At 56.3% G+C, this 57,671-nt stretch carries 52 protein-coding genes and 4 tRNA genes (1 of these 56 only partly in view); 21 read left to right on the top strand and 35 right to left on the bottom strand.

The window, feature by feature from the left end; all coding sequences use genetic code 11:
- The 8 genes from E8K88_RS11230 to E8K88_RS11195 form a co-directional block, all read left to right on the top strand.
- On the top strand, positions 1–742 hold the 3' portion of the coding sequence (locus E8K88_RS11230; RefSeq protein WP_136406756.1) for a LysR family transcriptional regulator. It extends 320 nt beyond the left edge of the window; only the last 742 of its 1,062 coding nucleotides appear in the window; its start codon lies off the left edge, out of view; its stop codon occupies positions 740–742.
- 116 nt (positions 743–858) lie between these two features.
- On the top strand, positions 859–2,310 hold the full coding sequence (gene leuC, locus E8K88_RS11225; protein WP_136406755.1) for a 3-isopropylmalate dehydratase large subunit: 1,452 nt from the start codon (positions 859–861) through the stop codon (positions 2,308–2,310).
- A 26-nt stretch (positions 2,311–2,336) separates the two neighbouring features.
- Positions 2,337–2,576, top strand: coding sequence for an entericidin A/B family lipoprotein (locus tag E8K88_RS18605; protein ID WP_420813570.1), 240 nt, complete (start codon positions 2,337–2,339; stop codon positions 2,574–2,576).
- 193 nt (positions 2,577–2,769) lie between these two features.
- Positions 2,770–3,438 carry a 3-isopropylmalate dehydratase small subunit gene (gene leuD, locus E8K88_RS11215; protein ID WP_136406754.1) on the top strand — a complete coding sequence of 223 codons (669 nt, stop codon included), beginning with the start codon at positions 2,770–2,772 and terminating at the stop codon, positions 3,436–3,438.
- A 111-nt stretch (positions 3,439–3,549) separates the two neighbouring features.
- Positions 3,550–3,627: transfer RNA gene (locus E8K88_RS11210), tRNA-Arg, on the top strand.
- 62 nt (positions 3,628–3,689) lie between these two features.
- A tRNA-Arg gene (locus E8K88_RS11205) sits at positions 3,690–3,767 on the top strand.
- A 52-nt stretch (positions 3,768–3,819) separates the two neighbouring features.
- A tRNA-Arg gene (locus E8K88_RS11200) sits at positions 3,820–3,897 on the top strand.
- Between the two features lie 55 nt (positions 3,898–3,952).
- Positions 3,953–4,030 (top strand) — tRNA-Arg (locus E8K88_RS11195).
- Positions 4,031–4,152: 122 nt separating this feature from the next.
- On the opposite strand, the gene cysE is transcribed toward E8K88_RS11195, so the two are convergent.
- Positions 4,153–4,938 carry a serine O-acetyltransferase gene (gene cysE / locus E8K88_RS11190; RefSeq protein WP_136406753.1) on the bottom strand — a complete coding sequence of 262 codons (786 nt, stop codon included), beginning with the start codon at positions 4,936–4,938 and terminating at the stop codon, positions 4,153–4,155.
- Between the two features lie 173 nt (positions 4,939–5,111).
- Positions 5,112–5,951 carry an RNA methyltransferase gene (locus E8K88_RS11185; protein ID WP_136406752.1) on the bottom strand — a complete coding sequence of 280 codons (840 nt, stop codon included), beginning with the start codon at positions 5,949–5,951 and terminating at the stop codon, positions 5,112–5,114.
- Between the two features lie 543 nt (positions 5,952–6,494).
- Between E8K88_RS11185 and E8K88_RS11180 the strand changes: the two genes are divergently transcribed.
- Both E8K88_RS11180 and E8K88_RS11175 read left to right on the top strand, forming a co-directional pair.
- Positions 6,495–7,427, top strand: coding sequence for an inositol monophosphatase family protein (locus E8K88_RS11180; protein ID WP_136406751.1), 933 nt, complete (start codon positions 6,495–6,497; stop codon positions 7,425–7,427).
- 146 nt (positions 7,428–7,573) lie between these two features.
- Positions 7,574–10,303, top strand: coding sequence for a DUF349 domain-containing protein (locus tag E8K88_RS11175; RefSeq protein ID WP_136406750.1), 2,730 nt, complete (start codon positions 7,574–7,576; stop codon positions 10,301–10,303).
- 146 nt (positions 10,304–10,449) lie between these two features.
- Here the strand turns inward: E8K88_RS11175 and E8K88_RS11170 are convergent, their stop codons facing one another.
- The 9 genes from E8K88_RS11170 to E8K88_RS11130 form a co-directional block, all read right to left on the bottom strand.
- Complete coding sequence (locus E8K88_RS11170) at positions 10,450–11,199, bottom strand: 16S rRNA pseudouridine(516) synthase (protein WP_136406749.1); 750 nt, start codon at positions 11,197–11,199, stop codon at positions 10,450–10,452.
- 60 nt (positions 11,200–11,259) lie between these two features.
- Positions 11,260–12,135, bottom strand: coding sequence for an LOG family protein (locus E8K88_RS11165; protein ID WP_136406748.1), 876 nt, complete (start codon positions 12,133–12,135; stop codon positions 11,260–11,262).
- Positions 12,136–12,324: 189 nt separating this feature from the next.
- The gene (asd, locus tag E8K88_RS11160) at positions 12,325–13,167 is read right to left on the bottom strand and encodes an archaetidylserine decarboxylase (RefSeq protein WP_136406747.1); all 843 of its coding nucleotides are present in this window, start codon (positions 13,165–13,167) and stop codon (positions 12,325–12,327) included.
- Between the two features lie 225 nt (positions 13,168–13,392).
- Positions 13,393–14,181 carry a peptidylprolyl isomerase gene (locus E8K88_RS11155; RefSeq protein WP_136406746.1) on the bottom strand — a complete coding sequence of 263 codons (789 nt, stop codon included), beginning with the start codon at positions 14,179–14,181 and terminating at the stop codon, positions 13,393–13,395.
- An 83-nt stretch (positions 14,182–14,264) separates the two neighbouring features.
- The gene (locus E8K88_RS11150) at positions 14,265–14,540 is read right to left on the bottom strand and encodes a BolA family protein (RefSeq protein WP_136406745.1); all 276 of its coding nucleotides are present in this window, start codon (positions 14,538–14,540) and stop codon (positions 14,265–14,267) included.
- An 8-nt stretch (positions 14,541–14,548) separates the two neighbouring features.
- Entirely contained in the window at positions 14,549–15,118 is a 570-nt protein-coding gene (locus E8K88_RS11145) for a septation protein A (RefSeq protein ID WP_136406744.1), read from the bottom strand.
- 119 nt (positions 15,119–15,237) lie between these two features.
- Complete coding sequence (gene msrB, locus E8K88_RS11140; RefSeq protein ID WP_136406743.1) at positions 15,238–15,651, bottom strand: peptide-methionine (R)-S-oxide reductase MsrB; 414 nt, start codon at positions 15,649–15,651, stop codon at positions 15,238–15,240.
- Positions 15,652–15,857: 206 nt separating this feature from the next.
- On the bottom strand, positions 15,858–17,381 hold the full coding sequence (locus E8K88_RS11135) for an ATP-binding protein (RefSeq protein ID WP_136406742.1): 1,524 nt from the start codon (positions 17,379–17,381) through the stop codon (positions 15,858–15,860).
- 287 nt (positions 17,382–17,668) lie between these two features.
- Entirely contained in the window at positions 17,669–18,310 is a 642-nt protein-coding gene (locus tag E8K88_RS11130) for a trimeric intracellular cation channel family protein (RefSeq protein WP_205880072.1), read from the bottom strand.
- Between the two features lie 310 nt (positions 18,311–18,620).
- Here E8K88_RS11130 and E8K88_RS11125 point away from each other — a divergent pair, with 310 nt between their 5' ends.
- Both E8K88_RS11125 and queF read left to right on the top strand, forming a co-directional pair.
- Entirely contained in the window at positions 18,621–19,706 is a 1,086-nt protein-coding gene (locus E8K88_RS11125) for a branched-chain amino acid aminotransferase (RefSeq protein WP_136406741.1), read from the top strand.
- Positions 19,706–20,587 carry an NADPH-dependent 7-cyano-7-deazaguanine reductase QueF gene (gene queF / locus E8K88_RS11120; RefSeq protein WP_136406740.1) on the top strand — a complete coding sequence of 294 codons (882 nt, stop codon included), beginning with the start codon at positions 19,706–19,708 and terminating at the stop codon, positions 20,585–20,587. Before E8K88_RS11125 ends, queF begins: the two co-directional genes overlap by 1 nt.
- Before the next feature lie 230 nt (positions 20,588–20,817).
- On the opposite strand, the gene E8K88_RS11115 is transcribed toward queF, so the two are convergent.
- Positions 20,818–21,459 (bottom strand): NYN domain-containing protein, encoded by a 642-nt coding sequence (locus tag E8K88_RS11115; protein ID WP_136406739.1) that lies wholly within the window; start codon positions 21,457–21,459, stop codon positions 20,818–20,820.
- Positions 21,460–22,065: 606 nt separating this feature from the next.
- Between E8K88_RS11115 and uvrA the strand changes: the two genes are divergently transcribed.
- From uvrA to E8K88_RS11090, 5 genes are all read left to right on the top strand, one after another.
- On the top strand, positions 22,066–27,933 hold the full coding sequence (gene uvrA, locus E8K88_RS11110; protein WP_136406775.1) for an excinuclease ABC subunit UvrA: 5,868 nt from the start codon (positions 22,066–22,068) through the stop codon (positions 27,931–27,933).
- A 115-nt stretch (positions 27,934–28,048) separates the two neighbouring features.
- Positions 28,049–28,927: a DUF4145 domain-containing protein gene (locus E8K88_RS11105; RefSeq protein ID WP_136406738.1), complete on the top strand. Its 879-nt coding sequence runs from the start codon at positions 28,049–28,051 to the stop codon at positions 28,925–28,927.
- Between the two features lie 254 nt (positions 28,928–29,181).
- Positions 29,182–29,538 carry an FKBP-type peptidyl-prolyl cis-trans isomerase gene (locus E8K88_RS11100; protein ID WP_136406737.1) on the top strand — a complete coding sequence of 119 codons (357 nt, stop codon included), beginning with the start codon at positions 29,182–29,184 and terminating at the stop codon, positions 29,536–29,538.
- Positions 29,539–29,915: 377 nt separating this feature from the next.
- Positions 29,916–30,386 (top strand): FKBP-type peptidyl-prolyl cis-trans isomerase, encoded by a 471-nt coding sequence (locus tag E8K88_RS11095; RefSeq protein ID WP_136406736.1) that lies wholly within the window; start codon positions 29,916–29,918, stop codon positions 30,384–30,386.
- Positions 30,387–30,608: 222 nt separating this feature from the next.
- A complete protein-coding gene (locus tag E8K88_RS11090) occupies positions 30,609–31,205 on the top strand; it encodes a DUF2501 domain-containing protein (RefSeq protein WP_136406735.1) in 597 nt (198 codons plus the stop codon).
- Between the two features lie 432 nt (positions 31,206–31,637).
- Here the strand turns inward: E8K88_RS11090 and E8K88_RS11085 are convergent, their stop codons facing one another.
- The 18 genes from E8K88_RS11085 to E8K88_RS11000 all read right to left on the bottom strand — a co-directional run bounded on the left by E8K88_RS11085 (position 31,638) and on the right by E8K88_RS11000 (position 48,017).
- Positions 31,638–32,606: a PDR/VanB family oxidoreductase gene (locus E8K88_RS11085; protein ID WP_136406734.1), complete on the bottom strand. Its 969-nt coding sequence runs from the start codon at positions 32,604–32,606 to the stop codon at positions 31,638–31,640.
- A gap of 29 nt (positions 32,607–32,635) precedes the next feature.
- Positions 32,636–33,088 carry a RidA family protein gene (locus E8K88_RS11080; RefSeq protein WP_136406733.1) on the bottom strand — a complete coding sequence of 151 codons (453 nt, stop codon included), beginning with the start codon at positions 33,086–33,088 and terminating at the stop codon, positions 32,636–32,638.
- Positions 33,085–34,122: an aromatic ring-hydroxylating oxygenase subunit alpha gene (locus tag E8K88_RS11075; RefSeq protein WP_205880071.1), complete on the bottom strand. Its 1,038-nt coding sequence runs from the start codon at positions 34,120–34,122 to the stop codon at positions 33,085–33,087. Before E8K88_RS11075 ends, E8K88_RS11080 begins: the two co-directional genes overlap by 4 nt.
- A 23-nt stretch (positions 34,123–34,145) precedes the next feature.
- Complete coding sequence (locus E8K88_RS11070) at positions 34,146–34,373, bottom strand: recombinase-like helix-turn-helix domain-containing protein (protein ID WP_136406732.1); 228 nt, start codon at positions 34,371–34,373, stop codon at positions 34,146–34,148.
- Positions 34,374–34,415: 42 nt separating this feature from the next.
- A complete protein-coding gene (locus E8K88_RS11065; protein ID WP_136406731.1) occupies positions 34,416–34,742 on the bottom strand; it encodes a hypothetical protein in 327 nt (108 codons plus the stop codon).
- 84 nt (positions 34,743–34,826) lie between these two features.
- Positions 34,827–35,780, bottom strand: a complete 954-nt coding sequence (locus E8K88_RS11060) for a Bug family tripartite tricarboxylate transporter substrate binding protein (protein ID WP_240754478.1) — start codon at positions 35,778–35,780, stop codon at positions 34,827–34,829.
- Between the two features lie 62 nt (positions 35,781–35,842).
- Positions 35,843–36,814, bottom strand: coding sequence for a VOC family protein (locus E8K88_RS11055; RefSeq protein WP_136406729.1), 972 nt, complete (start codon positions 36,812–36,814; stop codon positions 35,843–35,845).
- 26 nt (positions 36,815–36,840) lie between these two features.
- A complete protein-coding gene (locus E8K88_RS11050; protein WP_136406728.1) occupies positions 36,841–38,322 on the bottom strand; it encodes an aldehyde dehydrogenase in 1,482 nt (493 codons plus the stop codon).
- 20 nt (positions 38,323–38,342) lie between these two features.
- Entirely contained in the window at positions 38,343–39,164 is an 822-nt protein-coding gene (locus E8K88_RS11045; protein ID WP_136406727.1) for an aspartate dehydrogenase, read from the bottom strand.
- 309 nt (positions 39,165–39,473) lie between these two features.
- Positions 39,474–41,174, bottom strand: coding sequence for a thiamine pyrophosphate-binding protein (locus E8K88_RS11040; protein WP_136406726.1), 1,701 nt, complete (start codon positions 41,172–41,174; stop codon positions 39,474–39,476).
- A complete protein-coding gene (locus tag E8K88_RS11035; RefSeq protein WP_136406725.1) occupies positions 41,167–41,994 on the bottom strand; it encodes an SDR family oxidoreductase in 828 nt (275 codons plus the stop codon). The genes E8K88_RS11040 and E8K88_RS11035 overlap by 8 nt, the downstream gene beginning before the upstream one ends.
- An 8-nt stretch (positions 41,995–42,002) precedes the next feature.
- Positions 42,003–42,842 (bottom strand): IclR family transcriptional regulator, encoded by an 840-nt coding sequence (locus E8K88_RS11030; RefSeq protein ID WP_136406724.1) that lies wholly within the window; start codon positions 42,840–42,842, stop codon positions 42,003–42,005.
- Between the two features lie 2 nt (positions 42,843–42,844).
- Positions 42,845–43,804 (bottom strand): alpha/beta fold hydrolase, encoded by a 960-nt coding sequence (locus tag E8K88_RS11025; protein WP_136406723.1) that lies wholly within the window; start codon positions 43,802–43,804, stop codon positions 42,845–42,847.
- 56 nt (positions 43,805–43,860) lie between these two features.
- Positions 43,861–44,466 (bottom strand): cupin domain-containing protein, encoded by a 606-nt coding sequence (locus E8K88_RS11020; protein ID WP_136406722.1) that lies wholly within the window; start codon positions 44,464–44,466, stop codon positions 43,861–43,863.
- A 70-nt stretch (positions 44,467–44,536) separates the two neighbouring features.
- Positions 44,537–45,385, bottom strand: coding sequence for an SDR family oxidoreductase (locus E8K88_RS11015; RefSeq protein WP_420813569.1), 849 nt, complete (start codon positions 45,383–45,385; stop codon positions 44,537–44,539).
- A gap of 12 nt (positions 45,386–45,397) precedes the next feature.
- Positions 45,398–46,174 carry an ABC transporter permease gene (locus E8K88_RS11010; protein WP_136406721.1) on the bottom strand — a complete coding sequence of 259 codons (777 nt, stop codon included), beginning with the start codon at positions 46,172–46,174 and terminating at the stop codon, positions 45,398–45,400.
- Positions 46,175–46,264: 90 nt separating this feature from the next.
- A complete protein-coding gene (locus E8K88_RS11005) occupies positions 46,265–47,269 on the bottom strand; it encodes an ABC transporter substrate-binding protein (protein WP_240754477.1) in 1,005 nt (334 codons plus the stop codon).
- A 55-nt stretch (positions 47,270–47,324) separates the two neighbouring features.
- Positions 47,325–48,017, bottom strand: a complete 693-nt coding sequence (locus E8K88_RS11000; RefSeq protein ID WP_240754475.1) for an ABC transporter ATP-binding protein — start codon at positions 48,015–48,017, stop codon at positions 47,325–47,327.
- A 1,209-nt stretch (positions 48,018–49,226) separates the two neighbouring features.
- Between E8K88_RS11000 and E8K88_RS10995 the strand changes: the two genes are divergently transcribed.
- The gene (locus E8K88_RS10995; protein ID WP_168797309.1) at positions 49,227–50,342 is read left to right on the top strand and encodes a porin; all 1,116 of its coding nucleotides are present in this window, start codon (positions 49,227–49,229) and stop codon (positions 50,340–50,342) included.
- 207 nt (positions 50,343–50,549) lie between these two features.
- Here the strand turns inward: E8K88_RS10995 and E8K88_RS10990 are convergent, their stop codons facing one another.
- On the bottom strand, positions 50,550–51,335 hold the full coding sequence (locus tag E8K88_RS10990) for a transporter substrate-binding domain-containing protein (protein ID WP_136406718.1): 786 nt from the start codon (positions 51,333–51,335) through the stop codon (positions 50,550–50,552).
- 598 nt (positions 51,336–51,933) lie between these two features.
- Here E8K88_RS10990 and E8K88_RS10985 point away from each other — a divergent pair.
- The 3 genes from E8K88_RS10985 (at position 51,934) to E8K88_RS10975 (ending at position 55,241) form a co-directional block, all read left to right on the top strand.
- Positions 51,934–52,653 carry a Crp/Fnr family transcriptional regulator gene (locus E8K88_RS10985; protein WP_136406717.1) on the top strand — a complete coding sequence of 240 codons (720 nt, stop codon included), beginning with the start codon at positions 51,934–51,936 and terminating at the stop codon, positions 52,651–52,653.
- Between the two features lie 136 nt (positions 52,654–52,789).
- Positions 52,790–53,899 carry a phosphotransferase family protein gene (locus E8K88_RS10980; protein WP_136406716.1) on the top strand — a complete coding sequence of 370 codons (1,110 nt, stop codon included), beginning with the start codon at positions 52,790–52,792 and terminating at the stop codon, positions 53,897–53,899.
- A 61-nt stretch (positions 53,900–53,960) separates the two neighbouring features.
- A complete protein-coding gene (locus E8K88_RS10975) occupies positions 53,961–55,241 on the top strand; it encodes an acyl-CoA dehydrogenase family protein (protein WP_136406715.1) in 1,281 nt (426 codons plus the stop codon).
- A 139-nt stretch (positions 55,242–55,380) separates the two neighbouring features.
- Here the strand turns inward: E8K88_RS10975 and E8K88_RS10970 are convergent, their stop codons facing one another.
- The 4 genes from E8K88_RS10970 to E8K88_RS10955 all read right to left on the bottom strand — a co-directional run bounded on the left by E8K88_RS10970 (position 55,381) and on the right by E8K88_RS10955 (position 57,669).
- Positions 55,381–56,064 (bottom strand): 7-cyano-7-deazaguanine/7-aminomethyl-7-deazaguanine transporter, encoded by a 684-nt coding sequence (locus E8K88_RS10970; RefSeq protein ID WP_136406714.1) that lies wholly within the window; start codon positions 56,062–56,064, stop codon positions 55,381–55,383.
- Positions 56,065–56,311: 247 nt separating this feature from the next.
- The gene (locus tag E8K88_RS10965; protein WP_136406713.1) at positions 56,312–56,731 is read right to left on the bottom strand and encodes a hypothetical protein; all 420 of its coding nucleotides are present in this window, start codon (positions 56,729–56,731) and stop codon (positions 56,312–56,314) included.
- Positions 56,731–57,354, bottom strand: a complete 624-nt coding sequence (locus E8K88_RS10960; RefSeq protein ID WP_240754473.1) for a glycoside hydrolase family protein — start codon at positions 57,352–57,354, stop codon at positions 56,731–56,733. Before E8K88_RS10960 ends, E8K88_RS10965 begins: the two co-directional genes overlap by 1 nt.
- A gap of 9 nt (positions 57,355–57,363) precedes the next feature.
- Positions 57,364–57,669, bottom strand: coding sequence for a hypothetical protein (locus E8K88_RS10955; protein ID WP_136406712.1), 306 nt, complete (start codon positions 57,667–57,669; stop codon positions 57,364–57,366).
- Positions 57,670–57,671: the final 2 nt, after the last annotated feature.

Genomic DNA, 57,671 nt, shown 5'->3' with positions numbered 1-57,671 from the left:
CAGCCTGTCGACCATTGTGCAGTTCCTGCCGGAGGACTTGGGCCTGTTTGCCCAGCGTCAACCAGCCATCAAGATTGATTTGCAAGAGCACATCAGCAACGACACACAACAAGCGGTACAAGAAGGCGCGGTGGAATTGGGCATCTGCTATACACCAGGCACCAAGCCGACCGCACTGCAATCGCGCCCCTACCACCGCGACCGTTTGGTCGCAGTGATGCCCTCGCACCATCCGTTGGCGGTTGCGCTGGGCGCTCGCCATGACAGCTCCAGCGCCTCAGCACGCGCCAGCAGCCTCAACCACAACGGCAGCGAAGACGATTACAGCGTCAGTTTTGCGGAATTACTGGACTGTGATTTTGTCGGCCTGCACAGCCACAGCAGCATTGGCTTGTTGATGCGGCAAGCCGCAGCCTCAGTAGGCAAACATTTGCGCCAACGCATCCAGGTATCTGGCCTCGATACCATGTGCCGCATGATTGACAACGGCTTTGGCATCGGCGTCATGCCCGATCGGGCTTTTGCCTTGCTGCAGCCGCTGGGCCATTTGATGTGCGTGCCGCTCAGTGATGCTTGGGCTTGGCGCCAATCGTGGATTGTTGCGCGCGACTTTGCTACGTTGCCCAATGCCACCCAGTTGCTAGTTGCCCATCTGGAAGAGCAAGCCCAATTGCGCAGCCGCACACGCGCCCCAAACGCCCAACTGCGCAATGGCTGGTATGCCAGTAGCAGCCCGCACTGAGTACGCCATGACAGCCCCTATTTCAACATACCGCTGATGCACTGGCTATCTGGCTTGATACCAGACCTGAACCAGTCCATCAGCCCCTATTTCAGAAGCAGTAAAACGAGAGTCCCATGAGCAAAACACTTTACGATAAAGTTTTCGACGAGCACGTTGTACACACCGAGGAAGATGGCACAGCTGTGCTGTACATTGACCGCCACCTGGTGCACGAAGTCACCAGCCCGCAAGCATTTGAAGGTTTGCGAGAAGCTGGCCGCAAAGTCTGGCGCGTCAGCTCCATCGTTGCGACGGCCGACCACAACACGCCGACCACCGGCTGGGAGCGCGGCTACGACGGCATTGACGACCCTATCAGCAAAGAGCAGATCATCACGCTCAACCACAACATCAACCAATTTGGCGCTGCTGCATTCTTCCCCTTCATGAGCCAGCGCCAAGGCATTGTGCACGTGATTGGCCCTGAAAACGGCGCCACCCTGCCCGGCATGACCGTGGTCTGCGGCGACAGCCACACCTCGACACACGGCGCCTTTGGCGCCTTGGCCCACGGCATTGGCACCAGCGAGGTCGAGCATGTGATGGCCACGCAAACCTTGTTGGCCAAAAAAGCCAAGAACATGCTGATCAAGGTCGAAGGCGATGTGGCCCCAGGCATCACCGCCAAAGACATTGTCCTGGCCATCATTGGCAAAATCGGCACCGCAGGCGGCACCGGCTACACCATTGAATTTGCGGGCTCTGCAATTCGCGCCTTGTCAGTTGAAGGCCGTATGACGGTCTGCAATATGGCCATTGAAGCCGGCGCGCGCGCGGGCATGATCGCAGTGGACGACAAAACCATCGACTACCTCAAAGGCCGTCCACTGGCGCCAGGTTTTGACGACAAAACGGGCCAATTCGTCGGCGGCGTCGAATGGGACCAAGCCGTGGCTTACTGGCGCACCTTGCACTCCGATGCGGACGCGGTGTTCGACAAAGTGGTTGAGCTTGATGCCACGCAAATTGTGCCGCAAGTGACCTGGGGCACCTCGCCCGAAATGGTGCTGGGTGTGGATGCGAAAGTACCCGACCCAGACAAAGAAAAAGATGCGGTCAAACGCAATGCGATGGAGCGCGCCCTGACCTATATGAACTTGGAGCCAGGCAAGCCTTTGTCCGACATCCACGTCGACAAAATCTTTATTGGCTCGTGCACCAATAGCCGGATCGAAGACATGCGCGAAGCGGCTGCCGTGGTCAAACGTTTGGGCCAAAAAGTAGCCAAAAACGTCAAGCTGGCCATGGTAGTGCCAGGCTCTGGTCTGGTGCGTGAGCAGGCCGAGCGCGAAGGCCTGGACAAAATCTTCACTGCCGCAGGTTTTGAATGGCGCGAGCCGGGCTGCTCGATGTGCCTGGCCATGAATGCCGACCGCCTCGATCCAGGCGAGCGCTGTGCCTCAACCAGCAACCGCAACTTCGAAGGCCGCCAGGGCGCTGGTGGACGCACCCACCTGGTCAGTCCGGCGATGGCTGCTGCTGCCGCAATTCATGGACATTTCGTCGATATTCGCCGTTTTTCATAAGCATAGACCGTGCTTTTTTGAGACACATGCGTTGGCAAAATTCGGCAAATGCTCTAAATTGCTCACGGGCATTAGGAAAACCCAAAGGTCCGTTTTTTGCACTGATCTTTGCCAACATTTCAAAAGGAATTCATATGAAAAAAATCGCCTCCATCGTTTTGGTCTCCTTCCTCTCCATCGCTGCTCTGGCAGGTTGCAATACCGTGCAAGGTGTTGGACAAGACGTTCAGCAAGGTGGCAAAGCCATCGAGAAAGCTGCTAAATAAGTCGGCGCAGTAACGCCATCCTTGCCAGCTCCAGCAGCCCGCTTGCGCATTGCAGCTGCTGCTGGAGCCAGCAATACCCCTTCATTGTTTCCTATTGCCCATAGCAAACAACGCCAGCGACATACACAGAGATAGGCCTGCCACCAGCGCCTATTGATTTGCCGTATGCCTGCCAGCGTGTTTTCATCGCCCCATGCAAAAATTCACAGTACACAAAGGCCTTGCAGCCCCACTCGATCGCGAAAACGTCGATACCGATGCGATCATTCCCAAACAATTCCTCAAATCCATCAAGCGCACCGGCTTTGGCCCTAATTTGTTCGACGAGTGGCGTTATCTGGACCAGCCTGGTCAGCCCGGCGTGCCCGAATCCGAGCGCAAGCCCAACCCCGATTTCGTGCTGAACCAGCCGCGTTATAAAAATGCATCGATTTTGGTAACGCGCCAAAACTTTGGCTGCGGCTCCTCGCGCGAGCACGCGCCCTGGGCCTTGGACCAATATGGCTTTCGCGCCATCATCGCGCCCAGCTATGCCGACATTTTTTTCAACAACAGTTTTAAAAATGGCTTGCTGCCGATTGTTCAGCCAGAGACGGTGGTTGACTTGCTGATCAACGAAATCAACGCGTTTCCAGGCTATGAGCTGACCGTGGATCTGGAGCGCCAAGTCATCATTCGCCCAAGCGGCGAAGAATTGGCGTTTGATGTGATTCCATTTCGCAAATACTGCCTGCTCAACGGCTTTGATGACATTGGCCTGACCTTGCGCCATGCCGACAAAATCAAAGCATTTGAAGCCGCCCGCTTGGCCAACAAACCATGGCTGGCGCATACGATGGCAGTTGAGCAAGTCCACGAGTAAAGCCTGGCGCGCCAAAATAGTGAAGAAATGAAGCCCAATGCAAAATTCTTCACTATTTGCTTGAATGTCGCCAAAGCAGCATTTTTTTGTATGCTAGAATCTCGCTCTTCAGCGGCTGTAGCTCAGTTGGATTAGAGTACTTGGCTACGAACCAAGGGGTCGTGGGTTCGAATCCTGCCAGCCGCACCAATTTATAGGAATTTGCTCATCGCAGCAAGTTTTTTGAAAAGTTCTTTCGTTTTCTTTTTTATGCGGCTGTAGCTCAGTTGGATTAGAGTACTTGGCTACGAACCAAGGGGTCGTGGGTTCGAATCCTGCCAGCCGCACCATTATCAAATAGCTTCATCGGAATCTATTTTTTACCGTTCTTTCGTTTTTTGTGCGGCTGTAGCTCAGTTGGATTAGAGTACTTGGCTACGAACCAAGGGGTCGTGGGTTCGAATCCTGCCAGCCGCACCATCTCAATAAGATTTGCCCATCGCAGCAAATTCTTTTAATAAGTTCTTTTGTTTATGCGGCTGTAGCTCAGTTGGATTAGAGTACTTGGCTACGAACCAAGGGGTCGTGGGTTCGAATCCTGCCAGCCGCACCATTTAAAAGCCCGCTTATTGCCCAATAAGCGGGCTTTTTCTTGTGCGCACTTTGCATGCAGCACATGAAAAAGCACCGATGTCTTTTTAGATCATCGGTGCCTTGCCTGAAAGCTGCGGGCAATTACTCATCAACCAGTTCGCGCAACTCTTTCAAATCGGTCTGTTTGGCGCCTTCTGACTCTTTGCCAACCTCCACCGCAGCAGGCGTCTGCGGCTCCAACAGCGCAGACAAGCGCTTGACCTCTTTGCGCAATAGCTCGACCTGTGCCTCCTGCTGAGACGCGGTATCAATCAAACCCTTGATCGCCTGCGAGACCGGGTCGTCACTCAAAGTCACCCCATACGCACTAAACACGCCAGCTGCCTGCGCATCCTGGCGTGGCCGTTCACTTTTGGCCAAAATGATTTTGGCTGGGTTGCCGACGGCAGTAGCGCCTGCCGGCACCGGTTTGGTGACCACCGCATTGCTGCCGACCTTGGCGCCCGCCCCCACAGTAAAGCCACCCAATACCTGGGCACCTGCACCAATGATCACACCAGCCTCAATCGTCGGATGGCGCTTGCTGCCTTTGTGCAAGGATGTGCCCCCCAAGGTGACCCCCTGGTAGATCGTCACGCCATCATGGATTTCAGCCGTCTCCCCAATCACCACCCCCATGCCGTGGTCAATGAACACGCCTGTACCAATCGTTGCGCCCGGATGGATTTCAATGCCTGTCAGCATACGCCCCACATGCGAGGAAAACCGTCCCAGCCATTTCAGACCATGGGTCCAAAACCAATGCGCCAAACGGTAAATCCACAGCGCATGCAGACCTGGATAACAAGTCAACACCTCCCATGTAGTGCGCGCCGCAGGGTCACGCTCAAGTATGCATCGGAGATCGGCTCGTAATCGGGACAGCATGTATCGCATTCAAAGTAGGAAAAACAAATACCTCAGCGGATCGCCTGTGAGACGACACCCAGGCCGCAACAAGCAGTTGCGCAGGGCTTGCCAAGTATGGCTTAACCAAAGATTATCGCAAATTAGCCCATTGCGTGCTGGGCGCAGCCCAGCGGCACTAGACAACAAAATGCTTAATCGCGTTGTGGCAAATTGCTCGCCTGAGCTGCGGTGTAGAGCATGGACTTGGCCACGCCACGCAGCAAATGGATTTCCTCAGGACTCAGTTGCGCCCGATTAAACATTTGCTGCAACCGCGCCATGAGTTTTTTAGGTGCCGCCGGATCCAAATAGCCAATCGCCTCCAGGCCTTGACGCCAGTGCTCCAACAAACCTGCAACCGCCTGGGCGTCGGCCAGTGCAGCTGCTGCCACGCCAGACGCAGGCGCGCCCGCCTCAGCCCCTGCACCCAGCGCAGGCCGCACCACTGCAGACTGCGCATCCAAAAACAAACGCCATTCATACGCAATCACCTGCACCGCCGCGGCAATATTGAGCGAACCAAAGTCCGCTGCCGTTGGAATTTGCAAGGCCACATTGCAGCGGTAAACGTCCTCGTTACGCATGCCAAAGCGCTCACTTCCAAACAAAAAGGCAACGCCTTCAGGCATGACAAAAGGTGTCGCTGCCACTGGATCTGATGCCTCTGCACTGTCGGCCTGCCGCTGCGCCAGCCACTCACAATGGGCTCTGGGGCTGCGCGTGGGCGGCCCAAAATCACGCGGCACCATCGCCGTGGCGCACAAGTGCTGCACGCCATCCAAGGCTTCGTCCAAAGTGGCAACTACCCGCGCCTTGCTCAAAACATCGGTGGCACCGCTGGCTCGGTCGATGGCTTCCTGGTGGGTCAATACATCTGGCCAGCGTGGCTCCACCAACACCAAGTCGTCAAAGCCCATTGTGCGCATGGCACGGGCCACCGCCCCCACATTGCCAGCGTGGCTAGTCTGTATCAATATAAATCTGGTTTTCATGGCTTAGACAAGGCGCGAGCGCGCTTGTTTTTTAATGAGTGGCTATCCCGCAGCAGATCTTGGTCACATTGCCGTGCCCATGCTTGGCCACACAAGCTACCACCCAGTCCCTCATGCGACTCGCCAGCAAGCAGGAAACACCCCCACTGGCAAGGCTACAACGGCAAAATGGCATCGAAAATGGCATTGAATAGAGAAAGAAAGGATCTGCCGCTGCGCTTTTTCATGCGCCAGGGCGGTAAAATGCTGAATTAGCCGATGTCGGCTTGCAAGTTTTTTGGTACACAGGCAGGCAAAGCCCTTGCGGGAGTTTTGCAGACTTTCCCGACTGGCACCAATTGGCTTGACGCTATACATTGTCACCTGTTTGAAGGGCTTGGCAGAGATCCCGCCGAGATAGGTGCTTGGCATCCATTTTGGCGCACACTATGAGAGAGCGCTCTCCAGCACTGTCTCAATAGCGCCCCCACCTACTCCAGCAGGCACAATGGTGCTGAGTCATCAGCGACATTGTTGTTGGTTTTTTTCGTATATTGCAGTTCCATGAGCACCACCACCACATCTACCAGCCTTCACCCCATGTTGAACGTCGCCATCAAAGCGGCACGTGCAGCTGGCAGTGTGATCAACCGCGCCGCACTGGATGTGGAAGCGGTGCGTATTTCGCAAAAGCAGATCAATGACTTTGTGACCGAGATTGATACGGCAGCTGAAGACATCATTGTGCAAACCTTGCTGAGCGCCTACCCGCAACACGGCATTCTGGCCGAAGAAAGCGGCACCAAGCATGGCAAACGCAACGCCGACCATGTCTGGATCATTGACCCACTCGATGGCACAACCAACTTCATCCACGGCTTTCCGGTCTACAGCATCAGCATTGCACTGGCATACAAAGGCCGCATCGAGCAAGCGGTCGTGTATGACCCTGCCCGCAACGACTTGTTTACCGCCACACACGGCCGTGGCGCGTTTCTGAACGACCGCCGCATTCGCGTCAGCAAGCGCAAACAACTGCAAGACAGCCTGATCTCTACCGGCTTCCCATTCCGCGCTGGTGACGATTACGCCCAATACCTGCAAATTTTCACGGAATTCTCACAACGCACGGCTGGCCTGCGCCGCCCTGGTTCAGCCGCGCTGGATCTGGCCTATGTGGCAGCGGGTTTTACCGACGGTTTCTTTGAAACCGGGTTGAGCATCTGGGACATTGCCGCTGGCAGCTTGCTGGTTACAGAAGCCGGCGGCCTGGTGGGCAACTTCACCGGCGAATCCGATTTTCTGGAGCAAGGCGAATGCATGGCCGCAACGCCACGCGTCTATGGCCAGATGGTACCTCTGCTCAACCAGTACAGCAAATTTGCCAGTGCTGACGCCAAACGTGAAGTGGCCACACGCAGCAAAGCATTGCGGCAGGTTTTGGGCATTCAGGCGCCAGCAATCGAGCGAAACTCTGAAGTCAACGAAGCCCCATAAGCTTTCAAGACCGCTCTTTTTATCTATACTGCCGCAAGCAAGACCGCTCCACAAGTGCGCATGCCTGAGCAGTTTTAATCAGATACAGGGCTTGCCCGCCAGCTTACATGGCATGCAAGCCCATTGATTCGGAGTCTTGGTTCATCATGGCCCTGTTTCCTTTTTTCTCGCGCAAGCCAGAGCCGCCCCCGGCCCCTATCGCTGTGCCCGCAGTCAAAACGCCAGCCCCACCGCACCCTTTGGATGCAGTCACGGGAGGCGTTTTTTCTGCCAGCAATACCGCCAAGCGACTCGAATGCGTGAACCAGTGGCTGGCCAGCAATCCTGAGCCAGCTCTTTTGCAACAAGTCTTTAAAGCCCTGAGCGCCAGCGACAAAGGCGCCGCAAAACCTATTCGCCAACGTATGAACGATATCCGCCAATCCAACCAACAGGAAGAAGCAGGCCAAGATTGGGCCGTTAAGGCAGAAAAAATCCTGGCCGCAACGACCTTCCACATTGCCGACGGCATGGCGTGGTTGCGCGATGCGGCCAAAGCCGGTGCACCGCTGTCCAAAGAGCCGCTGGCCGACTTGCGCAGCCGCATTGCCGACCAAATCAAAAGCCTGGAAGAGCTGCAGCACAAAACCATGGTGCAAAAAGAAGCTGCCGTGCTGCTGGCCCAACGCATTGACGTGCTGTCGACCAAGCCTTGGCAGCAAGCTGCCGAAGCCGCACCTGGCCTTGCGCAAGACGTGAACAAGTGGAGCAGCAACGCCGCTGAGCTGATCTCTGCGCCACTGTGGAGCAGCGTTGAGCCGCGCCACACCAATGCAATTGAAAGCTCACGCGTGCAATTGACTCAGGTGTTCGAAGCATTCTCTGCAGCACTGGAGCAAGCCAAATTGGCCGCGCAAGACCCCAAGGCACCACTGCCACAAGTGCAAGTATGGGCCGACGAGCTGCGCGCACTGCATGGCCTGCAAGCGCCTGTCGACACGACCGTGGCCGCCGTGACTTTGAGTGCCGAGCAGCAAGCCAAGGTCAATGCCGCCGTCAAAGCACTGGAGGCCACTGTCAAACAAGGCCAATCCAAACAAAGCAGCCAAGCCGCTGCTGCCTTGCGTGAGATGCTCAAAGAACTGGGCGGCTCAGTCGATACCGAGCTGGAGCGCCGCATCAACCGCGCGCTGATTGATGCCGGTGATTTGCAAGGCTGGCAACGCTGGGGCGCCAACCAGGTGCGTGAAGAGCTGATTGCCCGCGCCGAACTGCTCGTGCCCGCCGGCGAAGGCCAGGCACCAGCGAGCGGCAAGGCCTTGCAAACCCAAGTGCGCGAGCTGCATGAGCAATGGCGCCAGGTGGACCGCTCCAGCCCACCCAATGCGCACCTGTGGAAACGCTTTGACGAAGCCATTAGCAAAGCCCGCGAAATCATTGATGTCTGGCTGAAAAAAGTAAAATCTGAAGCCCAGGCACACAAGTCTGAGCGCCAAACCCTGATTGATGAAGTGCGCGCCTACGCAAGCACATTGACCGAGCCCGTCGATCTGAAAGCCCTGCAGCGCCAGCTCCAGCAATTCTCCAACCGCTGGCGCAGCGCAGGCCATGTCAATGACAAAGTCTTTGGCCAGTTGCAAGCGCAATGGAAAGAAGCCTACGAGCAGGCCGGTGCGCCGCTGGACAACGCCCGCAAACAAAGCGCCGACCTGCGCCGCAGCCTGATTGAAGAGGCCAAAGAGCTGGGTGCGCGCGCTCAACTCGATGTGCGTGCGATCAAAGCACTGCAGCAACGCTGGCAAGCTGAAGCCCAGTCTGTGCCACTGGATCGCAAACTAGAGCAAAAACTCTGGGATGCATTCCGCCAGCCGCTAGACCAGGCTTTCCAGCGCAAGGACGCGCAGCGCAGCCAAGCCGACGCCGTGGCCTCGGTGCACGACCAAGCGGTATTGAATGCCTCACAAGCTTTGGAAGAAGCGATTGCAGGTGGTCACGCACAAACCATCCGTGATGCGATGGACGCGCTGCAAGCTGCCATCCGCTCAACGCCTGAAACCGCCGCGGCAGCACCAGCACCTGCCACATCTGCAGCAGACAGCACAGCCCAAGCCAATGCAGACAACAACGCTGGCGCCGAACTGCCACAAGCTGATACAACAGCCCAAAGCAGCGAAGCCAGCACAGCAGATGCAGAGCAAACCCCAGCTGAAGCTGCCCCTGCACCAGCACCAGCAGCACCCAAAGCCGTTATTGCGGTGCGTGGCGATGACCGCCCAGGTGCTCAAGGCGCGCAAAAGCCTGCAACGCGAGAGGGCAACCCACGCGACGCACGCCGCAACAGCCCGCGCGATAGCCGTGATGGCCGCGATGAGCGCCGCAATGGCTTTGAAGCCCGCAGCCCCAGAGAGCGTGATGGCCGCCCTGCCGCAGCCCCACGCCTGGGTGACCGCGCATTCCGCGCCCAACGCAATGCGTTGGAAAATGCACAAACGGCTTTGCGCAAACTGTCAGCCCAAGCCCATGGCGAAGCCGTCACACAATTGCTAGACGCCTGGAAAGAGCGCAGCGCAGACAAACTGCCTGAGCCAAGCCAAATCAGCAAACGCGTCTCTACCGCACAATGGAACAGCTGGAAAAACACCATTTCCCAATCAGCAACCAACAACGCCAAAGCCTCGGAAGCTGTACTGCGCTTGGAAATGGCTGCTGAGGTGCCAACTCCAGCCGACCACCTGAGCGAGCGCCGTGCGCTGCAATTGCAATTGCTGACACAGAGAAATGCTGCCAGCCCAGCCGAGACATGGACCACCGATTTGCAAGCTGTGCTGGCCACAGGAGCCGATGAGGCCACCAGCAAGCGCCTGCAATCGGCATTGAAAGTGCTGCTCAAACGCTGAATCTGCAGTGATTGACGCCCAATAAAAAAACCGGAAGTTGCGCTGCAGCTTCCGGTTTTTTATTGGCAGAGTGTCAGAACGTGTTTACGTTCTCAGAGCCTACAGGCGCGCCGGCCGCCCCAGCCAGGCACGCTTAGATGCTTATTTTATTTTCTTTTCTCGTACAAGGCCGCCACTTCGGCTGGGCTCAACCAGCGCCACTGCCCAGGCTGCAAGGATTCAGGCAAGTCCAGGTCACCAATGCGGCTGCGGTGCAGTCGCTCGACACGGTTGCCCACCGCAGCCAGCATGCGCTTGACCTGGTGGTACTTGCCGGCATGCAAAGTCAGGCTGATGTGCGTATCGCTGTGCTGCTCAACCTCATCGGCTTTGACCTGTTCGTTCGAATCATGCAACACCACGCCTGCCAGCAATTGCTGAATCTGCTTGTCCGTCACCGGGTGGCAGGCATGCACCTCATACACCTTAGGCACCATGTGCTTGGGTGAGCTGAGGCGGTGGATAAAAGTGCCGTCATCGGTGAGCAACAACAAGCCGGTGGTGTCCTGGTCCAAACGGCCAATGGGCTGAACGCCTGTTTGTCCGCCTTTAACCGGACGCTGGCGTAAAGGCGCCGGCAGCAAGGTGAAGATACTGGGATAAGTGGAAGGCTTTTGCGAGCACTCGTAACCGGCTGGCTTATGCAGCAGGATGTAGGCTTTTTCCTGGTAAGGCCAGTGTACGCCTTGGACCTTGAGTTGCAAATCCTCTAGCTCGTCAAACCAGAAAGCGCCATCGAGGGTCTGCTGCCAGTCCCCTCCTGTGTAGGCCCACTGCACCAAGCCCGACTGCACCAGGCCATAGCACACGCGCCGTGTGCCAAAGCCTTGCGAGAAAAGAATATCCGCCAACTCCATTGCGATTCGCCCTGTTCATTCTCAAAATTCAATTGCAGGCAAGCGCCTGCACATAGCCCATTAGGCCGTTTTTTCTGTCTGGTAAAAACTGCGAATCGCATCCCAGGCCTGCTGTGGCTCGTCGCAGTAATTAATCAGTTCCAGATCGAGCGCAGAGATCATGCCCTCCTCTACCAGCACATCCAAATTCAGGATGCGCTTCCAATAGTCAGAGCCAAACAGCACAATCGGCAAGCGCTTGGCTTTGCCTGTTTGCACCAAGGTCAGGACTTCAAACAGCTCATCCAAGGTGCCGAAGCCGCCAGGGAACACGACCAAGGCCTTGGCACGGATCAAGAAATGCATTTTGCGCAGGGCAAAATAATGGAACTTGAAACTCAGGCCTGGTGTGATGTAGCGGTTGCCACTTTGCTCATGCGGCAAAGTAATGTTCAGGCCCACGTTCAATGCACCGGCCTCGTAGGCGCCGCGGTTGGCTGCCTCCATGATGCCTGGGCCGCCGCCAGTGCAAATCACAAAGCGTTTTTCCTCAGATTCGGACTCGCAGTCACGTGCGACCATGTTGGCAAAAGCACGCGCCTTTTCGTAGTAAACCGCATTGCGCACAGCCCGCTCAGCCATGGCAATCGCCTGCTCTTCACCTAGCTCAATGGCGTCCTTGAGCATGGTTGCTGCCGCTTCCGCATCCACGATACGAGCGCTGCCATAAACCACCACGGTTTGATGGATGCCGCGCGCCTCCTGCTCCAATTCGGGCTTGAGCAACTCCAGCTGAAAACGAATGCCGCGGGTCTCTTTACGCGTTAAAAACTCAGGGTCATCAAACGCCAAACGGTACGATTGTGGTTGCAAGGCTTTGGGATTCAAGGCTTCGGCATCGATTTCATCAATCGTGTGCGTGAGTGTTTGAGAAATTTGGGGAGGCGTCGACTTCATACACAACCTATCGATTACAGGAGTCAGCATGCCGTGCGAACTGAGCACGCCAGAGCGGACGAATTAAGACAAAAATGCCCATGCCAGCGCCCTGGCCTGCATGTTCACAAATACATGCGGCACTGGCTTGGCACGCCAGCGGCCTGGGACCTGCAGAGGAGCAACTCACTCAACCGGACATAGTAGGGCTTATTTGCTGGCTGCCATCTCTTGGCCCATTTGAATCGGCGTGCCTGCCTGCCAATGCGTATTCCATTGGACACAGGCCTCGGGCGGCATCACCATGATGACGGTGGAGCCAAGCAAGAAGCGCCCCATCTCTTCACCCTTGCGCAAATGGATGCGATTGGAGTCACCCTGGTTGTAAGCCCAGTGCCGAATTGCGCCAGTGCGCGGCGGTGTGACTACGCCATGCCAGCTGGTGGCAATGCTGCCGACAATCGTTGCGCCCACCAGCACCATCGCAAACGGGCCAAACGGCCCCTCAAACCAACACACCAGGCGTTCATTGCGGGCGAACAAGCGGTCAATGCCAGCAGCTGTGGCCTGATTGACCGAATACAAGTCCCCTGGCACATGGCTCATGCGCATCAAAGCGCCATCGCAGGGCATATGGATGCGGTGGTAGTCGCGCGGGCTTAAATACAAAGTGGCAAAAGACCCGTCGGAATATGCAGCAGCGGCATCTTCATCCGCCAGCAGTTCAGCCACCGAATAGCTGCGGCCTTTGGCCTGCACAATCTGGCCCTGGCGAATACGCCCGAGTTGGCTGACCGCGCCATCGACTGGACTAATCCAGTCTGCTGCTGCCAGTGGCCTGGCATCGGGCTTCAACGCGCGCGTGAAAAAATCGTTGAAGCAGGCATAGGCCGCTGGGTCCTCATGCAAGGCCTGCGACATATCCACGCCATAACGGCCAATAAACCAGCGAATAAATGGCTGGGCAATCCATGATGTACGGCTCGCAGCCAGCACGCCAGCCCATTCAGTCAGGGCTTTGCGTGGCGCGATTTTTTGCAATAAAAGAGACATGCAGCAATCAAGTTGGAGCAAACAAATGCGGATTCAACAAATCAACCAGCCATTTTATGTGCAATCGCACATGGCCTCAAAATGCCATGATGGTGGCCCTGTGTGGCAGCACACCATACAACGGGCCTGTGCCTTCGCAGCCTGCGAATAAGCGCCTGCCAAGCTGCTTGGCAGATGAAAAAAGGGCCTGATGGCCCTTTTTGGAATCAGCCGTTCAAGCGCAGCTTATTGCTCGATTTTGGCGGCTTTGTAGAGTTCTTCCTGGTATTTGGTCAGTTGTTGCTGTGCCAGGGACTCTTCGATTTGTGGCTTCACTGCAGCCAACTCTGGCGGTTTGGAGTCACGTACATCCTTGAGTTGCAGAACGTGGTAACCAAACTGGGTTTTGACTGGCTCTTGGGTGATATCGCCTTTTTTCAGCTTTTGCAGCGCTTCACCGAATTCAGGCACATAGGCGTCTGGGCGGGCCCAGCCCAGCTCACCACCTTTGGAGCCAGAGCCTGGGTCTTTGGATTTTTCCTTGGCGATGGCTTCAAATTTTTTGCTGTCTTTTTTCAAGTCAGCAATGATGGCTTTGGCTTCGTCTTCTGTTTCAACCAGGATGTGGGCTGAATTGAATTCTTGGCCTTTGTTGGCTTCGACCAGTTTGTCGTACTCGGCTTTGATGGCCTCTTCAGTGACTGGATGGTCTTTCTGGTGTTTCTGGAACAGCGCACGAATCAGGAATGTTTGACGCGCCAAGTCCATTTCTTCTTTGAACTCTTTGGAGTCTTCCAGCTTCAGCTTGGTGGCCTCTTGCTCGAACACGGCGCGGCGGATCAACTCTTCCTTCACCTGGGCTTCGAGTTCAGGCGTTTTTGGACGGCCAGACTGCTCAAACTGCTCAATGAAAAAGTTGTAGCGGGCCTCTGGGATCGCTACGCCGTTCACGGTCGCCAGATTTTGCGCCGAAGCAGGCAGGGCCGCGGCTAAAAACGCACTAGCCAGCAAAGCGGAAAGCAATTGTTTTTTCATGGAATACCAATTCCTCTAAAGTTTTCTTTAAAACGAGAATCATTGAAACGATTCGGTCAATGCAAGGCTGGCAAAGCCGCGCCCTACTTCACTTCAATCGCCAATGCATGCATACCAGCATCAAAAAAGTCACGCAGTGCATCATACACAAGACGATGCACTGTCACACGGCTCTTGCCTGCAAACTGAGGCGAAGCGATCAACACCCTGAAATGGGTGCCAAAGCCCGATCCGTTGGCTCCTGCATGTCCTGCGTGTTGTTGACTCTCATCAATTACCAGAAGTTCCGAAGGCGTTAACACTTCGCGCAAATGCGCGTCGATGGCCTGGGCCGTAATCGGCAATACAACATCGGTCATGGTCTTACTCACTGTGGAGGAGTGTCATTGCTGGCTTTTTGCTCTTGGCTTGGCACGGTGATGTAGCGGCTCAGACCCAGCATCAACACAATTAAAAAGGCAAACGTAATCAAAGGGCTACCAAAGGTCTTGTAATTGACCCACATCGATTCGCTGAAATTCTTGGCAACAACGATATTGAGAACCCCCATCAGCGTGAACAGGCCAATCATGCTCCAAGTCATGATGCGCCAGGCAAAGTCCGGCATCTGCAATTGCGCGCCCATCAAGGCTTTGAGTGGATTTTTTTTCAAAATCACCAAAGACACCAGGAGTACGCCAGCCAGTAACCAATTGACGATGGACGAGCGCCACATCACGAACACCGGATTTTGCAGCACCAAGGTCATGCCACCAAACACCCCAATCAAGCCCATGCTGACCCATTGCATGGTTTCGACTTTGCGTCCACTCACATACGTCAGCACAATCTGCGCTGCCGAAGCGGCAATCGCCACACCAGTGGCGACATAAATATCCCACATGCGGTAGGCCACAAAGAACAGGACAAAGGGGAGAACGTCGAATAAAAACTTCATGGGGTGGGCGTTATCAAAAAGGGGCAATCCTGTGCCCAGCTGCTGCTGGGCACAAACGCAAACACGCGATTCTACGGGGAAGCTTTAGCCACACAAGCGCTCAGCTTGATGCAACGCGCTTACTTGGCTGCGTCAAACCCCATCGCGGCAGAGTTCAAACAGTAACGCAGGCCCGTCTCGGTAGGACCGTCTGGGAACACATGGCCCAGGTGGGCGCCGCAATTGGCACAGACAATTTCCACACGTGCCATGCCCAGGCTATGGTCGGCATGCTCGACAATCGCGCCTGGCAAAGCCTGGTCAAAGCTGGGCCAGCCGCAGCCAGCATCGAACTTGGTGCTGGAGTCAAACAAAGGCGCGTCGCAGGCGATGCAGTTGTATTGGCCTTTTTGCCAGAATTGCTCGTATTTACCAGTGAACGGACGCTCAGTGGCGGCCTGCTGGGTGACTTGGTAGGCCAGTGGCTCGGCGCCCTCTTTATTCGCAAGCAGTGCTTGCCATTGCGCAGGTGTTTTTTGAACGGGATAAGTCATGGTGATTCTCACTGATTCGGTGTTAACAGACTCCTGGATACAGCGCCGCAGACAGTGCATCGGCACCGCAAAGACAGACATCAGCCTACCCTGAATTCAGAATCGGTGCAGCACGCGGTATTTTCCTGTGCGGATGGCATCGACAGCAAACACCATGCATGTTGCGCAGGCCCAGCCTGCCCTTTCACTTTGCCACATCCGCTGCCTCACGCAGCCAGCATGCGCTCTCTGCGTGCACGCTCTTGCTCAGCGGCCTGTACCGCAGCAGGTGTTTGCAGGCGAGTGAGCGGCAAATCAATCTGAAAGCACGAGCCCTCACCCACCACACTGTCAATACGCAAATGCCCGCCATGGCGCTGCGCCACATGCTTGACAATAGCCAAGCCCAAACCTGTGCCGCCGGTCTCGCGCGAGCGGCTGCGATCGACGCGGTAAAAGCGCTCGGTCACACGCGGCAAATGCTCAACCGCAATACCTGGCCCCGTGTCTTTCACACCAAACGTCGCGCTGCCATCGACATGCCAGGTCCAGATCAGGCAAATGCGCCCGTGCGCAGGCGTGTAGCGCACCGCGTTGGCCACCAGATTGGAGAACGCGCTGTAGATTTCCTTATCAATTCCAGCCAAACGGCCCATCGTGCTCGGCCAGCCCGCAACTGGCGGCTGCACAGCAGCCTGACCAGGCTCCATTTCCTGATCCGAACTGCCATTGCCACGCGTGCTCACCGGTGCCGCAGTTGCATGCCCAGCATGCAGCTCACGGCTTTCGCCATTGCTTTCGGTATACAGCAATGACAGTGTATGCACAGGCTCCAGTGCATCAGGTGCCAGCGAGCTGGACAAAACGGCGGCTTCCTCCAAGCAACGCAGCAGCAATGGTTTGATCTCGATGTATTCTTTCAAACTCGGCAGCGGACTGCCTTCCAAGCGCGATAAGGTCAGCAAATCCTCAACCAGCACCTGCATGCGCCTGGCTTGCTGCTGCATCCGCTGGTAGTAGCGTTCCCGGTCAGTCTGATCCAAAGGCAAAGTCTGCAAAGTCTCGACATAGCCAGAAAAAATCGTCAACGGTGTGCGAATTTCGTGCGAAACGTTGGCAATGAAGTCGCGCCGCATCGCTTCGGTACGCTGCATATGCGAGATATCGCGCGAGAGCATCAACTGCTTGTCATCACCATAGGGGAACACCTGGATCGACAAACGCCGCCTGTCACCGCCGCCCATCGCGCTAAAGCCACGGCCATCCATTTCTAGTGTTTCGCGGAAATCACCGACTGCGCAATAACTGGCAAATTCAGGATCGCGCACCAAAGTCAGCAAGTTTTGCCCCATATCCTGATCCACATTCAAGCCAAAATGCTCGCAGCTCATGTGGTTAAGCCAGACAATCGACCACTCATGGTCTAACAGCATCACGCCATTGGGCGAGGCCTGGATGGCCATGCGCAATTCTTGCAAATTGCGCTCCTGGCGCTCTTCCCGGTACAGGTGCTTGCGTTGCAGCTTGCGCCAAAAATACTGCAAATTGGCCCAATAGCCCCAAAAACGGCTCGATGCCTGGCCCTCGTTTTTAGCCCATTGATAGAACCGTGCATTTTGCCAAGCGGTCAACAGCCACCACAGCCAAGCACCAGCCAGCGCGCCAATCACCAACTGCCAACCACCAAAACCCAGCCACCAGGCTGCCAACACCCCGAGGGCTTGGATAAAAATGAAACCTATTGAAGCCATGCGCGCATGGTAAATCAGGCAGGCGGCACATGGGAATAAATTATGCAAATTGTTTGGAGCCTGTTCACCATCTCCACGCAGTCGCGCAAATCACAAAATGGGGCCGCGCAAGGCGCGTGTTGCAGCTCACGCGTTTGTTTAGGCACAACGGGCAACGCTGCAATGCGCTTTTTTGTGTTTTGCCTTTGGGGCATCAACGCGGCTGCGTGGAGATGGTGAACAGGCTTTTGGCCCCGCGCTGGGCCGCTTGCCCCTCCTGTGGCCAAACACATGCTGCATCCCAGTCTTCAGTGCTGATCCAGCTTTCCAAACGTTGGCAATTGCCAGTGCCAATGCAAGGCTGCCAGGCGAATCAGCAAAGTCACCAGCATGCCCGAAAGCATCGCCAAAGGCGTCTGCCCAGTCTGGTGATCGACAAGTACCTGCACCAGTCCGCCTGCAATGCAGGCTGTAGCATAAATCTCACGACACAAGACCATTGGCATTTCACGAGCCAAAACATCGCGAATCACGCCACCGCCCACCCCTGTCAACACGCCCATGCCCACTGCGACAATCGCAGGCGCGCCCAAATCCAGCGCTTTATTCACGCCAATCGCTGTAAAAGTAGCCAAGCCCAATGCATCAGCACGCAATAGCAGCCAGTTCACCTTGGCGCGTGAGAGCAGCTGCGCCAGCGGAATTGCCACAATGCAAGTGATCAAGATCACCCATAGATACAGCACATCAACCACCCAGAACACCGGCCGCACGCCCAGCACCAGATCCCGAATCGTGCCGCCGCCAATCGCCGTCACGCTGGCGAGCACCAGCAAGCCAAAGCCGTCCATTTGCAGGCGCCTGGCCACCAAGACCCCACTAAGGGCGAACACCACCGTGCCCAGCATATCGAGCACCAGAACCCAATCATCTGCAGTGAATGACATCATGGCGGGCATTGTCGCGTGAATTGCCAGGGCGCGGTAGCGCATTGTGATGGCCTCCGCGCGATCACACGATGCCGGTGCCCATTGACTGTGACCAGTCCACTTGCTTAGATACGATGCGTGCCAACGCCAAACAGAAGCGAAACTCCATGCCCATTTAGGCCAAGTTGCGATGCAAGCGCCGCCACAATCGTTATCATGGAAGGCTATGCTTGCACCAGTGCAGCGGTTGCGTGCACACTTTAGGCAGATTAGCCAAGGTTCAAGCAAATGTTTTTTTGCTCATGTTGACGCAATCCCAGTCGGAACCCTTATGTCAAACGCTCTGAAAATCAGCCATATTCCTACGGACGCCCCCACCTCGGCAGCCGACCGCGAAGCCATTTTGGCCAAAGGCGGCTTCGGTACCGCGTTTTCTGACCACATGGTCACCATCGAATGGACCGAAGGCATCGGTTGGCACAATGCCCAAGTGCGCAAGCGCGAAGCTTTCAAAATCGATCCAGCCGCCGCCGTACTGCATTACGCCCAGGAAATCTTTGAAGGCATGAAAGCCTACCGTGGTGAAGGCGACAGCGTGACCCTGTTTCGCGCCGACCAAAACGCCGAACGCTTCAACGCTTCAGCCACCCGCATGGCCATGCCCACCATTCCGCAAGACCTCTTTCTGGAAGCGGTTGACGCCCTGGTGCGCATCGACAAAGACTGGATCCCCAGCGGCAACGGCAGCCTGTACCTGCGTCCGTTCATGTTCGCCGACGAGCCCTTCCTGGGCGTGCGCCCAGCCCACCACTTTGTGTTCTGCGTGATCGCCTCCCCCGTGGGCGACTACTTCAAGAGCGGCCCTAAGCCCGTCAAAGTCTGGGTCTCCAAAGAATACACCCGTGCAGCCGTGGGCGGCACAGGCGCAGCCAAATGCGGCGGCAACTACGCAGCCAGCCTGGTTGCGCAGGCCCAAGCCTATGAAAACGGCTGTGAGCAAGTGGTGTTTTTGGACGCGGCTGAGCACAAATGGATTGAAGAGCTGGGCGGCATGAACATCTTCTTCGTCAAAGACGATGGCAATCTGTTCACCACGCCACTGGGCACGATCCTGCCAGGCATCACCCGCGCGTCGCTGATTGAGCTGGCACGCAGCAAAGGCCTGACAGTGGAAGAGCGCAAATACTCGTTTGCCGAATGGCAAGCCGATGTGGCCAGCGGCAAAGTCAAAGAAACTTTTGCCTGCGGCACCGCTGCGGTCGTGGCCTCGATTGGCGAAGTCAAGTTCGATGGCGGCAGCTTCACAATCGGCAATGGCGACAGCGGCCCTGTGACCAACGCCTTGCGTGACGAGCTCTCTGGCCTGCAGCGCGGCAAAGTTGCCGACACACGCGGCTGGGTGCGCACGATCAAATAATGGCAGCTCCGCACGATTCGACTGGGCCCGCAGGGGCCTCGGATGCGTCTTTGCCGCTGGGCAAAGACGTCGCCTACCCTAGCAGCTACCAACCTGACTTGCTGTTTCCAATTCCGCGCCAGATCCAGCGCGATAGCCTGGGCGTGGGCACCCAGCGCCTGCCCTTTGTCGGTGCCGACAACTGGACCGCCTTCGAACTCAGTTGGCTGAACCTGCGCGGCAAACCGCAAGTGGCGCTTGCGCACCTGACCTTTCCGTGTGAGACCACGAATATTGTTGAGAGCAAATCACTCAAGCTGTACTTGAACAGCCTGAACCAGGCCCGCTTTGCCGACGCCGCAGCGGTGCGTGATTGCCTGCGCAAGGACTTGAGTGAAGCCGCTTGGCGTGGCAGCGGTCAAACCAGCAGCATTGGCGTGCGCGTGATCGAGGCAGAAGATTTTGATGCAGAACCAGTCCAAGAACTCAGCGGCCTGGATCTGGACCGCCTGGACATTGAGTGCGAGCATTACACGCCCCGGCCCGACTTGCTGCGCAGCGACCACAGCCGCGCCCATGTCAGCGAAACCCTGACCAGCCGCTTGCTCAAAAGCAATTGTCCGGTCACCGGCCAGCCCGATTGGGCCAGCGTGCAAATCAGCTACAGCGGCCCCCCGATCGACCAGGCCAGCCTGCTGCAATACATCGTGAGCTTTCGCAACCACACCGGTTTTCACGAAAACTGCGTGGAACAGATGTTCATCGACATCTGGCAACGCTGCGCGCCCTTGCAACTGAGCATCCAAGCGCGCTATACGCGGCGTGGCGGGCTCGATATCAACCCGTTTCGCAGCAGCAACCCGCAAACCTTGCCAGCCAATATCCGCACAGCAAGACAATAAAAAAAGCGCCCTAGGGCGCTTTTTTTATGGCTTGAAACACAGCAGGCAGCAGCTGCACCAGAAAAGCGCTGCACAACCCACGTTGCTGCAATAAGTGCGGCATCAGGATGAGTCGCAAAGCGTCTTTTGAAGGCCATAGCAATCGCTATGAACGAACAAGACATGCACAGCAGATCGCCTGAGACCGCGTGCAAACCACAGCAGGCAGTTGTGCAGGGCTTGCCTAGGCTTTAGCGAAAAATATCGCCCATCATGTCTTCGTACTCATCATCGACCACCCCATCAATCATCTCAGACAGCGGCAGCGAGTACGTGGCCTCCTCCAGCAAGCGCTGTGAAGTTTTGGCGTAATTGGGCAAATCAAACACCGGCACCATCACGCGGGTCCCAAGGCTTTGCAATTTGCGCACCAAGGGCGAGAAGTCCGCTGCACCGGTGAACAACACAACCACATCGAACTGGCGGTTGACAGTCAGATCGTAGGTCTCCAGTGCCAAGCTGATGTCAACACCACGCTCTTCGGGTGGGCTGGCAGCTTCATTCATCGGCTGGTAGTGCGCAACCACGCCGGCCCACATCAGGACCTGGTCTTGAAAGCGGTCCGTTTCCAATTGCTTGAGCGGGTCGCGCGTGGTTTGGACAGCCTTGAGCGAGAAGCGGCCACGGAAAAAATGGGCTTCGCTGATCTGGCACAACGTCGAGATGCCGTCTTTTTCCAGCGCCGAAATATGGTGGCGCAAGTAGTTGTGCAGTGCGCTGATGTTGAGGTGGCTTTGACGCTCATGCGTAAAGCGGTAGTAGTTGCTGATGCGCCAGAAAAAACTACCGTCATAAATGACCGCAATTTTGAGTAAGCTTTGACCGTTATTCATTAAAGAAGTGGTTAACCAAAGAAGTATATGGAGTAATGCAAGTTTTTATAAAAGTGGGGCACACAATCCGCCCCCACCATTGCAAGCGAGCATGGGATTGTAAATAAAAAGCAAATTAGCGCCGTTTTTATTTCAAAAGATGGGGTTTTTTGGCTTCAGCCAGGAGAAATTGATGCACCAAAAAGACAAATCTGTCTAGCCAACTAAAGGATTATTGACTTTTGAGAAGCCATCTTGGATGGGCGCTTGAAGATACTAAGCCATGCACGATTGTCAGCCACAAGGGCTTGGGATTGGGCGCTTGCGCCCCATATAGGCCAAAGCCCAAGCTTGAGCCCGCCAAGCTTGAGTCCGTATTGCACGCCCACTGTGCCGGCGCATGCATGGCCAATACCGCCACCCGCCTGCAGCCGTGCAGCGCAGCGCTTATAGTGGCTGCCATATTCCCCGGCGTGGCCTGCTTTAAGAGCCTGATCCAAGAACACGCCGTCATAGCCCGTGCTTTGACCTGGATGCGGACTCAGGCAATCCGCAGCGATCCAAACGGGTGCTGGCCTTGTTGAGCTGAGCTCAATGACTTCATTCGGTTTGCGTACTTACTTCATCATGAACCACACTGACAAACACTCTGCCCCAGATTCTTTCGCGTCCGAGCCAGCCACCCCAAACGACAGCACCATTCGCATCCGTGGCGCACGCCAGCATAACCTGAAGAATCTGGATGTGGACATTCAAACGGGCGAGCTCACGGTCGTCACCGGCCCCAGCGGCAGTGGCAAGTCGTCCTTGGTGTTTGACACGCTCTACGCTGAAGGCCAGCGCCGCTATGTGGAAACCTTTTCGGCCTACGCCCGCCAGTTTCTCGACCGCATGGACAAACCGGCAGTCGACAAAATCGAAGGCGTGCCACCCGCGATTGCGATTGACCAAACCAACCCCGTGCGCAACAGCCGCTCCACCGTCGGCACGATGACCGAGCTGAACGACCACCTGAAACTGCTGTTTGCCCGCACCGGCCAGTTGTTTGACCAGGTCGATGCCCAGCCTGTCAGCCATGACACGCCGCACAGCGTGTTCGAAACACTGAATGCCCGTTTTGGCGAAGGCGCTGGCAAAACCGACCCGCGCCTGATCGTCACCTTCGCCGTTGAATTGCCAGCAGACACCAGCGACGCGCAAATGCAGCAATGGCTCTCGGCCAGCGGCTTTACCAAGGTGCAGGCCGAGCGCATGGTGGAAGTGGCCGCATTGGCAGCGCACTTGCAACCCAGCGCATCGACAAGCAAGGCCCGCACAAAAAAAACCGCCCCCCCAACCCAGCGCAAAGTGCTGGACGTGGTCGCCGACCGCTTCCGCCTCAGCCGCGCTGAGCCCGCACGCGTTGTCGAAGCCCTGGAAGTGGCCTTCAAACGCGGCAATGGCCGACTGGCCATCTATGTGCTGCCTGAGGGCACGGGCGACGACAGCGCCAGCACGCAAAGCACGCAAGGCACGCCAGAAATCCTGCCGTTCTCGCAAGGCCTGCACAGCCCCAGCAGCAATATCCGCTACCAGGAGCCGACGCCGTCAATGTTCTCGTTCAACTCGCCAGCCGGTGCTTGCGAGGCCTGCCGTGGTTTTGGCCGTGTGATTGGCGTTGATTACGGCCTGGTCATTCCAGACCACAAACTGACACTGCGCAAAGGCGCGATCAAACCCATCCAAACGCCGGCCTGGAAAGAAATTCAGGACGACCTGCTGCGCCACGCCGGCGAAGAAGGCATTCCGCGTGACACGCCGTGGAGCCAATTGACTGCCGAGCAAAAGGACTGGGTGCTCAACGGCAGCCCCAAGTGGAATGGCAAATGGAATCAGACCTGGTACGGCATTGCCCGCTACTTTGAGTACCTGGAGAGCAAAGCCTACAAAATGCACATCCGCGTGCTGCTGTCCAAATACCGCAGCTACACGACTTGCCCAACCTGCGCCGGTGCCCGCCTGAAAACCGAAAGCCTGCTGTGGCGCATTGGCAGCAAAGCCGCAGCCGATGCCGCCTTGCCTGCCGCCAAGCGCTTCAAACCCATGGGCGTGCAATGGAACGATGCGCAACTGGCCGCGCTGCCCGGCCTGTGCCTGCATGACCTGATGCAAATGCCGCTCAAGCACTTGCATGCATTCATGCAAACGCTGACACCGGATGCCGATGAGCACGATGCCGAGGCCCAAGCCACGCGCATGCTGCTGGAAGAAATCAACACCCGCCTCCAATTTCTGAACGAGGTTGGCATTGGCTACCTGACCCTGGATCGCCAAAGCCGCACCTTGTCGGGCGGCGAAGTGCAGCGCATCAACCTCACCACTGCCCTGGGCACCTCGCTGGTCAACACCTTGTTTGTGCTGGACGAGCCCAGCATTGGCCTGCACCCACGCGATATGCAACGCATCAACCAGGCGATGCTGCGCCTGCGCGATGCCGGCAATACCCTGGTCGTGGTCGAGCACGACCCCGCCGTGATGCTGGCAGCCGACCGCATCATCGACATGGGCCCCAAACCCGGCAGCGGCGGTGGCCAGATTGTGTTTGACGGCACACCCGACGCGCTGCGCAGTGCCCGCACTTTAACGGGCGACTATCTGGGTGCACGTCTGCGCATCGACAACCCGAAGCAACGGCCTGTCGAAGCCAACACGCCGCGCTTGCTGCTGCAAGGCGCCCGCGCCAACAACCTGCACAACGTCGATGTGGAATTTCCGCTCGAACGCATGGTCTGCGTCACCGGCGTCTCCGGCTCAGGCAAATCCACACTGATTCAAGACGTGCTGGCCCCCGCACTGCTGCGCTCGTTTGGCAAAGCCACCGACGCACCCGGCCCACACGACGCCTTGCTGGGCACAGACTTTTTGGCCGACGCGGTGTTTGTTGACCAATCGCCCATTGGCAAAACCGCACGCTCGAACCCCGCCAGCTACGTGGGTGCCTGGGACTCGATCCGCCCCTTGTTTGCGCAAACCCCAATGTCGAACCAGCGCGGCTATACCGCCTCCAAATTCAGCTTCAACAGCGGCGATGGCCGCTGCCCCGTCTGCGGCGGCAGTGGCTTTGAGCACGTCGAAATGCAGTTCCTGTCCGACGTCTACCTGCGCTGCCCAGAATGCCACGGCAGCCGCTACCGCCCTGAGATTCTGGAAGTCAAGATCGAGCGCCTTGGCCAAGCCCTGAACGTGGCCGATGTGCTGGAGCTAACCGTTGAGCAAGCCTTGCAGACCTTTGCCCACGACCGGGAGGTCGTGCGCGCGCTGCAACCCATTGCCGATGTGGGCCTTGAATACCTGCGCCTGGGCCAGCCCGTGCCCACCTTGTCCGGCGGCGAAGCCCAGCGTCTGAAACTGGCGGGCTTTTTGGCAGCAGCGGCGCAAACGGCCAGCAAAAGCCGCCAAACCCTGGCGCGCAAAGGCACCTTATTCCTGTTTGACGAACCCACCACCGGCCTGCATTTTGACGACATCGCCAAGCTGATGCGGGCATTACGCAAGCTGCTCGATGGTGGCAACTCGCTGATTATCATTGAGCACAACCTCGATGTGATGCGCTCGTCCGACTGGATCATTGATCTGGGGCCTGACGCTGGCGATGCCGGTGGCCAAATCGTTGTGCAAGGCACGCCACATATGGTGGCCCAGCACCCAACGTCATTCACCGCCATGGCCTTGCGTGAATACGAAACCGCCTTGGGCCAACCTGCCCAAGCCGCAGCACAAGCCCATGCAGTGCATGAAGCCATCGTCGCCTATGGTGCGACCGAACGCAGCCACAACAGCAACGCCATTCAAATCGTGCATGCGCGTGAGCACAACCTGAAAAACCTCTCGGTCAATATTCCGCGCGGCAAATTCAACGTCATCACCGGCGTGTCTGGCTCAGGCAAATCCACCCTGGCATTTGATATTTTGTTCAGCGAAGGCCAGCGCCGTTATTTGGAGTCGCTCAACGCCTATGCGCGCTCCATCGTCCAGCCCGCTTCGCGCCCCGATGTCGATGCAGTGCACGGCATTCCGCCCACCGTCGCGATTGAGCAGCGCCTCTCACGCGGCGGGCGCAAAAGCACCGTGGGCACGGCCACCGAAATCTGGCACTACCTGCGCCTCTTGTACGTCAAGCTGGGCACACAGCACTGCGTGAACGACGATGCTGCCGTGCAACCGCAGTCGCAAGACAGCATCGTCGCCCACCTGCTGCGCCATTACCGAGGCCAGCACATCGGCCTGCTGGCGCCGCTGGTGGTCAACCGCAAAGGCATTTACACCGACATCGCCGAATGGGCACGCCTGCGCGGCCACACGCATTTGCGCGTCGATGGCGCGTTTGTGCCGACCACGCCCTTCCCCAAACTCGACCGCTTCAAGGAACACAGCATTGAACTGCCAGTGTTCAGCCTGGACATCACGCCAGAACACGAAGCCGAGCTGCGCGAACAAGTTGCCAAAGCGCTGGAACATGGCAAAGGCGTGCTGCAAGTGCTGAGTCAACTCGATGGCTTGGGCGAGGCGCTGGAAAACGGCAACTCCACCCAAGGCATTGGCCAACTCACCACCTACTCGACCTTGCGCGCCTGCCCGGTGTGCAGCACCTCGTACCCGGAGCTGGACCCGCGCCTGTTCTCCTACAACAGCAAACACGGCTGGTGCCCCGATTGTGTGGGCACCGGCGTGGCGCTGACCAAGGACCAACGCAAGGCGCTGGACGACTCCGGCCCACAAGAAGACAACCGCGGCCGTGAACGCAGTTTTGATGAACCCGATGCCGAAGGCGTGGGCGAAGCCGCCTGCCCAACCTGCCACGGCACGCGCCTGAACGCCACGGCGCGCAAAGTGCGCTTTCACGACCAGGCGATTACCGACATTGCCCAGCTCTCGGTCAGCGATATCCGCATCTGGGCCGAGACCCTGCAATTGACCGGGCGCGAAGCCGACATTGCCCGCGACTTGCTGCCAGAAATCCGCTCCCGTCTGGCATTTTTGGAACAAGTCGGCCTGGGCTACCTGACCCTGGACCGAGGCGCGCCCACCTTGTCCGGTGGCGAAGCCCAGCGCATTCGCCTGGCCGCGCAGCTGGGCAGCAACCTGCAAGGCGTCTGCTACGTGCTCGATGAACCCACGATTGGCCTGCACGCGCGCGACAACCAGATTCTGCTGGGCGCACTGCAACACCTTAGCGACAAGGGCAACACCCTGGTCGTTGTGGAGCACGACGAAGACACAATTCGCCACGCCGACTACCTGATCGACGTCGGCCCCGGCGCAGGCGTGCGTGGTGGCACCATCGTCGCCGAAGGCAAGCCCGAGGAAGTCGCGCAGAACCCCGACTCCATCACCGGCAAATACCTGCGCGAAGCCATGCGCCACCCGTTCAGCCTGCGCCGCGAGGTCAAGGCCGACATGCCCGCACTGACCTTGCAAGGCGCCAGCCTGCACAACCTGCAAGCGGTCAGCAGCTGGGTGCCATTGCACCGCCTGGTGGCTATTACCGGCGTCTCAGGCTCGGGCAAATCCACCTTGGCACGCGATGTCTTGCTAGACAACGTCGCCCGCGTCGTCAGCCAGCAATCGACCCGCGCTGGCCGCGAAGCGCTGGAGCAAACCGGCATCGCACCGCACCTGCAACACCTCAAAGGCCTGCAAGGCTATGAAGGCATTGACCGCGTACTGGAAGTCGACCAAACCCCGATCGGCAAAACCCCGCGTTCCTGCCCGGCCACCTACATCGGCTTTTGGGACACAGTACGCAAATTGTTTGCCGACACCCTGGAAGCCAAAGCCCGTGGCTACAGCGCCAGCCGCTTCTCCTTCAACACCGGCGAAGGCCGCTGCCCGGCCTGCGAAGGCCAGGGCATGCGTACCATCGAAATGAGCTTTTTGCCCGATGTGAAAGTGCCTTGCGAAGTCTGCCACGGCGCGCGCTTTAACCCAGAAACCCTGTCCGTCACCTGGCGCGGCAAATCGATTGGCGACGTCTTGCAAATGGAAGTCGACGACGCAGTCGAATTCTTCGCCAGCATGCCGACCATTGCACATCCTTTACAATTGTTAAAAGATGTGGGATTGGGCTACCTGACCTTGGGCCAACCCAGCCCCACCTTGTCTGGCGGTGAAGCCCAGCGCATCAAACTGGTGACCGAACTCACCAAAGTGCGCGACGACATCACCAAACGCGGCAACAAAGCCCCACATACGCTGTATGTGTTGGATGAGCCGACCGTGGGCCTGCACATGGCCGATGTGGAAAAACTCATCCATGTGTTGCACCGGCTGGTGAACGGCGGCCACAGCGTGATCGTCATCGAGCACGATTTGGATGTGATTGCCGAGGCCGACTGGATCATTGATCTGGGGCCGGAAGGCGGCAAGAACGGCGGGCAGATTGTGGCGGCGGGAACGCCTGAGGATGTGGTGAAGAAAGGTACGCTTACCGGCGCGGCGGTTCGAAAAATCATTTAACCCCGATAAAATACCGATAAAATCATTCAACATTAATTCGGCAACGCCTCAACAAAATCAATTACGTAGAAAAATCAAGCAATACTCAACAAGAAAATCATTAAGAAAAAATAAAATGTCAAAAGAAATATATTCATTAGATTGCCGCGAATGCCATCGACGAACACGACACGAGGAACTTGCTTCATTTTCTGAAGAATCAGACCCTTATGACTACCATGACATGACATCATGGATGATTGTTAAATGTCAAGGATGTTTTTCACACGCCTTCTTAAAAAAATACGACGACTATGAAGCGTATTATGAGGATGACAACGGAGAAATAAATCACAACGTTGAATTTACAACATACCCACCCGTAATTGCAAAACACAGACCAATTTCAAATACATTCAATCTTCCTATAATGGTTAGGAATATTTACATACAAACCTTAGAGACACTTGGCATAAAATCTTATCTGATCGCTAGCATTGGACTACGTGCCACTGTAGAAGCGGTATGCAAGGACTTAAATATTCCAGGCAGAAACCTCGAAGTCAGAATAAACAACTTACAAAAAAATGGCCATATATCCAATACTGACAAAAAGATGCTTCATGCCATTAGATTCTTAGGGAATGATGCTGCTCACGACATAATAGAACCAAAAAAAGCAGATATCCTCATCGCACTCGACATAATTGAACACATGTTAAATTCGATATACATATTAAGAGAAAAAACAAAAAATCTAGAAACAATTATCGACGACTACAACTCATTTTTAAAATTATTAGAAAAATTAAGCATGGAATTTACTGGCGCAGAAACAATAAATATCACAACATTACTATCAAAAAAAACCAGACTAATAGAGGGAAAAAAAGATGAATTCATCGAAAAATTTAATCGAGATCTACTCGAAGGAAAAATAAATTTTTTAAATTATGAAAAAACAGAGGAAATAAATGATAGAGATATATTTTTATTCTCTATAAAAGCAAGGTAGGGTGGGCAGGTCTCCTGCCCACGCGGATGGCGCGTACTCAAAACAGCCACGGGTGATTTTTAAAAGCCTGTTGCAACGCCTTTTTTCTGAACGGCAACTGGCGTGGGCAGCAAAGCAGCCCACCCTACGACCATCTGCTTTCTTTTGGCCATGATGGCTCATGGGTTAAAGGGCTGGTCGGTTGTTGCTTGGCCCAATGCCTGGCCCAATGCCATTACACTGGCTGTTTATTCAACAGATTCAAGGAGATTTCCATGGCGTTTAACACCACCGCTTCGGGCTTGCAGTATGAAGACACTGAAGTGGGCACTGGCGCAGAAGCCAAAGCTGGCCACCATGTGCATGTGCACTACACCGGCTGGTTGTTTAATGATGGCCAGCAAGGCGCGAAATTCGACTCCAGCCACGACCGTGGTCAGCCCATTGCGTTCCCGCTTGGCGCTGGCCATGTCATCAAGGGCTGGGACGAAGGTCTCACAGGCATGAAAATTGGCGGCAAGCGCACGTTGCTGATTCCTGCAGAGCTGGGCTATGGCGCGCGCGGTGCGGGTGGTGTGATTCCTCCAAACGCGACTCTGAAGTTCGATGTGGAGCTGGTGGACGCGCACTGACCGCTGGGCTTGAGCCAAGCCTTCGCTGAGCAAGCGCCGCCAATGCGGCGCTTTTTTCATGCTGCTGTTGTGGGCCGCAATTGCCTCCTAACCGCTCTCCATTGACGCCTGTTGCCGTGCCAATGGCGGCTGTGCAGGTCCATGCTGCTGCATGACGCATACCGGTGGTGCAGCGCACATGTGCTTCAGTTGCAAGGACTGCGCCGCAAGCCTGCCATTACAATCTGAGCACTTGAATGCGGCTTGCGCCAGCGCGCCTGTATTGTCTGTGATGCATGGCACCGCCCATCGCGGCTGGACTTGTCCACCAGCACAAGCCCAGCTGTGGCATGGCCCGCCGCATCTTCTTTTTGACTTTCTCCTACCCCAAGCTCCCCATGAAAATCTCCCACCACAGCGTTGCTTTTTTCCATTACGTTCTGACTGATGACAGCGGCAAAGTGCTTGACCAGTCCCCTGCTGGCCAGCCTTTGGTGTATTTGCAAGGCGCAGGCAACATCATTCCCGGCCTTGAAAAAGAACTGCAAGACAAAGAAGTGGGCGACAAATTCAAGGTCGAAGTCGCGCCTGAAGACGCCTACGGCGAGTACTACGACGAGGCCGTGCAAGTCGTGCCTTTGGCGGTGTTTCCTGACGATGCCACGGTCGAGCCAGGCGTGCAGTTCCAAGCCCAAGGCCCTGAAGGCGATGCCATGATGGTGACCGTGACGGCGGTAGAGGACGGCATGGCCACGATTGATGGCAACCACCCACTGGCGGGTAAAACTTTGTTTTTTGACGTGGAAATTGTCAAAGTGCGCGTGGCCAGCGAAGACGAGAAAAAAGCCGGTCGCGTATTGGAAGCCTAAGAACTTGTTCGCTTCTATGAGCGCCTGTGGCAGCGTTTTCACATCGACGTGTAAACGCGCTCTTACTGTCAGTCATTGAAGCAAACAGCCCGCACGACGCGATCGTGGACTTGTGGGTATAGTGGCGATTGGGCTTTAGGCGCTTAATGTGGCTTGACCGTAGGCGCGCCCATCGTATAGACGATCTTTAATTGACTTCGCTGACTGATTAGGAGATTTTTTATGGCATGGACTTTCCGTCAATCGATTTCCCTGGCTGCCTTGACAGCTTGTTTGGCGAGCGGCATGGCCGCGCATGCGGCCGGTGAATCTGCCACCGACAAGCTCAAGGCACAAGCAGGCTCCAGTCTGGGCTTGGGACAATCGGGTACAACGCCCACAAAGGATTCGGGCAGTGCCTTGCAAAAACTCAACGGATCGGGTGCGACCGGTTTATCGGGCTCCTCCAATGGTGCCTCGGCATTAGGCAGTGCTTTGGGCGGTTCAGCGTCGTCTAGCGCCTTGGGCGCGTCCGCGCTGAGCGGTCTAGGCATGCCCAATATTGCCAGCAGCTCAGCAGGCAACGTGGCGGGCGTGCTGGAGTATTGCGTGAAAAACAATTACCTGAAAAAGGCCAATGTTGACAACTTGAAAGCAGGCTTGTTGAGCAAGGCAGGTCTGGGCAAGGCCGAGCCTGAGAAAGACAGTTCTTACGCCAGCGGCCTGGGCGGCTTGCTCACGGGCGGCAATGGCACATCCTTCAACTTGAACAGCATCCAGGACAACGTCAAGGAAAAAGCCTGCGATTACGTGCTGGACAACGCCACATCGCTGCTGTAAGTCAGGCCTGAGCAGGTCGAACCACTTCTGAAAAACGCGTGCGCGTGCAAAAAAACGTAGCCGATTGAATTCGGCTACGTTGCGTGGAAGAACCTGTTGATGGTCTTTTCAGAGTGGCGCAAGGCCGCCCAGCATCCATGCAAATGTGCTGGGTGCGTGTCAAACATGCGCTCAAGCTGCCTTGGCGAGCTTGGTATGCGCTTGTGGTGCTGGCTTGGGCAGGATTGAGCTGGCTTGATAGCACCAGCCAATCTAAGAAGCCTAAGAAGCCTAAGAAGCGCATTTTCAGAGCCGCTAACACCACCCTTGGCATATCGCTGTACAAGCTGGTCATACACGTTGCGCTGCCTGCAGCTGCATACCTGGTCTCAGCCGCAAACCGTTGGTTTGCGGGGTGCGGTGTTAGCATCTCTTAATCTGCCGCATGGGCGGTCATATATCCAGTACCAGCCGCTGTGATTTGGCCCGAGAGACACAAATCATCATCGTCTTATTGGACTCACGCTCGGCTTTGGTCAGGATACCGTCGAGGTGCTCTACCTCCCCCTCAATCACCGCAATCTCACACGCGCCACACACCCCTTCCTTGCAACTGTGGTCGGGTTTCAGGCCCGCATCGATCAGGCTGTCAAGAATCGTTTTGCCAGGAGGCACTTCAATGCTTTTTCCGCTCTTGGCGCATTCCACTACATAACTTTGAGTCGCGCTAGGCGCTGGCACATGTACTGCAGCAAAGCGCTCGATATGCACATTGGCATAACCCAGCTGCTCACAGCTGCGCTCAAACGCATCCAGCATGGGTGTTGGCCCGCAGCAATAGTAATGGCTGTTGTCTCCTTTGTTGGCCAAGAGCGCTGTCAGATCTGGTGGCGCCCCCACCTGGTCGTCGAAATGCCATGTCACTGGCACCGAATGCTCACGCGCCAATGCCTCTATGCCATCGCAGAAAGCGGCCTCCTTGCGGCTGCGTGCGCAGTAGACAAGTTCTACCGACCGGCCAATGGCCGTCAATCTTTGCAACATGCTCCAAATCGGCGTGACGCCAATACCCCCAGCCACCAGTACCGAGCGTTGTGCGTTTTCATCAAGTTGGAAGTTGTTGCGGGGTGACGAAATGGGCAGTGTGGAGCCAACGCGCAATTGTTGGTGCACATAGCGAGAGCCGCCGCGGCTCTTGCGGTCATTGAGCACGCCTACGACATAGCGCTGGCTGTCGCTGGAAGGGTTGCATAACGAGTAACTGCGCACCAGTCCATTGGGCAAATGCAAGTCAATATGGGAGCCGGCCTCGAAGTCGGGAAACTTTTCAGCCGCAGTGGCTGGCCGAAACTCGACACTGACGATGCCGTCAGCCTCGCAGCGCATCGTATGCACCAGCGCTTGCAGCGTTTGAGATGACATATCTGAACCTCTTGAGATAACGAACGGATTTACTCTTTGGCAAGACTGGCATCTCGCAGATCGACATCCAGGCGTGCAATGGCGTCAATCTCGACCCGCAGCTCAGGAAACACCAACGCAGAGACCGCCACCAGGGTGGAGGCTGGATACGGCCCTTGGCCAAAGAAGTCACGCCGAGCACGGCCCACTTCGTCCTTGTCAGCGATGTCAGTGACGTACACGACCAGCTTCAGAATGTTGTGCGTGCCACCACCTGCCGCTTCAAGTAGCGCCTGGATTTTTTTCAACACCACCAAGGTTTGCTCGTAGGCGCCAAGTGGGCTGCCTGCCTGTGCTGCGTTGCGCGTGGCGGGGTGGCCAGTCTGCCCAGACAGCACGACCTCCTGCCCCACTACCAGCGCATTCGACCAACTGGCATGCGGCAAATCGGGCACCGACTCGCACACCACGCGCGTCACTTCAAGGGGATGGTTTTTTGTCATACTGTGGAGTTCTGTTGAGAGTTGATCTGTGCCTGTGCCAAGCCTTTGAGGTGGCGGCGCAAACGCACAACGCCCAAATCATGTTGGTAGAGTTCTTCATGCTGGTTCGCATCGGGCTCCATGTTCTCGAGCATGGTGCGGTCCTGCTCTAACACGTGCCAATGGCGTGCCTCCAATCGGTTCTGATAAAGAAATCGCCATGTGTCACGCTGCCAGCCTTTGGGCAACTTGCGGCAGCGCCAGTGGAATACCGCCGACAAGGTTGGAGAAATCGGCGTGTAGCTGCCAATAATGATGAAGTTACCGCCTGGGCCACCGGTTTTGGGATACGGAATTTCTAGGCGCATCCAATGCGTGCCGGTATCAGCCCATTCGGTCCAGTCAAAGTTCACATTGCGCTGGCCTTCTTTCTCGAACACAAAGCCGGTATCGGTTGCGCGAATGCCAAATTTGGCAGATGAGTCGCCTTCAGCCATGGAGTGCGATTGCTTGTGCAGGTAGGTTCCATGCATCGGGTCCATGACGTTGTCCAGCACATAGCGGTAGTCGCCCTTCCATTCTGTGTAGCAAATGAAATGGCCGTATTCGTCATCATTGGTCAGCTCCTCTGGCAACACCAAAGGGGGCGGCACGTCCACCGGCTCTTGGCTGTTGTAGAGCCAAACAACGTCAGCGGCTTCTCGAATGTGGAAGTGGAAAGTGGGGCGTGATCCTTCCAGCTTACAGCCAGGGCTGCCTGGTACGCGCGTCACGGTACCGTCACAGCGCACTTCAACACCGTGGTAGGGACAGGAGAGCCGGTCGCCCAGGATCACGCCTTGCGAGAGTGGTGCACCTCGGTGGGGGCAACGGTCCTCCAATGCATGCAAGACGCCTTGCTGGTCACGCCACAAGGCCAGTTTGCGGCCCAAACGGCGCAGCGAGACGGGTGTTTTCTTGATAAAGGAGCTGGGGCACAGCGGATACCAAAGATCCTTCAAGCCGATTTCGAGCAATTGATCAGGGGTGTAGGATTGGATGCCATTCGTGGTCATAGAGTGATTCCTCGCTAGTGGGGTCACGCAGTTTGGTTGGCCAGGTCTGCGATTTCCTGGCGATAGACCTCTTCGGTCCAGATTTTTCCGCTTGGACTGGCCAGGCCGCTGTCATTCAGTGCCTGAACCAGGTCTTTTAAATCATGGATGCCCGCGCCATAAGCGCGCTCAATGGCATCCCCCAAAAGGTCTTCATAGGTTGTGGGTGCGCGCTTGCGCGCCTGGTGTGGTTCAAGGTAGCGATCAGTCATGTGGATTTCCTTTTTTTCTAGGTCTTCGCTAGGTAGTAAGAGTTATTGGCCGCCGTTGCGCACGCGTTCACGAATGCGTTCACGCACGGGCACGAAGTCATAACTTGGATAACATTCGGTTGTAAAAACGCCCCAGGCGCGGCGCTCTAATTCCAAATTGACAAGAGGCAACTTCTCAGGGGGAAGTTCCAGGGTGAGAATTTGTCCCAGGCCCATGGCCACGGTCCACGAGACAATGCGGCAGCCCTGTGGCGGAAACGACTCCCACCAATCGCTGGCCTTCATGCGTGCTTGCACGTCGTCCAGCGTCAGACCCGGGTGGTGCTTGAGCACCACGGTCAAAAGAAGCTGCTTATCACGGTCATTCATAGTGCCTCCGCTGTAATGTATGGATTGAAGATAAAAAGCGATTGCGTCATCGCCATGGCCGTCATGGTGCTGATCTCCTTGGGCTTAGTTCGCCACAAGCCTGCGGGCTTGAATCAGCTTTTCCCATTCGCGTGTTTCGACCAGAATGCTGCTGGCAAACTCTGCAGGACTCATGGACCTGCTACTCATGCCCTGGTTGGTCAAGCGCGCTTGTATGTCTGGCTCGGCCAGAATTTCTGCTGCATCCTGGGCCAACTGCTGAACCAGTTCAGACTCCATGCCAGCTGGACCCAACAAGCCATACCACGAGCTCACATCGATGCCTGGCACGCCCAACTCGTTCAAGGTGGGCAGCTCAGGGGCAATGGGTGAGCGCAATGCCGAGGTGGTTGCCAGCACCTTGAGCGTGCCCGCCTGCATATAGGGCATGACCGAAAACAGGCTGCTGAACGCCATTGGCACGACCCCAGCCATAACGTCATTGATGGCCGGGCCTGTGCCGCGATACGCCACATGCAATATGTCGACCTCTGCGTTGTGCTTGAACAACTCCCCTGCCATATGCAGCCCACTTCCAACGCCAGGAGTGGCGTAGCTGAGGCTGTCTGGTTGAGCTTTTGCCTTGGCAATCAGGGCATCCACAGTGTCAATGCCGGCATCGCGATGAACGACCAGTACGTTGGGCGTGTTCGCCAGCATGGTGATGGGCGTGAAATCGCGCTGGATATTGAACGGAAAGTTCGGCATCAACACAGGGTTGATGGTGATATTGCCTGCTGGCACCACCAACAATGTGTGACCATTGCCCCTGGCACGTTTGGCACGCTCCATGCCAATATTGCCGCCTGCACCGGCCAGGTTTTCCACTACTGCGGGCTGGCCATAGCGGGCACTCAAGCCTTCAGCCAAGGTGCGCGCCAACACATCCGTGGGCCCGCCAGCAGGAAAAGGCGAGATGATGGTAAAGCGCGCAGATGCCAAGGCCTGCTGCGCTGGCGTGCGCTCTTGCGCTTGCGCAAAACTACCTGTCACCAGCATGGAGCAAGCAATTCCTACAAAATAATGCAGGCGAGGCATGGGCAGTCGCATCCTGGACTCCTTCAGTTCTTTTCCGTCAAGAATTGGCCTTTCGGGCCACTGGCATCTTTCTGGCGGCGCGTGTTGCCATCCAGACCACCGTCGATGGCCCATTCGGCAAACACCGTGGGGCCTGGCTCAAAGTTGCGGGGCTCCCAGTCGCCGGTAAGCTGGTCTTCGTCGGCGTAGTACTCGATCAAGGCTCCGGCCGGATTTTTGAAATACCAAAAGTACGCCGATGACACCGGATGGCGTCCGGGGCCCAACTGGGTTTCCCAGCCGCAGCGTGAGATGTGCATGCCGCCACCAAACACCTCATGGATGTCGCGCACTGTAAAAGCCACATGGTTCAAGCCGCGCTTGCCATTGGGCAACTGCAGCAAAAACAAATCATGGTGGCCGCCGTTTTCTGCACAGCGCATGAAAGCACCCCGCTCTGGGTAGCGATCTGAAGACACAAAACCAAAACGCTCGGTGTAGAAGGCCTCGACTTTTTTCACGTCGGCCACAAAAAACACCACATGGCCAACCTCAATCGGTTGGGCTCGTTCGTAAATTGGTGATGGGGTATTGACACGCGGCTGTGCCTGCCAGGTGTTCATGGCAGCACATGCCACCTCAATCGGTTTTTTTTGCGTGACTTGAAAACGCACAGCCATGCCATTGGGGTCGGTGCAGCCGATGCGCCGTTGGCCTTCTACGCGTTGATCGACAAAGCCAGGATCGCCCTGGATACGGGCAGCAATGACCTCCAGATCAGCCTCGTTGTCTACGCCCCAGACAACTTCGCGCAGCGTCGAGCCTTCTTCAATGGCTGGCGGCAAATCGGGCTTGTCGGCCTTGGCAAGCACGACCTTGCAGCCGTTGAGGCTGCTAAGGACGATGTGGTCTTCGGCTTCGCTACTCAGCGCCAGTCCCCAGTCCAGCATAAAGCGCTGGCAGGTCGCCAGGTCCTGAACTCCATACGTGATTTGGTCAATCCCTAATACGCTCATCTTGCGACTCCTTGTATGCCCATGAATCAAACCCCGGCCCATGCCAGTGGTGTCTCGTTGGTTCCCCAGTACATGCTTTTTTGCTCCATGTACTGGAAAATGCCTTCACGCCCTTTTTCACGCCCCAGGCCCGAGTCGCGCCAGCCGCCAAATGGCGTGGCGATCGAGAACTGCTTGTAGGTATTGACCCAGACCGTGCCCGCTTGTACGGCGCGGCCCAGTTTCCAGGCGCGTTTAAAGTCACGGCTCCACACGCCTGCAGCCAGGGCGTACACGCTGTCATTGGCCTGCTCGATCAGCGATGCCTCGTCATCAAAAGGCATGGCCACCAAGACCGGACCAAAAATTTCTTCCTGAGCAATGCGGGCCTGGTTGTTCAGACCTTCGATAATGGTCGGCGTGTAGAACCAGCCTTTGTCAAACTGCGCGCCACTGGGGCGCACCCCGCCGGTGCGAATCCGGCCGCCCTCGTCCACGCCCATGGCCACATAGCGCTCGATGCTTTCACGGTGCTTGGCGGTAATCAGCGGACCCATTTGCGTGTCTTCGCTGGCAGGGTCGCCCACCCGCAAGCGCTGCGCGCCATCCACCAGGCGGTCAACAAACTCTTCGTAAATGCGGCGCGCCACAAACAAGCGCGAGCCGGCAATGCATGACTCGCCCGAGCTGCTGAAAATGCCATACAAAACGCCTGCGATTGCGTGGTCCAGATCGGCATCTTCAAGCACCATCGTGGCCGACTTGCCGCCCAGCTCCATCGAGACGGGCATCATTTTGTCGGCCGCAATCCTGGCAATGTGCTTGCCGGTGTTGGTGCCACCGGTAAAGGAAACCCGTTTGACCAAAGGATGTTTGGTAATCGCATCGCCAATGACCGAGCCTTTGCCCGGCAACACGCTGAGCATGCCTTTGGGCACACCTGCTGCCTCGCAAATACGCGCCAGCTCCAAAGACAGCAGCGGCGTGACCTCTGCAGGCTTGAGAATGACCGCATTACCAGCAGCCAGCGCAGGCGCCAATTTTTGTGCATCACTGGCAATGGGCGAGTTCCACGGCGTGATCGCAGCCACAACGCCCATGGGTTCATGCACACTCATGGTCACGTAGTCGCCTCGCGATGGTGTGATGGTCTCTTCCAATGTTTCGCAAGCAGCGCCAAAGAACTGGAATGTGCTGGCGGCACTGGCGACCAACGCACGGGTTTCGTTGATCGGCTTGCCGTTATCCAAACGCTGCAATTGGGCCAGTTCTTCAGCGCCATCGCGGATCATCTGTGCAACGCGGTAGAGCACTTCAGCACGCTGGTGTGGCAGGCGGCTGGCCCAATCGCTGGTGCTGAAGGCCTGGTGTGCGCGCTCAATGGCTTCGTTGGTGTCTTCTACCGAGGCGGCGTGAAGCCGCCCCACCTCTTCGCCGGTGGCTGGGTAGGTGCTGGCATAGGCCTCACCTCGACCATTGCGCCATTCACCAGCGACATTGATCTGCCATGTGTCATGTGTAGTGCTCATCGTGCTCGTCCTTGTCTTGATCAAATCACTGTATGTACAACCCGGTTGCGGATCGCCCGCACCAGGCTGTAGACCGTTTGTGCCGATGTTTTGGGATTGGCCTCCAGAGGCAAATTGCGCATCGTCAACTCAAAGCTCCCAAATGCGCCAGCGGCTTCTACAGTGTGGATGTTGTCGGTCACATTGGGGTCTGCGATCAGGCGCACTTGCGTCGCATCCATGCCCAAACCCGCCAACGAAATGGTCGCGGCCACATTCGCATTTTTGGGAAACTGGGCTGCTGCCTCTCGCGCAGAACCCTCAAACAGGGTGTGCGCCTGATCAAGGCTTTGCAAATCCACCGATCGCTCAGCGGGCGTGCCCAGCCAGGCCAATGGCGGTTTGCGACCGGTGTAGCGCACCGAGCTCAGCCCACCAATCTTGGCTGCGGCCAATGCATCAACCGCACCGATAGCGCCGGATACAAACTCCACCTGGGTCTGCCCTTGGCGCGCGGCCTCTTCCAGTTCCTCGGCCAAGCCTGGCTCAGACAAGGCCCCCATCGATGCAACGATGCAAGCCTGTCCGCGCTGCAATGCGGCCAAGATATGCTGGTGGATTGCGGCATGGCCGGCAGCTTCCACGACCAGATCAATACCGGTGGTGGGCACATGGTCGAGCAGTTCAGCCTCTGGGGCCCATTGCGCCAGTTGCTCCACAGTTTCAGGCATCCAAGAAGCAGGCGATAAATCAGCCAGCACGACTGCGGCCAAGCGCACTTGTGGCGTTTGCTGCAACAGGGCTGCAGCGGCGCTGCCAATCGCGCCAAATCCAATCAAAGCAATATTCAGTGGTGTTGTCATAGGCGGTGTCTGCAATACAAATCCATATCGGGTGATGCCTTAGAGCCTGTTCATCTTCTGCACGCAGGCGCGCAAGGCATGAAACAGTGGCAGTGCAAGGCGGCTGTTGCCGCCCATGCATGTGCATGAGCGAAGCGGGCAGCGCAGCCATACTGCTTGTGAGCCTTGCTGTTTTTTCGCGGGTTAGTGCCCAAACGGCACGCTGCTTTATTAAAAATTCTTGCCGGGCCAATGACCCGACTGCGTTTAGCCGCGCACCGTCTTCTTTTAGGCTCCAATGCGGTATGCGCCGAAATGATGAACGGGCTCTTACACAGGTGCCAAGGCTGGGATTTGCTTGAGCTTGTTGACCGGTGGTCCAGCAAAATGGCTTTTGAAACTGCCAATTGAGAGCATGTCGACCTCCAGCATGAACGGCCCTTTTTGCGCGTGCGCCTGTTGCAACAAAGCGGGCAAATCAGCCATATTGGTAAGACGCGCATGGGGCAGTTGCAAAGAGGCGCACAGCTGCTCGTAATCGGGCGTGTGCAAATCGACATAGCAGTGGCGACTACCGTATTGCGCCACTTGGATGTTCTTGATCACGCCGTAGCCTTTGTCGTTCATCAAGACAATCACAGCATCGCACTGCTCTTGCACCAAGGTCGCCAATTCACCCAAATTCAGGATGAATCCACCATCTCCTGCAATACACAGCGTTTTACGGCCAGAGTGTGTCGCGGCCGCGCCTACCGCTGCGCCAATGGCCATGGGCATGCCCTGGCCTATGCCACCACCAGTGGCATGCACGCCCTGGTTTTTCTCAAATACCCGCAGCTCACGGTTACCCCAGGTGCTGTTGGAGATGGTCACATCGCGCACCCAATTGAAATTGCGCCCGGCCACCTGCTGAATCTGCTGCACCAGGGCGGCATAAGGCCCCAAACCATCGCGTAAAGTCGCGACAACCTCGTCATGAACTTGGCGCAGGTCACGCAGCAATTGCGGCTCGGCTCGCCAAGCGCGTTGTTCCAGACGGTCGGCCAAACCTTCCAGCGCCAGCTTGGCATCGCCGCAGACAAATTGTTCGTTGGCATAGCAGCGCCCATTGGCGGCGCTGTCGACATCGATTCGCAGCAATGGTTGGGGCAGCTTGAGCTCGTAGGTCAGGGTTTCGTTGCTGCGCAAGCGCGAGCCCACCACCAGCATCGCATCGCAGGTTTGGTAGAAGGCCTCGACTGGTTTATGGATGTTGTAGGCCCCCAGCGAGCCGGGGTCGTCTTCGGCCACAATGCCCCGCCCTTGCACTGTGCTGACAATACCAAAGCCCAGCTTCTGCAGGCGTTTGACGGCCTCGCCTGCGTCGCGCGCGCCACCACCGAGCCACAGCAACGGCCGTTTCGTTTGGGCCAGCCGCTCGGCCAATTGGTCCAGAGCTGCCTCAGCGGGCACAGCCGTGGCAATCGGCAGAGGCGACAGATCCTCAGGCATCGGGATCAGGGCCTGCTGTACATCAATCGGGATTTCAATGCTGACCGGCCCGGTCGGCGCGGTCATGGCCACTTGCACGGCTTTTTTCAACACGCCCAATGCATTGTCTGCCGTCCAGACACGAAAAGCCGCCTTGGAAACCGCCTCGAGCATTTTGAGCTGCTCCGGCGCTTCATGGATGTAGGCCATTTTTCGGTCCAGATAGGGCACCTCAATCTGGCCCGTGATGTGCAGCACTGGCGCGCCTGCGGTGGTGGCCTCGACCAGGCTGCCAGCGATGTTGCCAGAGGCTGGACCCGTGCTGGTAATACACACTCCCAGGCTGGAGGTAGAGCGCGCATAAGCATCTGCCATATTGCCAGCGCCAGCTTCACCGCGAGCAGGCACAAAGCGCACCTGACCGCGCTGTGCGAAGGCATCGAGAATCGGCATATTGTGAATGGAGATCACGCCAAATGCGGCCTTGACACCGCATTTCTCCAAGAAAGCAGCAACTACAGCGCCAACGGTGACCAAGGTGGGTTGGTTCTTATCATGCATAACGAGAATGACCTCCAGAAATATCAATATGGCTGCCAGTCGTGTAACTGGCCAGCGGGGACGCGAGAAAAACAATGGCTTGCGCAGCCTCTTCAGGCCTGCCTAAGCGCCCCATTGGTATGTGTTTTTGTTGTGCCAAGGCAGCGCTCCACTCTGGCCAATCGAGCGCCTGGTTATCACGCGCGGCAAAGCGGCGTCGCCATTGGCCTGACTCGATCAAACCAATCAAAATGCCATTGACGCGCACTGCCTTGGGGGCGAATTCAGTGGCCATTGAGCGCACCAGATTGACAAGACCTGCACGCGCTGCAGAAGTCGCCACCATATGGGCCTCGGGCTGGCGCGCCAGTAGCGAGTTGGAGCAAACAATCGCTGCATCTCCCAGTTGCCGAGCTTGTTGCTCCAGCTGCGGTAAAAACGCCCGTGTCGGGTAGATGATCGAGAAAAACTTGAGATTGAGCTCATCGCGCCAAGCGTCGTCATCGGTTGTCGCAAAGGTCGAAACACGGCCCTGCCCTGCGTTGTTGATGAGCACCGAGGCTGGGCCCAATGTGGTTTGCACCTCCAAAGCAAACGCACGCACGCTGCTCTCGTCAAGTACATCGCAGGTTTGCGCATGCAATTGCGCGTTGGGGTGCGCGGCCTGCAATTGCGCGCGCGCAGCGGCCAGCCGCTCGGGGTTGCGCCCACAAATGGCGACCTTGGCACCACAGGCCAATAGCAAGTCTGCCGTCGCCAAGCCAATGCCGGAACTACCCCCTGTCACAACAGCGGTTTGGCCCGCCAGCGCATCACTGGAGAATCGGTTGTTGTTTTGCATACCGCTCCTTACTGCATGGCCCACTGCGTGACCAGTTTGCGACGCTGTATCGCAGGCGCATAATCAAGCAGCGCCGACAGCTCATTGGCACATTCACACACGCGATCAATCAACAGCATGCGCTGGCTGTCATCGATCGCAGGAGTGCCTAATGTGACGCCCATGGCGGCCACAATCTGTCCACTGTGATTAAAAACGGGTGCTGCAACGGTAGAGATATGGGCTTCATACACCCCCTCACCGACCACATAGGATTGCGACCGAATGCACTGGGTGGCGTCGTAGAGTGCCTGCACATTTCGGGGGGTGTGTTTGGTAAAAGATTTCAATTCAGTGCCTGGATATAAATGGTTGAGCTGCTCAAAGTTCAGCTCGCTTAAGACCACCTGCCCTAAAACAGTCGCATGCGCGGGCAGGCGTGTACCTATGGAGACAGAGCTAATAAATGGATTGTTCGACGCAGACGCTTTGCTGATGTAGACGATATGGCTGCCATCGCGCACCACCAGATTGGCCGCATGGCCTGTTTGCTGACACAAACGATTGACCAGAGGGTTGCCCAACTCGGTCAAATCCAGCGAAGCCAGGTATTCAAAGCCCAGACGCAACACGCCCAAGCCCAGCCGGTACTCGCGCCCACTTTCGGTTTTCTCTACAAAACCCATGCTTTCCAGCGTATTGAGTAAGCGAAACACGCTAGAGCGCGGCAGTTGCAAGCCTTGCGCTAACTCAGGGGCGCTGCAGACGCGCCTCTCGCGGCTGAATTGGCCAAGAATCATCAAGCCGCGCTCCAGCGCGGGAACGATGTAGCGAGGCTCTTGGGCATCAATCAGGTGCTTATCGATCATATTCACACGCCATTCGCCGTAGTGGAGGACAAGGTGGCTAACACCTGGTTGAGCCGCTCGGCTACGGCATGAGGCTGCTCTACATAGCAGGCATGGCCGGCGCCCTCAATCAGCCCCAAGGGCTCAGAAAAAACATCGGCCACCTGCTGGCATTGCGAAGGCGTAGTAATGGCATCGGCACTGCCAGTCCAAATGTGCACGGGCAAGCGATACAGCGGCGAGCCTTTGCGCTGGCGTTGGGCTTCAATCGCACGGCAATAGCGCAACAGGTCATCACCGCACAGCAACTCCGTTGCTTGGCGGTAGCCTTGTGGCTGCAAACGTGCCATATTCCAGTGCACCCAGGCCTTGGCATTGCCACTGGCTTGCGCACTGAGCAAATGGCTATAGCGCGCAGCAGCCATGGCCGCTATACCGGGATCTTCAATGCTGGCCAGCCGCTGTGCACGCACCCGCTGGCCTTCGGCTACTCGGGCCGCACTACCGTAGCCCAATGCAGGACTGATCAATACCAGTGCACGCGGAATCAACCCCGGCACCATGCTTGCGGTAAAAGCGGCCGCACTGAGCGCACCCAATGAATGCCCAACCAACACAAAATCACCAATCGACAACGCAGCCAGTAGACGCTGCAGTTGTTGGGCATACGCGGTTGCTTGTGGCTGCGCCTGGGCCAAAGGACTGGACTCGCCATAACCGGGCGCGTCCCAGGCCAAGAGTCGGCGTTGCAAATTAAAAATGCGCGCCAACTCCAGCCAAGAGGCAGAACCTGAACCGATACCATGCAAAGCCACCAACACAGGCGCTTGAACCAAGCCAGCGACCGTATCGCGCGCAGAAACCACAGCACCGTCGGCCATTCGAATATTGAACAGGCCAAAAGTAGCCTCCAAGTCTTCGAGTTGGGCGGCACTGGGGTTAGGTGCGTCCGTAGGCGCAGGAGCAGCAATCGGGGAAGTCATGGTGGTGTACATGCTGGAATCAGGAAACGTCTTCAGGCATACGCCCTAGATACGCGTTATTTTTTTTCGCGCTTGATGTGTGCCAGTGGATGGTCTGCTGGATAGGTCGGCGTGATGGGCTTTTTCGCGCCCAGCATCACGCACATCAAGGCGTCTTCGTCACCGATGTTGATTTCTTCACGGTAGACACCCGGTGGCACGGAGACCAGATCGCGGTCGGTCAAAATCGTCTCGTAGCGCTCATCGCCATGTGTGATAACCAGCTTGAGCTTGCCGCGAATGACAAAAAAGATTTCTTCCACATCGGTGTGAATATGTGGCGGGCCTTCGTGACCAGCTGGGATTACCATCGTGGAAAAAGTGAAATGCTCGCTGGGCACGGTATTGAGGTCATTGCCCACGCCAGTTGCGCCTGTGCCCACATAGCGCATTTGCGCGCGGCGGAACTTGGGGTCAAAATCGGCTTGGAATTTCAACGCATCCCAGTCGTATTTGCGCGTTGAAAATCGGGCAATGCGACTGGTCATCCACTCTTCCAAACTCGCGCCTGGAGTACGGTCCCAACTGCGTGACTCCTTGTTCACTTGCTCTGCAACAACAGCATCTTGCTGTGCTTGCGGGCTGACCGCTTGGGAATTGTGTTGGTGTGCGACTAAAGACATAGTGGACTCCTCATGCAAAAAATGTGATTGGTGTTAAAGATCGAATTGGGTGATGGCATGCGCTCACTGCTCAATGCATGACAAAACCACCGTTGACTGGCAACACCTGACCAGTCACGTAACGTGAGAGATCCGACAGCGCAAACAGCACTGCGCCACAAACATCTGCAGCGTGCTGCTCCCGCGGCAGTGCGCGGCCTTCGACGTAGTGCTGATGGCGGGCTTGCGGCACATACTCAGTGGCCTCCACCAAGGTCAAACCAGGCGCAATTGCATTGACAGTGATGCCATCGCCACCCCACTCACGCGCCAGAGAATGCGTGACAGCGGACACAGCGCCCTTGCTGGCCACGTAAGCAAGCAGATTGGGCGCGCCCCATAACACGGTGTCCGAGGTCAAATTGACAATAGCGCCCCGGCCACTGGCGGCCAATGCGGCATGGCAGGCACGGCTCATCAACCAAGTGCCGCGCACATTCACATTCATGACCCGGTCCCACACCGGCACTGTCAAGGCATGGGCCGACAAGCCGCCCGAATCGGTCACTGCAGCGTTGTTGACCAGGCCATCGAGCCCCCCCAGCAACTCAATGGCACGCTGCGCAGCCACCGTGATGGAGTCGACGTCCGCCAGATCAAGTGGCACGCTATGCACCACAGCGCCGGTTTGCCGCAGCGCATCTGCCGCTAGCACGAGCTCGTCTTGCAAAATGTCCGCAATGACAAGCTCTGCGCCAGCTTTGCCAATGCAATGGGCAAAAGCCAAACCCAAGCCCCGTGCAGCGCCGGTCACCACGATCTTGCGCCCCTTGAGCAAATCCACCGGAATGCTCTTTAGCACTTGCTTGAACAAGTCCTCACGCTGAAGCGCTGATGTACTGCCCCCATTTGACGCAATGGCCTTCATTACAGTGGTCATGCCAACTCTCCTTTAGACCGTGGTCACGTTAGCGCGAGGGATGTAATGCAACACTCTGCGCTCAAGCCACACAACAGCCCAATACGCCAGCAAGCCCACCAAGGTCAGCCCGGCAATGGCGACAAAAACGCCTGCAGTGTTGCCTTGCCCTTCGGCATCCACCAGCAAATAACCCAAGCCCTTGTTGCCGCCCACCAATTCGCCGACAGTGACACCAATCACCGCGAGCGTGGCCGCAATACGCAAACCTGAAAACAACGAAGGCATGGCAGAGCGGAATTCGACCAAGCGGAAAATCTGGAAACGTCCTGCATTGAGTGTGCGCACCAAATTGACCATATCTGGATCAACGGTACGAACTGCCGATAGGACGTTGATCATTACTGGGAAAAATACGATCAGGATAGCCACCAATACCTTGGGATAAATGGTGTAGCCCAGCCACATCACAAACAAAGGCGCGAAAGCGACTTTGGGGGCGATTTGCAAGGCCAGGATGTAGGGCGAGAGCACGGACTCGGTTTTAGGAGACAGGCCTAAAACAACACCAAAGAAGATCCCCAACAGTGAGCCCAGCACAAATCCCAGAATTACCTCTAGAGTGGTAATCCAAAAATGGCCTAGCAGGTCACTATTGCTCCACATATGGCCTGCCTCTTGCACGACACGGGTAAATTGTGGAAACACATACTCAGGCATTCCCAGCACAACTGGGCCCCATTGCCAGAGCATCAAAAACACCAACAGCACCAAGCCGCTGCTGATCCACGTGGAAGCATCTTTTTTCATTATCAATAAACTCTTATCAAAACAACTGCTTAAGCATCCATCGAGACTGCTGCTCATGCGCAGCGCAGATGGAAGCCCGTCCTTATTGAATTACTGCGCGTCTACAAACTGGTTGGTGTAGAGCGTGTCCAGTTCTTGCGCACGCGGCACGATGCCTTGCGCGACATAAAAATCCTGCACAGCCTTGAGGCGCTCAGCATCTATGCGGCCCAACACTTTTTGATCGGCGTAGACGTAGTCGCGGTAGAGCTCAAAGGTTCGACCCACCCATTGCTCTTGCCCCTGGTAGGCAGGCACGGCCTGTACGTAAGCAGCGGTCGCAGCCTGTGGGTCTTGCATGATGTCCTGCATGCCGCGTAAGGTGGCTCGCACCAGTTTTTGCACCAGCTCTGGGTTGTCGTTGATGACTTTCTCGGAAGCAATGATCGCTTGCGCCATACTTTGGAAGGTTTGCTCCCGCGGCATGATGTTCACCTTGGTGCCGGTTTGCTCAACGTTGACAATCCAATCAGGCACTCCTGCGATGGCATCCGAGCGACCTGTATTGAACAATTGCCACACACCCGTCGGACCGGCTGCCTGGATATCCAAATCGCGGCGATTCAAGCCCACCTTTTCCAGCGAGCCTAGAAATGCGTAATAGGTCGTATCGCTGTAAGCGACAACTGTGGCGGTTTTGCCTTTCAAGTCAGTCAAATTGCTAATACCACTGTCTTGCTTGGTGCCTATCAAAGTCAGCGACCCGGCTCCCAGCACAGCAACTGCTTGAACAGGAATTCCATTGGCACGCACGATGATGGGCGTGTCGCCCATCGCTCCACCAATCACCGCGTTGCCTGCCCCCACCTGTTTGGCCACATCGACACCACCGCGCGCTGCGATAAATCGCACATTCAAGCCCTCGTCCTTGTAATAGCCTTTGTGCTGCGCCAGCATCCAAGGGGCAAAAGCAGTAGAGGTCACTGGTGCAGGCAACAAATAAGTAACCTCCTCCAAATCCTGCGCAACCGCACTGGGCGTCGCCGACCAGGCCGCAAGCCCCATGGCCAAGGGAAATACAAATAATCGAAGCAGATCAATAGAACGGTGTTTCATCGTGCATCCTTGTTGTGACTTTGAACTTTGGCAATCCAAGCGCTTTGTCTTGAGCTCAGTGCAGATCTTCCTGACCCACTCGCAATAACTCCATCAAGCGGCCTTGAATGGGGGCAATCTCAGACATGCGGCGTCGCTGCATCGGGTTATTGCGATGGGGCAACTCAACGATGATTTCCTCAATAATTCGTCCCGGCCGCTCGCTCATGACCAAAATACGGTCGGACAAGGCGATCGCCTCGATCAAGTCGTGCGTAATAAAGAGCGCAGTTTTTTTCTCATCCCACAGCGTCTCGGCCAAGTCTTGCTGCAACACCATCTTGGTTTGTGCATCCAAGGCAGAAAATGGCTCATCGAGCAGCAAGACATCGGGGTTGACAGCCAATGTCCGTGCCAATGCAGCCCGTTGTCGCATGCCACCTGACAGCTGGTACGGGTAATGGTTTTCAAAACCACCCAAATGGCATTTCTTGAGCAGTGCATTGGCCACCTGGTGGCGCTTGTCCTTGCGCACACCATCAATTTCCATGCCGAGCTCGACGTTCTGGCGAATCGTGCGCCATGGCATTAACAAGTCCTTTTGCAACATGAATGCCACTTGTCGCACCGTACCAGTCACCCGCACCCCTTCTACCAGCACTTCTCCTTCGCTAGGCAAATACAAACCAGAACCCATATTCAGCAAAGTGCTCTTGCCACAGCCTGATGGGCCGATGACTGAAACAACCTCGCCTTTTTGAATTTGCAAATTCAAATGCTGCACTACATTGGAAGCATTGGGCTGATTACGCGTGGGAAAATGTTTAGCAACATTTTTAAACTCTATATGTGGTGGCATCGCGTTCTTACGTTTCACTATTAAAACATTAATTAATATTTGATCTTTTATTTATTAAATCAGCCAAACCAGCCAAAACAAACTAGGCCAAACCCTTAGATATCCTCAGAAAAATATCTATTAAATGTCAAATATTCATATTATTGACAATGCTCGCAAAATGTTTCACTTATGGAATCGTTAAATATTTAACATTTATATTTAATTGACACTTCATATCAGAAAAACAAACCTGCATCGCGCATCAAAACATCAAAGTGCAGCATGGAGACGAAATACCAATGCAAGCTGCATGACAGCACACACAAACCCCACAACAAACGCCACAACCCATTGATAAACAATTACTTAATCACAAAAAAATCCACCCTAAAGCAGCCATAAAACCAACCCGCCCCATAAAAACAATCTAAGGACGGCTTGCCTCACCAATTCACGTATTTTAAAAATTCAACAACCACACCAATAACCAATACACCAACAACAATTCACCAATAAAACAATGAACCAATACGCCTCAAAATAGGGGAAACACCAGCTTGCCAAAAATATCAGAGCACAACTAACATCACTTCAGCCAATCAATTAATCAATACCACATCAAGCCAAGCTCTTATATAACAACTCAAATAAAACCAAGTTTACGGCACCCATCAATAATACCATTCAATATTTGATTTGATCCATATTTAAAACCACATGCCATTTAATCCACATCACCGCTTTGCAATTAAAAAGAACTCATCGGCGCACAGCTGTTCAGTTGCTCCTATATACCGCCTCAATCAATGCAGCACAGGCGACCAACCATCGCGCCGAGAACGCCAGCGCTGCCTCTGACCTGCGCCGCCCCCCCAATCAACCGAAGGTGTGTCGTTCAAGCACAGTGCACAACTGCAGCATCTACAACGACTACACCAGGTTGAGCCAGCAACACATCCAGCGTGGTGTTAGCAGCTCATAGAGAAGCATGGGCGCTGACCTGCTTCTGCGAGATCGAGGCTGCAGCGCACGTACATACCCCAGACAGATACCGCCGCTGTACTTGCTCCAACAAACAGGGCGCAGTGCGAATTCTGCTATTTGAGTTTTCGTTTTAAACATATGGAGGAGATACCAATGAAACGAGTTTTTCACATGCGCAATACCGCTCTTGCAGCCGCCACCATTGGTTGCATGGCCAGTGGCAGTGTGTATGCACAAAGCAATGTCAGTGTTTACGGTGTACTTGATACTGGTGTCGAATACCTCAATCGCGTCGAGGGTTCTGGATCCATGACCCGGATGCCACTGAATACGGGTGGACAAACTGCTTCACGCCTTGGTTTTAGAGGCTCCGAAGATTTGGGAGGCGGACTCAAAGCCGTTTTTGTGCTGGAAAGTGGTCTATCGCTCACCGATGGCCGCTATATGCAAGGTGGCCGCGCTTTTGGTCGTCAAGCGTTTGTTGGGCTCAGCGGAAGCTGGGGTTCACTGACATTCGGTCGGCAGCAAGCCATGGGCCAAGCGGCACTGATGGCCAGTGATGTGATCGGCTCCGCGGTCTATAGTTTGGCCTCACTGAACTCCTATATTCCCAATCAGCGCATGGACAACTCCGCTGTCTACCAAGGCACCTTTGGCAATTGGACTGTAGCTGCCATGTATTCCACTGCGCGTGATGGATTACCGCCGTCCAACTGTGGCCCGCAGCAAAGCAAAAGTGGCTGCTCCGGGTATTCAGGCATGCTTCAATACGACAATAAACGCTGGGCCGTGACGCTTGCGCACAACGCAAACAAGGGCATTGAAGGCTCAGGATTCTTTGGCCAGCCACCAGGCCTGGTCTATGACAACAAGAGCCACGACAACTACACCTTTCTCACTGGTTACCTGATGCTCAATACCACGCGATTTGGCGGCGGCGTGATACACCGAGAACTGCGATCAGTCAACGAAACGTTCCGCAGCGACCAGTATTTCCTTGGCGTACGCCAGCCCTTAAGTGCATCCATCGTGCTCGATGCCGAATACATTTATCTCAACGCCAACCGCGAGCAAGCCAATGCCCAACTGCTCACGGTACGCGGTTCGTACAACCTGAGCAGACGCAGCGCAGCCTACATTTCAGCCGGCTATTTGAAAAATGATGCGCAAGTTGGCTATAGCGTCTCGGCTGGTACGCCAGTGCCAGCATCGCCCGGTTTAGGGCGCAGCCAAGCGGGCATGATGGTGGGGTTTCGCCACTCATTCTAAGAAATGGCGCGCAGAGCTAAGAGACAGTTCTGCGCTTGGGCACCGCTCGCATACAAAGCGGACTACAACACCCCCTGCGGAAGTTACAAGCGGCATCCACACAGACCGCACATGCAACAGCCCTTGCACTGGCATGCGTTTCTCAAGACGCTGCACGATGCCGAATGCACAGCGCCCGCATTTTGTCCGCTCAAATACGCGAAACTATTACTGCAGCCATTGTTGCGCCTCTTGTTTGAGCACACCCCGAAGGCCAAGCACATCCCAAGTGAACGCCATCACACGTGTGTAATCTGCATCATCCGTAGGCAACATGAAACCGAGTTCATTGACGGGTGTGAGAGGCTGCTCCAAATAAGCCGCATACAAACGAGGATCAGCCTTGCTGTAGTGCAGTGCCTCATAGGTCTCGGTAATCATCACATCGCCCTTGCCCTCAGCAATCAGGGCAGGAATCTCGGCATTTTTGTCATGCGTGCTGATCTGTGCATTGGCCATGTTTTGCAACACGTAGGCCTCATTCGTACCACCAGGATTTTTAATCACACGCACCTTGGCTTGGTTCAAATCCTCGGGCTTCTTGAACTGGTCTTTGTCAGCCGTGCGCACCAAGGCCACTTTGCCGAACGGCGCATAACCAGGCAGCATATGGACCTTGCCGATGCGCGCCGCATTGCGGGTAATGCCTCCAACGGCGACATCAAAGCGGTTGTTCTGCAGATCCTCCATCAGCTTGGGCCAGGTGGTGTCGACGTATTCGACTTTAACGCCCAGCTCTTTGGCCATGGCCTCAATCACCTCGATATCGTGGCCTGCATATTGGCCATTGGTTTTCATGGCAAACGGTCGGTAGTCACCTGGCGTACCTACCCGCAGCACTTTGTTTTGCAGGATGGTATCGAGGCGCTCGCCAGCTTGCGCAGGCACGCTGGCAAGACTGATAGCCACGACCAAGGCTGACAGGCAGCCAGAAAAAGATAAACGGATTGACATACTGAGATACTCCATCAATAAACGCCCTAAGAGCCTGTTCACAATGCCCACGCAACCGCGCAAGACAAAAAAAGCGGCAATGCGAGGCGCCTATTGCAGCCCATACGTTTGTATGCGCAAAACAGGCAACGCAGTAATGCTGCTTTTTTTGGGCTTCAGACGCGGCTGCGTCGAGATGATGAACCGCTCTAAGCCATGCTTCAAGGGCGGACACAAAGGCCGCTATTGTGTTGCAAACGCGCCAAGATACTATGCGTGCTTCACCCAATGCGGTGTCTACCCAGCCGCTCACACCCCAGAGAGAATAATCAGGCACTCAAGCAGGCGAAGCGCAGCAAAGTACGGCATCGATGCCTGCCCTCTTGATTGTGCGCATACAGGAAAACCTGCATGAAATCATGGGGTCGGAGCCTGCTCAATGACTGTCAACTTATCCATAATATGCCTTGTTGCAGTGCACGATAAATGCCAAGGGCGCAGCACCGCGCTTGCCTGCTGGCACTGCTGCCGACCAGAGACACAAGCCTAAACACTCCGCGTTGGCTGCCTCACAAGCAGTCCCCCGATAAACCCGAATCAGTCACTCAAAAGACAGGCTATGGACGAACCCATTCTTACCATGCAGGAACGTGAAGCGATCAACACCGGTCGCTGGTTCAGCACTCTCTCTCCTTCTCTGAGGCACGATATCCTGCGATGTGCACATGTCAAACGGTACAAGGACGGCGCTTTGATTTGCGCTCGTGGCGACACTCCCGAGGAGTGGATTGCCTGCGCCAAGGGGGCCGTGCGCGTGAGTTCGACCTCGCTGACAGGCAAACAAATCACGTTGACCTATGCAGAGCCAGGCGTCTGGTTTGGCGATGTGGCGCTGCTGGACGGGGACAAGCGCACGCACGATGCCTATGCGCACGGCGACACAACCATCGTGATGGTGAGCAAACCGGATTTCTTCAAAATACTGGAATCGCACGTGGAGTTCTACCAGGCGATTTTGCGCATGCATGCGCGCCGCATTCGCGGTCTGTATGGCTTGGTCGAGGACCTGAACACACTGCCGCTGCGCGCGCGCCTGGCCAAACAATTGCTGCATTTGGCGCGCAGCTACGGGATTGCCGATTTGAATGGCGGCAACCACATCCGCATTGGACTGCAATTGGCACAGGAAGAGCTGGCACAGCTGCTGGGCGCTTCACGCCAACGCGTCAACCAGGAACTCAAGGGCATGGAGCGCGAGGAGATCATCCGCATCGAAACCGGTGGCTTAATCATTCTGAGCCGCGATGGCTTGCTGAAAATTGCCGAGGCGGGCGACTAAACCACCCCACCACCTGCTGCCACCATTTAAGTCCTGCGCCATTTGCGCGCTGGGCATGTACGCCGCATCCGTGGCGCTGCTGCGATCGCTCAGATCGCGCAGCGCCACGGTGCGGCTTTCTTTTTTCGGAGACTGTATGAGCGAATTTGAGCACTTTATTGGCACCCGTGAAGTCGCCAGCGAACATGCTTTTGATGTGCAAGCCTTAACCGGCTGGATGGAGCGCCACGTCGAGGGCTTCCAAGGCCCGCTGTCGGTAGAAATGTTCAAAGGCGGTCAATCCAACCCGACCTACAAACTCAACACGCCTGGCACCAGTTATGTGATGCGCTCCAAACCTGGGCCAGCGGCCAAGTTACTGCCTTCTGCCCATGCGATTGAGCGTGAATATGCAGTGATGAGCGGCTTGGCTGACACTGCCGTGCCAGTACCACGCATGTACGCGCTGTGCGATGACGAGTCCATCATCGGGCGCGCCTTCTACATCATGGAATTCAAGCAAGGCCGTGTGCTGTGGGACCAGTCTTTGCCCGAAATGGGCAACAGCGACCGCGCTGCGCTCTACGACGAAATGAACCGCGTGATCGCTGCGCTGCACACGGTTGATTACCAGGCCAGGGGCCTGGCCAACTATGGCAAGCCCGGCAATTATTTTGAGCGCCAGATTGGCCGCTGGAGCAAGCAGTACAAGGCCTCTGAAACCAAGCACATTGAGGCCATGGAACGCCTGATCGAATGGCTGCCAGCCAATATCCCGGCTTCGGCCAGAAACGAAGACCTCACCTCGATCGTGCACGGTGACTTTCGCCTGGACAATCTGATGTTCGCCAGCGACAGCACCGAGGCAATCGCCGTGCTGGACTGGGAGCTGTCGACCATCGGCCACCCGTTTGCCGACTTCAGCTACCACTGCATGACCTGGCATATCCCCAGCGGCATCTTCCGTGGCATTGGCGACCTTGATCTGGCAGCACTGGACATTCCTTCAGAGCAGCAATACATCGAGCGCTACTGCGAGCGCACCGGCTTCGCGACTGCGCAAGAGCTGCACAAAGACTGGAACTTCTACCTGGCCTACAACATGTTCCGCCTAGCGGCCATTTTGCAAGGCATTGCCAAACGAGCCCAGGACGGCCTGGCCAGCAGCGAACGCGCCAAAGCACAAGGCGAAAACGCCCAACCACTGGCGGAAATGGCCTGGGCCAAGGCCCAGCTTGCGCACAACGCCAACAACACACAGCACTGACTTGCTGGTACTGCCAGCCCTGGCAGCCACCCTCCCAATCCACTACCACAAGGAGACAGACATGGATTTTGACTACTCGCCCAAGACCAAGGAATTGCAGCAAAAACTGCTGCAATTCATGGATGAGCATATCTACCCGAACGAGCAAGCCTATAAAGAAGAGCTGGAAGCCAACACTTCTGCAGGCAAACGCTGGTCGCCACTGCAAACGGTTGAAAAACTCAAAGTCGTTGCCCGCAAGCAAGGTTTGTGGAACCTGTTCCTGCCAGTCGATACCGCAGAAGAGTCGGGCTACACCGGCGCTGGCCTCACAAACCAGGAATACGCACCATTGGCTGAAATCATGGGCCGTGTGGTCTGGGCGCCTGAAGTATTCAACTGCTCGGCACCAGACACTGGCAACATGGAAACCTTGGCGCGCTACGGCAGTGATGCCGTCAAAGCACGCTGGCTCAAGCCGCTGCTTGAAGGCGAAATCCGCTCTGCATTTGCCATGACAGAGCCAGCAGTGGCTTCCAGCGATGCGACCAATATCGAAACCCGCATCGTGCGCGATGGCGATGACTACGTGATCAACGGCCGCAAATGGTGGATTTCTGGCGCAGGCGACCCACGCTGCAAGGTCTACATCACGATGGGTAAAACCGATCTGGACGCACCGCGCCACTCGCAGCAAAGCATGATCGTGGTGCCCGCAGACACGCCAGGCATCACCGTCCTGCGCCCGCTGTCGGTGTTTGGCTATGACGACGCACCACACGGCCACATGGAAATCCTGTTTGAGAATGTGCGTGTGCCAGCAGAAAATATGTTGTTGGGCGAAGGCCGTGGCTTCGAAATCGCGCAAGGGCGCTTAGGCCCTGGACGTATCCACCACTGCATGCGCCTGATTGGCCAGGCCGAACGCGCGCTCGAATACATGTGCCGCCGCGCGCTCAGCCGCAGCCCGTTTGGCAAAACCATTGCGCAGCAAACCGTCACGCAAGAGCGCATTGCGGAGGCACGCTGCCGCATTGACATGGCCCGCCTGCTCACATTGAAAGCGGCCTGGATGATGGACACTGTTGGCAACAAAGTCGCCAAAACCGACATCGCCATGATCAAGGTTGTTGCGCCAAGCATGGCCTGCCAAGTGCTGGACTGGGCAATGCAAGTGCACGGCGCAGGTGGTTTGTCAGAGGATTTCCCACTGGCCTACCACTACGCCAACGCCCGCACGCTGCGCTTTGCCGACGGTCCAGATGAGGTGCACCGCAACGCGATCGCCAAATGGGAGCTGGGCCGCTACGACGACAAGCCAGGTGGCAAAGAGTATGACCCACCCGTCACGCGCGGGTTTTAAATGACAAAGCCGTGTTTGCTCCCTCGAACAAACACGGCCTGTCCCCTCATGCACAGAACACTACACGCAAACAGCGTTCTGACGGGCTGGCAATGCGCCAGCCCATTTTTTTATCGCGCGTCAATCAACGCAGCCAGGCTCACACCTTGACCACTGGCGCATTGGCAGGCTTGTCCACCATGCGCACAATTGCCGCCAAGGCCACACCGTAAGCCGGCACGAACAGCACCAAACTGATCACCAGCTTGATCACATAATCCACGGTGGCAATCTCCATCCAATTGGCAGCCATGAACGGGTCACTGCTGCGCCAAAACGCAATACCAAAAAAGGCGGCTGTGTCCAAGGCCTGGCCGAACACCGACGCTGCTGCCGGCGCCAGCCACCAAGCCGCCCAGCCACGGCGAATGCGGTCAAACACCTGGATATCCAACAATTGGCCCAGCACATAGGCGGCAAAACTGGCAAAGGCAATGCGAAACACAAAGCCATTGAACTCGGCCAGCGACGCAAAGCCGTTAAAACGCCCCTCATGAAACAACACCGAAACGATGTAGGACGCGACCAAGGCCGGCACCATCACCCGGCCAATCACCACGCGCGCCTCGTGCTTGCCAATCAGCCGCACGGTCAAATCGGTCGCCAGGAAAATAAACGGGAAACTGAATGCGCCCCAAGTGCTATGAAAACCCAGCAAGTTGATGGGGATCTGCACCAGGTAATTGCTGGCAATGATGATGAGAATGTGAAAGACCACCAAGATGGCCAAGAAAAGCGGCACCCGCGCAACTGGGCCTTGGGCCGGACTTTGAATCGGTGTCATAACAACCTTTTTGATGAATGGGGGTGAGGGAACCCATGAAAACCCAGCATTATAGCCCGCAGCAGATTACAAGGGCTTACCCTGGTCCAGCGCTGCATCTGCCTAGAACCCAAGCGCGCGAGTGCTTCACGAAGGCCAAGCCCCCTGCAGGCCCAGGACCTTGGCCTGGCATTCGCGGTAAAGCTGGATCGTGGGCAAAGCCCACTGCACAACCGCCCGGCCATCTTCACCGTCGATCAAAGGCAAATCAGCGCATGGCAGTGCCAGGTTGGCCGGTAGCACCGGCACGGTCGAGCTCGTCTGTGGCACCGCGTATAAAGTCGTTGAGCTGCCGCAGCCCGTCAGCATCCAAACACTGGCTGCGGTACACAGGCCGCTCGATAATTTTTTCCACCACTTGGGCAATCGTGCGGTATTGCACATGGATTTGTTCTCCTGCTTGGGCTGCCAGCAAGGCAGCCAGATTGGCTTGGTCGGTATTGGCTTGCAGTGCGGTCGCTTGTGCCAACACGGCAGCCACACGCAAACGGTCTTGCTCGGCTTGCATCTGCGTGATTTGCAGCTCGTAATGGAGTTGCAGGCGCGCCTTGGACTGGTTGGCCCACCACAGTCCCGCCAACCAACCCAGCCCCAAAGCAAGCACACCTGTAATAAAGGCACTGCGCATTACGCCCCCTCCTCTGACAAGCCCGCACTCCAATGCCCGTCACGGCCCCATTGCGCGCACAGCTCCTGCGTAGTCGCGCGTCGGTTGACCAGACCCTGCAAGCGCGAGCGCTGGCCATTCACGGTACCAAACACCCAGCGCGCCATTTCAGCGCAAGCGCCATCCAAATCGCCCGCGTTGGCTTTGCGCAGCAGCGTGCTGCTGACCAGCGAAGCATCGCCCAGGTTGTAGAGCATGTCGATGATGCTGGCCTGCACCCAAACGTTGTAATCATCCCAGTACAAAAACATGCCCCGCGCAGCACGCTCGCTGCGCTGCAGGATGGCCATCTCCAGCGCCTGGCACTCCGCTGGGCTGTAATAGCGCTTCGGGTCCACAGCAGGCCCGGTTACGCCATTGCACACGGTCCAAGGCTGGCCCTTGCCCAGCGTATCCACATAAGGCGTGCCAATGTGCTTGCCGCTGGATTCGTAAAAAGCGCCTACCTCATGCGCCAGCACCACAGCCGCACTGGGCTGGCCAGAGTCATACAAAAGATAGCCGCCACTGGCGACTACAGACAAAGAAAAAGCGGCTGCCAAGAGCCGCTGTTTGAGCACGGTAGGGATGGTGCTATTGGCCATAGCAACTCCTCATTCCTGCTGCCGCTTACTCGTTGTCGGCGCGATCAAAAAACCTAACTGGCTCTCGATATTGCCGACACGAAACTCGATCAAAGCCAGCTTGCGCTCGGATTCAGAGGCGTTGCGGCTCATCTCATTCACAGTGGTGCGCAGCTCCACCACCGTCTCCCGCAAAGCGGTCACAACGCTGTTGAGCTGCTGCATTGCAAAATGCATGGAGATCAGGCCCCAGACGCAGGTGATGATGAGACCGACTAAGGGAGCGGCGAAGGTTTTGGGGTCGAGCCACGGTTTTTTTTCTGGATTGGTGGTCATGG

The organism is Lampropedia aestuarii (assembly GCF_004803635.1).
Classification (GTDB): domain Bacteria; phylum Pseudomonadota; class Gammaproteobacteria; order Burkholderiales; family Burkholderiaceae_C; genus Lampropedia; species Lampropedia aestuarii.
This window is presented reverse-complemented; position numbering and strand designations above follow the sequence as displayed.

Coding starts and splice junctions, on each gene's coding strand:
- leuC (WP_136406755.1), top strand. CDS start 859: ATGAGCAAAACACTTTACGATAAAGTTTTCGACGAGCACGTTGTACAC.
- E8K88_RS18605 (WP_420813570.1), top strand. CDS start 2,337: ATGCGTTGGCAAAATTCGGCAAATGCTCTAAATTGCTCACGGGCATTA.
- leuD (WP_136406754.1), top strand. CDS start 2,770: ATGCAAAAATTCACAGTACACAAAGGCCTTGCAGCCCCACTCGATCGC.
- cysE (WP_136406753.1), bottom strand. CDS start 4,938: ATGCTGTCCCGATTACGAGCCGATCTCCGATGCATACTTGAGCGTGAC.
- E8K88_RS11185 (WP_136406752.1), bottom strand. CDS start 5,951: ATGAAAACCAGATTTATATTGATACAGACTAGCCACGCTGGCAATGTG.
- E8K88_RS11180 (WP_136406751.1), top strand. CDS start 6,495: ATGAGCACCACCACCACATCTACCAGCCTTCACCCCATGTTGAACGTC.
- E8K88_RS11175 (WP_136406750.1), top strand. CDS start 7,574: ATGGCCCTGTTTCCTTTTTTCTCGCGCAAGCCAGAGCCGCCCCCGGCC.
- E8K88_RS11170 (WP_136406749.1), bottom strand. CDS start 11,199: ATGGAGTTGGCGGATATTCTTTTCTCGCAAGGCTTTGGCACACGGCGC.
- E8K88_RS11165 (WP_136406748.1), bottom strand. CDS start 12,135: ATGAAGTCGACGCCTCCCCAAATTTCTCAAACACTCACGCACACGATT.
- asd (WP_136406747.1), bottom strand. CDS start 13,167: ATGTCTCTTTTATTGCAAAAAATCGCGCCACGCAAAGCCCTGACTGAA.
- E8K88_RS11155 (WP_136406746.1), bottom strand. CDS start 14,181: ATGAAAAAACAATTGCTTTCCGCTTTGCTGGCTAGTGCGTTTTTAGCC.
- E8K88_RS11150 (WP_136406745.1), bottom strand. CDS start 14,540: ATGACCGATGTTGTATTGCCGATTACGGCCCAGGCCATCGACGCGCAT.
- E8K88_RS11145 (WP_136406744.1), bottom strand. CDS start 15,118: ATGAAGTTTTTATTCGACGTTCTCCCCTTTGTCCTGTTCTTTGTGGCC.
- msrB (WP_136406743.1), bottom strand. CDS start 15,651: ATGACTTATCCCGTTCAAAAAACACCTGCGCAATGGCAAGCACTGCTT.
- E8K88_RS11135 (WP_136406742.1), bottom strand. CDS start 17,381: ATGGCTTCAATAGGTTTCATTTTTATCCAAGCCCTCGGGGTGTTGGCA.
- E8K88_RS11130 (WP_205880072.1), bottom strand. CDS start 18,310: ATGATGTCATTCACTGCAGATGATTGGGTTCTGGTGCTCGATATGCTG.
- E8K88_RS11125 (WP_136406741.1), top strand. CDS start 18,621: ATGTCAAACGCTCTGAAAATCAGCCATATTCCTACGGACGCCCCCACC.
- queF (WP_136406740.1), top strand. CDS start 19,706: ATGGCAGCTCCGCACGATTCGACTGGGCCCGCAGGGGCCTCGGATGCG.
- E8K88_RS11115 (WP_136406739.1), bottom strand. CDS start 21,459: ATGAATAACGGTCAAAGCTTACTCAAAATTGCGGTCATTTATGACGGT.
- uvrA (WP_136406775.1), top strand. CDS start 22,066: ATGAACCACACTGACAAACACTCTGCCCCAGATTCTTTCGCGTCCGAG.
- E8K88_RS11105 (WP_136406738.1), top strand. CDS start 28,049: ATGTCAAAAGAAATATATTCATTAGATTGCCGCGAATGCCATCGACGA.
- E8K88_RS11100 (WP_136406737.1), top strand. CDS start 29,182: ATGGCGTTTAACACCACCGCTTCGGGCTTGCAGTATGAAGACACTGAA.
- E8K88_RS11095 (WP_136406736.1), top strand. CDS start 29,916: ATGAAAATCTCCCACCACAGCGTTGCTTTTTTCCATTACGTTCTGACT.
- E8K88_RS11090 (WP_136406735.1), top strand. CDS start 30,609: ATGGCATGGACTTTCCGTCAATCGATTTCCCTGGCTGCCTTGACAGCT.
- E8K88_RS11085 (WP_136406734.1), bottom strand. CDS start 32,606: ATGTCATCTCAAACGCTGCAAGCGCTGGTGCATACGATGCGCTGCGAG.
- E8K88_RS11080 (WP_136406733.1), bottom strand. CDS start 33,088: ATGACAAAAAACCATCCCCTTGAAGTGACGCGCGTGGTGTGCGAGTCG.
- E8K88_RS11075 (WP_205880071.1), bottom strand. CDS start 34,122: ATGACCACGAATGGCATCCAATCCTACACCCCTGATCAATTGCTCGAA.
- E8K88_RS11070 (WP_136406732.1), bottom strand. CDS start 34,373: ATGACTGATCGCTACCTTGAACCACACCAGGCGCGCAAGCGCGCACCC.
- E8K88_RS11065 (WP_136406731.1), bottom strand. CDS start 34,742: ATGAATGACCGTGATAAGCAGCTTCTTTTGACCGTGGTGCTCAAGCAC.
- E8K88_RS11060 (WP_240754478.1), bottom strand. CDS start 35,780: ATGCTGGTGACAGGTAGTTTTGCGCAAGCGCAAGAGCGCACGCCAGCG.
- E8K88_RS11055 (WP_136406729.1), bottom strand. CDS start 36,814: ATGAGCGTATTAGGGATTGACCAAATCACGTATGGAGTTCAGGACCTG.
- E8K88_RS11050 (WP_136406728.1), bottom strand. CDS start 38,322: ATGAGCACTACACATGACACATGGCAGATCAATGTCGCTGGTGAATGG.
- E8K88_RS11045 (WP_136406727.1), bottom strand. CDS start 39,164: ATGACAACACCACTGAATATTGCTTTGATTGGATTTGGCGCGATTGGC.
- E8K88_RS11040 (WP_136406726.1), bottom strand. CDS start 41,174: ATGCATGATAAGAACCAACCCACCTTGGTCACCGTTGGCGCTGTAGTT.
- E8K88_RS11035 (WP_136406725.1), bottom strand. CDS start 41,994: ATGCAAAACAACAACCGATTCTCCAGTGATGCGCTGGCGGGCCAAACC.
- E8K88_RS11030 (WP_136406724.1), bottom strand. CDS start 42,842: ATGATCGATAAGCACCTGATTGATGCCCAAGAGCCTCGCTACATCGTT.
- E8K88_RS11025 (WP_136406723.1), bottom strand. CDS start 43,804: ATGACTTCCCCGATTGCTGCTCCTGCGCCTACGGACGCACCTAACCCC.
- E8K88_RS11020 (WP_136406722.1), bottom strand. CDS start 44,466: ATGTCTTTAGTCGCACACCAACACAATTCCCAAGCGGTCAGCCCGCAA.
- E8K88_RS11015 (WP_420813569.1), bottom strand. CDS start 45,385: ATGACCACTGTAATGAAGGCCATTGCGTCAAATGGGGGCAGTACATCA.
- E8K88_RS11010 (WP_136406721.1), bottom strand. CDS start 46,174: ATGAAAAAAGATGCTTCCACGTGGATCAGCAGCGGCTTGGTGCTGTTG.
- E8K88_RS11005 (WP_240754477.1), bottom strand. CDS start 47,269: ATGAAACACCGTTCTATTGATCTGCTTCGATTATTTGTATTTCCCTTG.
- E8K88_RS10995 (WP_168797309.1), top strand. CDS start 49,227: ATGAAACGAGTTTTTCACATGCGCAATACCGCTCTTGCAGCCGCCACC.
- E8K88_RS10990 (WP_136406718.1), bottom strand. CDS start 51,335: ATGTCAATCCGTTTATCTTTTTCTGGCTGCCTGTCAGCCTTGGTCGTG.
- E8K88_RS10985 (WP_136406717.1), top strand. CDS start 51,934: ATGGACGAACCCATTCTTACCATGCAGGAACGTGAAGCGATCAACACC.
- E8K88_RS10980 (WP_136406716.1), top strand. CDS start 52,790: ATGAGCGAATTTGAGCACTTTATTGGCACCCGTGAAGTCGCCAGCGAA.
- E8K88_RS10975 (WP_136406715.1), top strand. CDS start 53,961: ATGGATTTTGACTACTCGCCCAAGACCAAGGAATTGCAGCAAAAACTG.
- E8K88_RS10970 (WP_136406714.1), bottom strand. CDS start 56,064: ATGACACCGATTCAAAGTCCGGCCCAAGGCCCAGTTGCGCGGGTGCCG.
- E8K88_RS10965 (WP_136406713.1), bottom strand. CDS start 56,731: ATGCGCAGTGCCTTTATTACAGGTGTGCTTGCTTTGGGGCTGGGTTGG.
- E8K88_RS10960 (WP_240754473.1), bottom strand. CDS start 57,354: ATGGCCAATAGCACCATCCCTACCGTGCTCAAACAGCGGCTCTTGGCA.
- E8K88_RS10955 (WP_136406712.1), bottom strand. CDS start 57,669: ATGACCACCAATCCAGAAAAAAAACCGTGGCTCGACCCCAAAACCTTC.